Below are 56,778 nucleotides of genomic sequence, written 5' to 3' on the forward strand. Positions count from 1 at the left end.
ATGGTGAATGTCTGGGCCAATCCTGTCTTTGGTATTGGCCTGAATGATTGGGTTCGTCCCTGGTATATGTTCTCGGGTAGCATGGACAATTTCTGGCTTGTCATGGCCGTTCGCTATGGCATTCCTGGCTTTCTTCTGGTAGCCACAGGTTATGCCTTGGGTCTCTTTCGAGTAATGCGTCGAAACTTTGACACCGATCCTGTGCTTTTGAATTTTCGCCGGGCCTGGGTGTTCACCTTCATGGGGCTTTCCTTCACGCTGAGCACGGTTCATGTCTGGACGAACATCTATTCCTTTGTGTTCTTCATTTTCGGCGCGGGCGTCTGGTTCATAACCGCAAAACCCCGAAGCGAAGAAGACGCATCCGGGCCGGTGACGGAAGAGCGGATACTCTTGCCCTATACACGATTTGCGAAGCCCGCATCCGCTCCGGCCCTGACATGACCAAGGCAATGCCGATACTGGGTGTCGTGATTGTCACCTACAACTCGTCAGACGTCATTCGTGATTGTCTGGATACCCTCCTGTCAGGAGCCAAGGGCGTCGCGCTCCGTGTTGTCGTGGTGGATAACGCGTCGCCCGATGAAACCGTCAATGTGATCAAGGCCTGGGCGTCGGGAGAGGATGACTACATTTTGCCCGCCGATCTGCCTTTTGTTACGACCCTGTTGCCCAAGCCTGTATCATATGCGCCGAGTACGAATGGGGATGACATCCTGCATCTTATCCGGAGCGACACCAACAGCGGCTTCGCGGCAGGCGTCAATATCGGATTAGTGCATCTGGCCAAGGATCCACGGATCGACCGCTTCTGGGTTCTCAATCCCGATTGCGTGGTGCCTCCTGGAACAGCAGAAGCTTTCGCGCGCTATGATCCAGGCTATTTCTCAATCATGGGTGGCCGCGTGACCTATTACGACCAGCCAGATATGATACAGATGGACGGCGGCACGATCAACCGTTGGACCGGGGTGACCAGTAATGTCAATCTCTATGCCTCGATCGACGAGACCACACCACCGGACCCCGCAGCGATCGATTTCATCACCGGGGCCAGCATGGTGGCAAGCCGCGAATTCTATGAAGCCGCGGGCCCGCTGCCTGAAGAGTATTTCCTCTACTATGAAGAGGTGGACTGGGCGATGCGGCGCGGCGATCTGCCCTTGGCGATTTGCCCTTTGGCTCGTGTCTATCACAAGACGGGAACATCTATTGGGTCGCCGACCCATGGGCGCATCGCCTCTCCCTTCTCGCTCTACTTCAAGCATCGGGCGCGGATGCGTTTCGTGAGGCGCTACGGACCCGCAAGCGTCCCCTTTGCCTGGGCCTATACACTTGCCAAGGCGGGGCAATACTGGCTGAAAGGCTGGAGACCCGAGGCGCGGGCCATTGTTCAGGGGGCGTGGGAAGAAACATGCTCAACAGATGCACTGGAGCACAAGTGCGAGAGGTAGAGGCGTTGCCTTGAATGGGTATCAGGTTTAACGTCCTGCTGCATTTGGACGACGAGAGACAGGGGTGGTGAACATGGTATCCGAGATCGCCAGACCCGGCCTCCGGCTTCGCCTGGTGACACAGGAAGATGCCCACTTCATTCACGGTTTGCGCACCGATCCAGCTTACAATCAGCATCTTTCGCCAGTAACGGGAACGGCAGAGGATCAACATGCCTGGATCGTGGCCTACAAGGCGCGTGAGGCGGCAGGCGAAGAATTGTATTACATCATCGAACGGTTCGATGGTCGGCCCTGCGGCACCGTGCGCCTCTACGGGATCACACAGGAAAACTTTACCTGGGGCAGCTGGATCCTGAATGCCGACAAATCGCCTAAGGCGGCGCTGGAAAGTGCAATTTTGTCCTTCTCGGTCGGGTTTGACGAATTGGGCCTCAAACGGGCCTATATTGATGTGCAGACGGAGAATGCCAAAGCCATTCGCTTCTACCGGCGTTTTGGCATGGTCGAGACCGGAGCCGATTCACAGAATCTCTATTTCGAACTCACACGAGAGCGGTTTCTGGATATGCGCGCCTTACTGTGTAACAACTTGACGGCTTAGGAACTTTCACATGGGCGTAACAAGCAGGATGCCAAGCGGCAGCGTTAGATTGATCGATCTTCCGGTGGTATCCGATCCACGGGGCGACCTGACCTTTGTTGAGGGATGCAATCATGTGCCTTTTGCTATCGCGCGTGTCTATTATCTTTACAATGTTCCGGTGGATGCCGAGCGCGGCGGGCATGCTCACAAGGTCTTGCAGCAGGTCGTGTTTGCACTTTCGGGAAGTTTCCGGCTCAAGATCGATAACGGCCTTGAACAATCCGAGTTTTGGCTAAGAAACCCCCGTCAGGGGGTGTTGATCGACCGCCTTATCTGGCGCGAAATGGACGCCTTCAGCCAAGGCGCCGTGTGCATGGTTCTGGCATCGCACCCGTATGACGAGGCGGATTACATTCGGGATTACGATACGTTCCTGCGGGCTGTGCGGGACAGCTCCTGCTTATGATACCCTTTCTGGATCTGCGCGCCGCCTATCTCGAACTCAAGCCGGGCATCGACGCCGCCATTGCCCGTGTGCTCGATAGCGGCTGGTATGTCCTTGGCTCCGAGGTCGAGGCATTCGAGGCGGAATGGGCCGCCTATTGCGAGGCCGCTCATGCGGTCGGCGTGGCCAACGGGCTCGACGCGTTGACCCTGGCCCTTCGCGCGCTCGATATTGGAGCGGGGGATGAGGTGATCGTGCCCTCGAATACCTATATCGCCACCTGGCTCGCTGTCTCGGGCGTCGGCGCGACGCCGGTGCCGGTAGAGCCCGACCCTGCCACCCACAATATAGACCCTGCCCGCATCGACGCGGCAATCACGCCCCGCACCCGGGCCATTCTGCCTGTACATCTCTATGGTCAGCCCGCCGATCTGGACCCGATCCTCGGCATTGCTAGACGCCATAATCTGCGCGTGGTCGAAGATGCGGCGCAGGCGCATGGCGCGCGCTACAAAGGCAAGCGGATCGGGGCGCATGGCGATATCGTTTGCTGGAGCTTTTACCCGGGCAAGAACCTGGGTGCGCTCGGTGATGCCGGGGCTCTCACAACCGATGATCCGGTTCTGGCGGGACGTGTGGCCCTGCTGCGCAATTATGGTTCTCGGCAAAAGTACGTGAATGAGGAACCAGGTGTGAATTCCCGACTCGATCCGATACAGGCTGCGGTGCTGCGGGTGAAGCTCGCGGTTCTGGACAAATGGACCGCGCGCCGCCGCGCAGTGGCCGCTGCCTATGAGGAAGGTCTTGCAGATAGCGGCCTCATCCTGCCACATGTGCCCGACTGGGCCGAGCCCGTCTGGCACCTCTATGTGGTTCGCAGTACCGCGCGTGATGCGCTGCAGGCACGGTTGACAGAGGCGAGAGTCGGCACACTGATCCACTATCCGATTCCGCCGCATATGCAGACGGCCTATGCCGGCCTTGGTATCGCGCCGGAGGCTCTGCCTCTGGCGCAACGACTGGCCGGTGAGGTGCTGAGTTTGCCAATGGGGCCGCATATGACCCTAGACAGGGTTCAGGACGTTTGTGGTAAGTGCTTAGTGTAACTCCTCTGCGCCGAGTGTGGGATGACTGAAATCAACTCTCGCGGTCTTCTCAGATCCATGGCGATCATTGGCAGCGCGCAGGCCGTGCGCATTGTCATCACCATCCTGAGGGCAAAGGTGGTAGCGGTGCTGCTGGGTCCTTCCGGCATTGGCCTTCTGAGCATGTTCAACAATCTGAGAGAGATGGCGTCGCTGGGTGCGGGCCTTGGCCTGAGTTCCAGCGGCGTGCGCGAGTTGTCGGCGGCAAAAGGTGAACCGGAAACGCTCTCACGTGTGCGCCGTGTGCTGCTGGGCGCACTGTTGATACAGGGTGTCATCGCGATGGCACTGATCTGGATCGCGCGTGTGCCTGTGGCGGAGTGGCTTCTGGGCAGCGCCGACCATGCGACCGAGGTGGGCCTTGTCGGCGTCGCCGTCTTTCTCTTCTTGCTTGGCAGTTCACAAACCACGCTGCTTCAAGGCATGCGCCACATTGGTGATCTGGGGCGTGTCACGGTCTGGGGTACATTTGTGGGAACACTCGTCGGGCTAGGGGGCGTGGTAATTCTGGGGGAAAGCGGGCTGATCTGGCTGATACTGGCCCCCCCCGCTACAGGTATCCTGATCGCCCTGCGCTATACCCTCCGGTTGCCACCTCCCGACACGGTGCGCATGACGCCGGGCGATATCTGGCGTGCTTGGCTGCCGATGGTGAAACTTGGCGTGGTGTTCATGATCGGATCGCTGGTGACGATTGCTACCCTGCTGTTGGTTCGGGCTTGGATCACGCAGGAATTGGGACTAGAGGCCGCCGGATATTTCGCGGCGGCCTGGAGCATCACGATGATCTACGTAGGCTTTCTGCTGCAGGCTATGGGGGCGGATTATTTTCCCCGCCTGACTGCAGTCATTCGCGATCGTGACGCGGCAATGCAATTGATGAATGATCAGATACAACTAGCCCTCGCACTTGGCGGGCCGCTCCTCCTGATCCTGATTGGCTGCGCACCCTGGCTGATCCGACTACTCTATTCCCCCGCCTTCGATCCGGCTGTGACGATCTTACAGTGGCAAACCGTGGGCAATGTTTTCAAACTCGCGTCCTGGGCCCTTAGTTTTGCATTCGTGGCTGCCGCGCGTTCTGGAATCTTCCTTCTCTTGGAAATCGCCTTCAACGTCTTTTTTATCGGTTTTTTGTTTTTTGGTCTTCCGCTGCTTGGTCTGAGTATAGTAGGGACTGGCTTTCTTTTTTCCTATATCTTTTATTTCATGATTGTAGCGTTTCTCGCACACCGCCTCCAAGGCTTCCGTTGGCAGCCACTCTCGCTTCGCCTGCTCGGATTGCATGTGCTGCTGGCCTCGGTGCTTCTGGTGTTGTCTTTGGCTTTTCCGATAGCTGGGGCGCTGGCCTCCCTCGGCCTCGGTATCATCGTGGCGCTCTGGGGCGGACATGTGGTGATTGCCAAGATCGGGTCGCACGGACGCCTTGTTTCAAAGGTAGCACGGGTCTATGAATTGCTTGGCTGGCCGATCAGGAACGTCAGATGACCGAGATGACAGAACGCCCGCTAGTGACCTTTGCAGTCATTGCCTACAATCAGGAACGTTTCATCCGCGAAGCGATCGAGGGGGCATTTTCGCAGACCTATGAGCCGCTGGAGATCATCCTGTCGGACGATTGCTCGTCAGACCGCACCTATCAGATCATGCAGGAGATGGCGGCAGCCTATAATGGACCGCACAAGGTGGTGCTCAATCGGAACATGTCCAACCTGGGGCTGGTACCGCATATCGACCGAGTGATGGAAATGGTTTCAGGTGATTTTATTGTGGTGAATGCGGGAGATGATGTGTCGCTGCCGGAGAGAACATCCATACTTGCTGAGATATGGCGAAAATCAAACAGAACAATAAAGCTATTGCACTCTTCGGCCCGAAGAATTGACTTGGAGGGAGATGATTTTGGCGTTAGAACGCCTCCGCAGAAAATAATTCACAACCAATCACCAGAAGACATAATATTAAACTTTAGCTGGGTTATCGGGGCAACAGCAGCTTGGGATCGAGAAATTTTCGATACATTTGGACCTATTGGGGGCGATCTGTCAATCGAAGACCACATAATCCCTTTTATGGCCTCAATAGTAGGAAAAATTTATTACGTTCAAAGTAGTCTCGTAAAACACAGAAGTGGCGGGTCAACTAAAAAAACAGAGGAGAGTATCGGCAGAAATTATCTTTATGGAGGAGGTCTAAAAAGTAGAAAATGGGATCTTGAAACGGATAGATATGTCCTAGGCAGGATTGAGGATTGGGGAGGCAAAAAAAAAATTATCTATTCTATTTGCTCAAATAGACAAAAAATTTTAGAGTACTCCATAATGATTGCAGAGTTGAATAAAGTGCGTATGATACTGAGTCTTCCTGATGCACTTCGCATCTCACATAGACACAAAACCATCCGCCCCCTAAAAGACTGGACCAGATATGTTTTTGATTTTTTATACATTCCATACGCAAATTGGAACATAAAAAGACAACTTAAGAATCAAGGGCTGTACGAATCGGAATTGCCACACAAATGACAGAGGGCATTCAAGACCACAAATCTATTTCCGTCATCCTGCCTACCTACAATCGCGCGCGTACGCTCTTGCGGGCAATCAACAGCGTGCTCAGCCAAGATTACCGCGAGATCGAGCTGATCGTGGTCGACGATGCCTCGACCGATGGTACCACCGAACTGCTGAAGGGCGTAGCCGATCCGCGGCTGCGCGTTATCCGCCATGATCGCAATAAAGGCGTGGCGGGGGCGACCAATACCGGCATTCAGGCTGCGCGCGGCGCGTTCATCGCCTTTCAGGACAGTGACGACGAATGGCTCGACGGCAAGCTCTCGCAACAGATGGCGCGTCTCGCCGCCGCTCCGCCCGATTGCGTCTGCATCTATTGCATCAAGATCGTCTACGGTCGCGATCCGGCGTTTCACCGGGGCAAACGGCGCGTAGCCTGCGTGCCCGGCCCGGATGAAACCGTACTCGAGGGGGATCTGCACGAGGTGTTGTGGCAGCGCAACCTCGTCAGCCCACAAACTGCGATCTGCACCCGCGCGGCGGCGCAGCGCCTCGGCGGGTTCGACGAAAAGCTGCGCTCGGACCAGGATTGGGATTTCTTCTCGCGATTGGCGGAAACAGGATCCTTTGCCTTTGTCGATACGCCGCTGGTCAGCACCTACCTACAAACCGACAGTATCTCGGCGAATGTCCGGAAGAGCCATTACAGCCAGTTCATCGTGACCAACAAGATGAAAAGACGGGGCGTCCCACGGGAGATTCTGGCCGAGCACTGGGCGAGGCTGGGATATCATATCGGCAAACGCGGCAACACGAAACGGCGTGGCGCTGTTCTTCTGCGCAATGCAATCACCGCGCGCCCGTTACATGCCAAAACCTGGTTACGATATATTATGAACCGGCTTTCCATGTGAGCACATGAAGTCGGCGACATGTCCTGTGTCCATGCACCATTCTCAGGTAACAGAGCTTTCGCCCAGAAGGACACCGCCCATGCAGTCCCCCCAACCAAGCCCGGCCCTGCGCCGCATCGCCCGTGGCGATCTCTGTGCCGGTTGCGGGGCCTGTGGGGGGATGTTCCCCGACAAGATCGGGGTGGAGATGGCCCCGCCCGGTTTTCTGCGACCCCGACAGCGTGCGCCTTTGACCGCCGAGGAGGAGGACTCGTTTTCGCGGTTCTGTCCCGCGCTTGGACAGAAGGTAGAGGCCCGGGGGCGCACCGATCATGTGCTCTGGGGGCCGTATCTGAAGATGCGCACGGGCTGGGCCACCGACCCAGAATTGCGTTTTTCCGGGGCGTCGGGCGGGGCGCTTTCGGGGGTGTTGTTGCATCTGCTTGAAAGTGGCGAGATCGAGGCTGTGGTGCAGATCGCCGCCGATCCGGAAAACCCGATCGCCAACCGCACGGTGATCAGCACGGACCGCGCGGGCATCCTTGCGGCCGCCGGATCGCGCTATGCGCCCTCGGCCCCGCTTGCGCGCCTGTCAGAGCTTGTAGCGACCGGCAAGCGCCACGCTTTTGTCGGCAAGCCCTGCGATGTGGCGGCGCTCAGGGTGCTGAGCGCGGAAAGGCCCGAGGTGGCTGCGGCCTTTCCGGTGCTTTTGTCCTTTTTCTGCGCGGGCGTCCCATCAGAGACCGGGGCACGCGCGGTGCTGGCCGCCCTCGGAACCGGGCCGGATGAGGTGACGCGCTTTCGCTATCGCGGGCAGGGCTGGCCGGGACGGGCCACGGCCAGGCTCAGCGATGGCAGCGAGCGTTCGATGAGCTATCACGACAGTTGGGGCGGGATCCTGTCGAACCATGTGCAGCATCGCTGCAAGATCTGCGCCGATGGCACCGGCAAGGCCGCCGATCTGGTCTGCGCCGATGCCTGGGAAAGCGATGCCAGGGGCTATCCGGTCTTTGACGAGGCCGAGGGTGTGAGCCTGGTCGTCAGCCGCACGGCGCTCGGGGCACGGATCCTGCAAGAGGCCATCGCCGCAGGGCGGATCGAAACCGCGCCTTTCGATGTCGGCGAATTGGCCGCGATCCAGCCCGGACAGCGCGAGCGGCGGCGCGCACTTCTGGCCCGGCTTCTCGCGCTGCGGCTCGCCGGGCAGCCCGTGCCGCATTATGCAGGCCTCCATCTCTGGCAGGCAGCCCGCGAAAACCCGATCCTGCGCAACCTGAAGAATTTCCTCGGCATGGCGCGCCGGGTTCTCCGACGCCGGATGACCGGGCGGGGATAGTCAGGGCTGGCCCAACGGCCTTATCAGTGTCACAAGGCTGTGCGACCCGGTTCTGGTGACGCCATTTTCATGACCCATTCAGGATGCCCGATGCTCAAGATTGCCCTGATCTTCCACTCAGCCAGCAATGACAACATGGGAGTCGGGGCGCTGAGCGTTTCGGAGGTGGCGATCCTGCGCGGCATCGCGGAGGCACGCGGCATCCCCGTCGCCATCACGGTGATCGACAGTCTCGCCGAACGCCCGCCCTATGTGACGGGCGCGGATATCAGGATCCGGGCCACCCGGCCCCTGCGCAAGCCGCTCGATTTCTTCCGCGCGGTTCGGGCCGCAGATCTGGTGATCGATATTGGCGGCGGCGACAGTTTCGCCGATATCTATGGGCCTCGCCGCCTGACCCAGATGCTGCTGATGAAATACCTTACCCATCTGGCGCGTCGGCCGCTGGTGCTGGCCCCGCAGACCTTCGGGCCGTTCCGGCACCGACTTTCGACCTTCCTTGCCCGTCAGTCGATCCGCCTTTCGGCCATCACCACCACGCGTGACAGCCTCTCAACCGCCTGTCTGCGGGAGATGGGGATCAAGGGCGAGATCATCGAAGCCTCTGACGTGGCGCTGCGGCTGCCCTATGACCCGCCTTCGCCGCGATCTGAGGGAGGGCCGGTCCGGGTGGGCCTCAACGTCTCGGGCCTGCTGATGAACGGGGGTTATACCGGCAACAACATGTTCAGGCTGCAAATGAATTACCCGCAACTGATCCGCGATATTCTGCGCCGCTTCAGCGACCACCCTGAACTTTGCGAGATCCATCTCGTGCCGCATGTGATTTCCTGGCGGAGCGGTGGCGTCGAGGATGACTATGCCGCGAGTCTGAAACTGCAAAAGGAATTTCCCTCCGTCACCGTCGCCCCTGGCTTCACCTCGCCTTCGGAGGCCAAGAGCTATATCGCGGGGATGGATTTCTTCATGGGCGCGCGCATGCATGCCTGCATTGCGGCGTTCTCGGCGGGCGTGCCGGTGGTGCCCATGGCCTACAGCCGCAAGTTCGCGGGCCTCTTCGGAGCCTTGGGCTATAACGAGACGGTGGATTGCACCAGCCAGAGCGCCGAAGAAATCATGGCGCGGGTATTTGACGCCTACGGGCGCCGTGCGGAACTGGTGCAAAGCCAGAAGGCAGCGCTGGCGACGGGGCTTGAGAAACTCGCCCGATACGAGGCCGCGCTTGGCGATCTGATGGTACAGATGGCCAGACAGAAAGGGGCGCCCCGGGCATGATTGCCATGGCCAGTCCTTTCACCTATCCTTGGAATATACTGTAAAGAGCCATTCTTCATCCAAATTATTTCGGCAAAAGGAATGCAACATGTCCTCTCAGCCAAAGCTCATGGTGGTGGCGTCAGCCGGGGGGCATTGGGTGCAGTTGATGAGGCTGCGTATGGCCTGGCGCGGGCTCCCGGTCATCTATCTGAGCACCGAGCCGGGACTTGCCGATATCGTTGCGACCGTGACCCGGGAAGATGGCAGCCCGCCCGCGACATTCGCTTCGGTCACCGATGCCAATCTCTCTGAAAAGGGTCGTCTCCTTCGCCAGCTGTTCGAGGTTCTCCTTGTAGTTCTGCGCTATCGTCCCGATGTGATTATTACCACAGGGGCAGCGCCGGGCTATTTCGCCCTGCGCTTTGGCAAGCTCTTCGGGGCACGCACCATCTGGATCGACAGCATGGCCAATGCCGAGACGCTCTCGAAATCGGGACGGGAGGTCGGGAAATACGCCGATCTCTGGCTCACGCAATGGGAGCATCTGGCCCGCCCCGAAGGACCGCATTACATGGGATCGGTGCTTTGATCTTCCTGACAACCGGCACGCAACTGCCCTTTGACCGGCTTGTGCGTGCCGTGGATGACTGGGTCGAGAAAGCGAAACCTGGATGCGAGATTTTCGCGCAGGTTCTGCCCGCCACTCATGGCCCTTACCGGCCGCGAAATTTCGACACCAGGGAACGGCTTTCACCGCGCGATTATGCCGAGATATTCGACAAGGCCCGACTCATCATCTCCCATGCCGGGATGGGCACGATCCTCACGGCCCTCACCCGGGGCAAGCAGATCTGCATCATGCCCCGGCAGGTAAAATACAACGAACACAGGAACGATCATCAGTTCGCCACCGTCGAGCGGCTGAAGGATTACCCCGGGCTGTTCAAGGCTCGTGACGAGCATGAGCTGCCGACCCGTCTCGACGCGGCCATGCGATCGATCGGATCATCCCGCCCAGAGGCAATCGGTCTCTTCGCCGATAGGGGCTTCACGGACAACTTGCGGAAGTTCATCCTGACCGGGCAAACTTAGTCCCTATTGCGGTCGTTCCCGCAGCCACCATCCCGCCACCCAGCCGGTAAGGAACCCGCCCAGATGGGTCTCCCAGGCGAGGTTGCCCGCCATCCCCCAATACATCACCAGATTGAGCAGCACGAGCAGCCCGATCACCCGCAGCACCGGCCCGATGCCTGCCCGCGCCAGGCGCCGCGCGGCATAGTCCCAGCCGACCAGCGCCCCCACCAGACCAAAAAGCGCCCCCGAAGCGCCCACCATCGGCTGCACGGCGGTGGAGAGCAGGGCAAAGCCCACGGCCCCCCCCAGCAGCGAGAGCGCATAGATCGCCGCGAAACGCCCTTGCCCCGCCCGCTCGATCACCAGCCGCCCCAGCGAGGCCAGGGTGATCATGTTGACCAGAAGATGGACAAGACCCCCGTGCAGAAACCCGTAGCTGGCGAACATCGTCACCGGCTGTGCCGCATAGTTGGGCCGCCAGTTGTCCAGAAGTCCCCGCCAGAACCCACCATTCTGATAGGCCAACCCCCGCCAGCGCGGCGAGCCCCAGAGCCCGAAATCCGCCCCCTGCAAAGTCATCTCAATGGCCACGCAGATTATGAGGATGATGATCAACACCCCATGACTGGCAAGGATGGCACGGTGCGCAGGCAGGGGGGGGCGGGTCTCCATCCTTACTGGATGCGCCAGCAGGGTGGGAAACTCAAGTGGAGAGCCCGCCGTTCATGTCCCGAGACATCACCCCGGCACAAACCGGGGCAGCCTCGGCAGGCTCTCGCGCATCAGCCGCTGCAACCGCTCGTCGGCCGCGTCTTCGGGTTCGCCGACAAGGATCGGGGTGATGTAGCGCACGATGGCGCCGTCGGTGCGGTCGATGGTCAGGCTGTCATAGACCACGCTCATCTTGGCCTTGAAATCGTTGGTGATACGTTTGCCGCGCTGTTCGAACCAGTAATAGACCAGTTGTTGCGACAGGCCCTTCTGGATCACCGCGCGGTTGACGTTGAAGGTGCCATAGCCGGTGCCGGACATGTCCACGGGCACGGTCTCGAAGCGGAAGATCTCCCAGCCGCCCGAGGGCAGGCAGACCTCGGGGGAATGGATGCCGCTGCCCTCGGTCTGCTTGTCATAGAAGGCCATGAACAGCTCGACCGGGGCCGTCTCGGCCGGGTTGCGGAACGAGGAGACGAGATAGTCGGTGGCCCCCAGCACCTGCTCGATATCCGGCTCCAGCATCGAGAAGGTGGCCGACCATTCCCCCATCTGCCGCGGGTAGAGCGCGAAGGGATCGCGGTCGAGCGGCGCGGGTTCCTTGCCCTGTTGCAGCACCCAGCCCGCCGAGACCGCCAGCGTCAGCAGCGCGCCCAGGGCCAGCCCGCGCGAGGCGCGGATGCCGGTAATGCGGGCGGCGATGGCACCAAAGCCGGAGGTGTCGAGATCGATCGCCTCCGAGAGCGGCTTGGGATTGGGCGTCAGCCGTTGCAGCGCCACGGCCATGAGAAAGAGGATCGCGATACAGGCGCCAAAGATCACCCAGCCTTCGAAATAATGCAGGAAGCCCTCGGCCTGTTCGATCCCGTAGCTGTTGACCAGCACGCCGATGACGCCGATGCGAAAGGAATTCATCAGCACGGTGAGCGGCGCGGCGGCCAGCAGCAGCACCACCTTGTGCCAGAGAGGCCCGCGATAGAGGATCGCGAAAAGATAGGAAAAGCTCAGGATCGGAAAGAGATAGCGCAGCCCGGAACAGGCTTCGGCCACCTGTAGCTTGTAGATGCCAAGATCGATCACATTGCCTTCGAGATAGACCGGCACCCCCATCAGCGCCACGAACCAGACGCCGATCTCCGAGGAAATGGTCTGCAGGAAGATGGTCATCTTGAGATAGATGAACTGCGGCAGCGGCAGCATGAAGACCAGATGCACCACGCCCAGCTGGTGCTTCTTGCCGCGCTCCCAGCCGAAGATCGTCAGCACCACACCGCCCACCCAGAGGATGAAACCATAGGTGACGATATCGGGGATGCGCGTCAGATTGCCGGCAATGGCCACGAGCAAGGCGAGCGTGATCACGATGAGGCCCGGCGCGCGGTCATGCACGACCGGTCGAGGCGGCGGCAGGCGGCGCATCTCGCGCAGGAAGAGATAAAGCGAGATGAGCGGAATGAGCGGCCCGTGGCTGTATTCGGCGGTGGACCAGGCCTGCGCCAGCGATACGAAGCCGATCCAGAAGATCGGGATCGAGCCGAGGACAAGCAGCATGAACCAGAACAGCCCCGCCGGATTGAGCGGCCGGGCAAAAACCCCGAAGCCGACCTGATCGGTTACCGACATGTCATCCCGCTCCCTTACCCGCAGCACTCTGTCAAGAACGGCCAACAGCCGCCGTCCATACCAGATTTCTAACGGAAATTTGGGGCAAAGGCGATTCAAAACCGGGGGCGAGGGCGGGTTGGAGGGCGGCGGAACAGACTGTTTCCCCAAAAGGCGCGGCGCCCCGGTCTCAGGGGCGCAGGACGAACTCCCGCTCGAGCGTCAGGAACACCCGGTTCGAGGTGGCAGTGCCGATATTCTCTTCGTCGCGCATGCGGAATTCATAGCCCGAAGACAGCCGCCAGTCCGGCGTGAGAGCGCGCGAATAGGTGGCGCGCAGATCGGCGCGGGTGGTGTCGTTCACCGCAGGGCCGCCTGCCCGATCCAGATCGGCAACATTGACCGAAAAGCCCAGATCCGAGATCTCGTTGATCTCGTAGGTGTAATTCACCGAGGCGCGGGTGGTGCGCAATTCGTTCGAGCGCGAACTGGTGGTGACCTGCCGCTCGAGCGAGGCGGTGAGCGTGCTGCGCGCCATCTCGTGGGTGACGGCAAGGCTACCCACCGGGCGGATCGTGTCATCGACATCGCTGGTGGCACCAAGACTGAACGCCAGCCCGCCACGTGGCAGCGGCATGGCGCGATTGACAAGCCATGTGGCCGTGCGCCCGTTCACGCTTTCGCGCAGATCGAAGCTGGTGCCGATCATGCCCCGGGTCAGCTCGCGCTCGAGCGCGAGACTGCCGATGAATCCGGTATTGGTGTCGGTCTGGCGCAGGCCGCCGATGGTCTCCTCGGTCTCGATCTGCTGATAGCCGATGAGAATGTCGAACGTGTCGATCTGCGACAGCGCCTGTGTCAGTCCCAGATTGACGCTGCCGGTCACCCGGTCGGTCTGCGGCACATCCTCGGCGGAATAATCCTCGTAGCGCAGCACCACCCGCCCTTCGGTGACCGGGCTGAGGGTGACGCGCGTCGTGCCGGTCAGGTTGAAAATCTCGGTGTCAAACAGATCGGGATCGTTGGTGTCGCTGAAATCCTGCCTGCGATAGCGTCCGTCCAGCCGGAACCCGACCGGATCGGTCAGACCGCTTTCAAGGGAAAACCGCGCGCCGAACTGCTCGCGGTCGCCGCGATCGCGGGTCAGGTCGCTCGGGTCGAGCGGATCATCGATGAAAAACCGGTCATCGAAAGGATCGAGGGAATCGACCGAGGCGAAACTGTAATCCGCGCCAAAGCTGAGCCGGCTGTTCACCCCGTCCCGATCATAGCCCAACCGGGCATTGCGATCGTCGAGGACAGAGCTGCCGCCGGGCGGCTCATTGGCGCGCAAGAGCCCGCTGAGATCGAGCCGCAGAACGTCATTGGCACGCCGGTTCAGATAACCGAAGGACAACCGCGTGTCGAAGAGCGTGGCGTTATCGCCGTTATTGGGATCGAGATTGTAATTGTCCGTGGCACTCAGCGTCGAACCGATCCCGAAGCGCAGCACCGGCCCGCCCGTCTCGGGGCTGCCCAGCTGCTGCGCCAGCATCGGCCCGGTGCCGAGCGCAAGCACGGACAGGCATCCGCCGCCGATCAGAAAGCGCATGGGTTTCACGGCGCGCCCTTACTCGAAAAGGCGCCGCTCCGGCACAACGATCACGTCGCCCGGGGCCAGCACCGTCGTGCCGCTGATGCTGTCCGCCCCGCCCATGGTGCGATAGTTGAAGCGGTAGACGGTTTCCTGGTTGCTGGCCGGATCGACCCGGCGCAGCTGGATGCGTTTCTCGGCGGCAAAGCGCGACAGTCCGCCCGCCTCGGCCAGGAACTGGATGAGCGTGGTGCCGGGCAGCACCTCCTTGCGACCGGGCTGATTGACCTCGCCGACGATATAGACATTCATCAGGTTGGGCTCTGCCTGCCGGCGAAGATCTCTCGGGGCGAGGGCCGCCACCGAGACAAGCACCGTCGGCGCCACGGCGAAATTGCCGGCCAGTTCCGAGGTGAGCGTCTGCGCCACGCTGTCGACATTGCGACCGCCGGCCCGCACGGTGCCCACCAGCGGCACGCTGATCGAGCCATCCGGCAGCACCAGAACATTGCGGTTGAGGTTCGGATCCTCAAGAACCTCGATCTGAAGCGTATCGCCCGGCTGGATGCGATAGCCGCTTTGCGCGGTGGCGACCCCGGCCAGACCCGCCATCAGGAAAAATGCCGTCAGAAACCTGATCATGCTGTGCCTCTGTCCCGTGATGTCTCATTTTGTGTTGAATCTACGTCATTTTACGATGTGCCAAAACAGGCAAAAGAAAGAAAACACGCGCCTGCGGCAGATTTGTAGCGCTCGGGCGGTGATTTCCCGTCACTCCCGCGTCGCGCCCTCCTCTGTCACGGTCGCCAGACGCGCGATCTCGGCCTCGACCTCGGCCATGAAACCGGGCCGCGGGCCGTCGCCCACGATCTCGATCACCTTGCGGAACTGCGCCAGCGCCTCGGCCTCGCGGCCAAGCGCGGCATAGGTGCGCGCCAGGTGATACTGCACCGACGCATCCCCCGGCAGCCCCGCTGCCGCCGGTTCCAGCGCGCCAAGCGCCGAGTCGAGATCACCACGGCGGAAGGCGATCCAGCCATAGGTGTCCTGAAAGGCCGGCACCTCGCGCCCACGCAACCGCCGGGCAATCTCATGGGCGCGCGTCAGGCTTTCGGCATCCTCGCGCCCGGTCGCCAGCAGGCTGGCCAGATTGTTGGCGATGATCAGGTTGCTGCTGTTGGCGGCATAAAGCCGGTCATAGATGGCAATCGCCCCCTCGATATCGCCCTCGCTCTCGAACATGCCGGCCAGCGCCCAATTGAGCCGCAGGTTCCCGGGCAGGATCGCAAGGCCGTCATCGAGCGCCTGCCGGGCCGCCGCCGGATCCTCCTGCGCCGCGCTGATGCTGTAGAGGGCCAGCCAGAATCGCGGATCCTGCGGCGCGGCCAGGGTCAGATCGCGAAACGCCGCCTGTGCCGCCGCGCGCTCTCCGGTCACCGCCTGCACCGAGGCCAGCAGGAAGCGCGCGTTCAGATCGTCGGGATTGGCCGCGAGCGTCTCGCGCGCATAGGTGCGCGCGCCCTCTTCATCGCCCTGGGTCAGGCGGGTGCGCACGATCGCCGCCGCTGCCGCCATGCCGCCCGCCCCGTCCCCCGCCAGCCCGTCGAGAAAGCTCATGAGCTCGTCCTGACGGTCCTGCGCGGCAAGCCGGCGCGCGGTCAGCTCGTTGGCGATCTGCCCGGCGGTGACGCGGTCGGAATGGCGGCGCAGCGTCTCGATCACCTGATCCAGGCGCGGCCAGTCCCGCTCGCCCAGATGGACATCTCCCAGGCCGCCCAGCAGGGCGATACTGTCGGGGGCCAGCCGCAGCGCATTGATCAGCACGGTTTCGGCCGTCCGCCGGTTGCCCTGCGAGATAAGGTAGCGCGCATAGCGCAGCGATTCCTCGGGCGCATTGCGCGAGGCCTCGACCGCGCGGCTCAGCATCTCGGCCATCAGGTCGCGATTGCCCGCGCGTTCATGGGCCTGCGCCATCAGCGTCATCGCCTGCGCGTCATTGGGCGCCGCGCCAAGCGCCGTGCGCAGCGCGACGATCGCCTCGTCGGTGCGGTCGCTCTCGATCAGCCAGCCCGCCCGCATCTTGAGCGCCTCGACCTGGCTCCGGTCCTGTTCGAGCACCTCCTCGATCAGGGCGCGCGCGCCGACATTGTTGCCGGTCGCATCAAGCATCCGCGCCAGCATGACCATGATGCTGCGCCGCTCGTCCGAAGGGGCCATCCCGCCGATCAGCCCTTCCATCCCGGAGATGGCCGCATCCCGTTCCCCCAGATCAAAGCGGAACCCGGCGCGCAGCGCGGTCAGTTGCGCGCGCGCCGGCGGATCCCCGGCCAGGATACGCTCCAGTTCGGCCAACGCGGTCGCGCGGTCGCGCACCTCGGACAGGAAGCGGATATAGGTGGTGATATCCTCGACCGTGCCCGAATCGGCCCGGGCGCGCAGAAACGCATCGGCCGCCTCGATGTCGCCTTGCGAGAGATACCAGCGCACCAGCGTCGCCAGCACGCTCGGGTCGTCGGGGAAGATCCCGAGCATCTCCTCAAGCTGTGCACGGATCTCGCGCGTCTCGCCAAGCTGGTTCAGCACGCCCAGCCGGAGCGTGTAAAGCTCGCGGTCTCCGGACGCCTCGGCAAGGGCGGCGTCGATGGCCGCAAGCGCCCCCGTCCAGTCCTGGTTGCGGATGAGATCGTCGATCAGCACCCGCCGCGCGATCATCAGGCCGGGATCCTCGGAAACAAGCGCCTGCGCCCGGATTACCGTCTCGTGCCGCGCCGCCGCATCATTGCCCATGATCGCATCGCGATAGGCAAGCGTGAGGTTCACGGCCTGAACCAGGCGGTCCTCCGGCGCAAGCCCGGCCGCCACCGCGCCGTGACGGCGCGCGGCGTCCCAGTCACTGACCTCGAGCGACAGCTCGGCCAGGGCGCGCTGACCAGGCAAATTGTCAGGATATTGCTCGACCAGACGCAGATACTGGCCATAGGCCTCGCGGATATTGCCCCGCCCACGCTCGGCCTCGGCATAAAGCAGCCGCGCCTCGTGATGCATGCCGTTCAGCTTGAAGACATTGCGGAACTCCACGAGGGCGCGATCGACATCGCCCTGTTCCAGCAGGGCGCGGCCGGATTGGAAATGCCCCTCGGCACGCTCTTCCGCCGTATCGCAGAAGGACAGAAGCCCCGCGGTGACAAGCGCCAGGAAAGTCGGTTTGATCATGTCGCCACTCTTGCATCCTTGAGCCGGCACCGCATCCCGGCCCCATCACGCTCCCCGAAGATCTCCGACGGGCGGCGCGTGGTCAATATCCGGTGCCGCGCAGCACCACCGACACCGTCCGCAGCAGGATGGACAGATCCAGCGACAGCGACAGCGACGACAGGTAGCGGTTGTCGAAACCCGCGCGCTCGGCAAAGCTGGTCTCGTTGCGCTCGGAAATCTGCCACAGGCCGGTGATCCCGGGCCGCAGGTCGAAATAGGCCGTGCCGGGGTAAAGCCGTTCCTGTTCCGGCATCATCGGCCGCGGCCCGACCAGCGACATGTCGCCCTTCAGCACGTTCCACAGCTGCGGCAGCTCATCCAGAGAGGACTTGCGCAGGAAGCGGCCGATCCGGGTGGTCCGCGGATCGCACTTGAGCTTCTGGGTCTCGACCCATTCGCGGCGCGCCTCGGAGTTCTGGTCGAGATGCGCCGCCAGCAGCGCCTCGGCCCCCGGCACCATGGTGCGGATCTTGATCAGGCGGAACAGCCGCCCGCCACGCCCGAGACGTTTCTGGCAGTAAAGCGGGTTGCCGCCTTCCAGGGCGACAAGGCCCATCATGCCCAGAATGAGCGGCAGGGAAATCGGCAGGCTCAGAACGACAAGAAGAATATCAAGGCACCGCTTGGCCCCGTCGCGATAGACCGCACGACGGCGGTGGCCATGTTCCGGCGCGGCAGCGCGCCCCCGGAGCGGCAAGTCGGAATAATCCCGAAAAGTCATGTAAATCCCCTACTCACATCACACACGTCAATATATCTTGCGCCGGATGCGGACTGACCAACATTGAAATATGCATCGGCAAGCACTGCGTGACCCGTGTCCACGCCCCCATCCCAGAGAACACATCCAGGGTGCCTAAAACAAGCCACAATTTTGCCTGATTTTCCAGACCGTCACGTCAAGCCACTGAAAACCTTTAATTTCATTGGCTTTCGCGCATTGCCACCCAGGGTTGCGGTCGTAAACCGCCCACCATTGTCACCAGATGCGAAACAAATCGCTCAAAACCGGGAAATCGTCCGGATCGGATCGTATCCGATTCGCCGGAACGCCCGGCCCGACAAGGCCGCCCTTTGCCCCGCGAGCCCCGCAATTTTCCCACTCGTGCCATCAAAGCGCAGGAATTCCTTCCTACATCGTCAGGGAAACGGCATGCGGATGCAAAAGGACATGATCGGGATTCTCGCCTTGATGGTATGGCCCCCGTGCCCTATCCCCGGCCTGTCGGGGATGGTTGTCGACAGGCTGACCCGTTTTGAAAGACGCATATGAAACCTGAAGCCCTTTACGCAGATTTCTTCGGCCTGTCCGAGCGTCCTTTCACGCTCCTGCCCGACCCATCCTTTCTTTTCTGGTCGAAGGCACATCGCAACGCCTATACGATCCTCGATTACGGCATCTTCTCGCGCGCGCCCATCACCGTGGTCACCGGCGAGATCGGATCCGGCAAGACCACGCTGGTGCATCACCTGATCAGGAACACCGACGAGTCGGTCACCATCGGGCTGGTCTCCAACGCCCAGGGCGGGCGCGGGGAACTGTTGCAATGGGTGCTCAACGCACTCTCGGTCGAGGTGCCCAGGGGTGCGACCTATGTGCAGAAGTTCCAGAAACTCCAGGATTTCCTGATCGCCGAATATGCCGCCGAGCGGCGGGTGGTGCTGATCTTCGACGAGGCACAGAACCTCTCGATACAGGGGCTTGAGGAACTGCGCATGCTCACCAACATCAACGCCAACAAGGACGAGCTGATCCAGTTGATCCTTGTGGGCCAGCCCGAATTGCGCGACGTGATCCGCAGCCCCAGGATGCGCCAGCTTGCCCAGAGGGTCGCCGCGAGTTTTCACATCCCGGCCATGGATGCCGCGACCGTGGCGCAGTATATCCGCCACCGGTTGCAGTCCGTGGGCGGGACGGGGCAGGAATTCACCGATGGCGCCTGCCGGATGGTGCACGAGCAGACCGGCGGCGTGCCGCGGCTTGTCAACCAGTTCTGCGACATCGCCATGGTCTATGCCTGGAGCACTGAACAGAAAACCGTGACCGAAGATATCCTGCAAAGCGTGCTTGAAGACGGGCTGTTCTTTGCAGCCACCCTGGCCGCCGAAGAAAGCGACGCGACATGAGTGACCTGACATACTACTTCTCGATTTTCCTGCGGCGACTGCATTATTTCCTCGTGGTCTCGGTGGTGGTGACCGCCGTCTCGGTGATCGCCGCCCTCTCGCTGCCACCGGCCTATGAATCGCAGACCCGGCTCTTGCTGGAAGGGCCACAGATCCCTTCGGAACTGGCCGCCTCGACAGTCACGGTGGGGTTGCTCGAACAGCTCGAGATCATCGAGCAGCGGTTGATGACGCGGGCCAACATGCTTGCCGTGGCGCGCAGCCAGTCCGTCTTCGAGAACATCCAGGAGATGACCGCCGACGAGATCGTGACGGCGATGCGGGCGCGCACCTCGATCAGCCGGGGTGGCCCCGCACGCAGCCCGACACCGATCCTGACGATCACCTTCCAGGCCCGCACCCCCGCCGCCGCAGCCGGGGTGCTCAACGAATACCTGACCCTGATCGAACAGCAGAACGCCGAGTTCCGCACCTCGCGCGCGGGCAACACGCTGGAATTCTTCGAACAGGAAGTGCAGCGGCTGGGCCAGGATCTCGACGTGCAAAGCGCCCGCATCCTCGAGTTCAAGACCCGGAATTCCGGCGCCCTGCCCGAAAGCCTGCAATTCCGTCTCGACCAGCAGGACAGGCTTCAGGAGCAGGTCCGCCAGATCGACCGGGATATCCTGATGCTGTATGCACAGCGCGACCGGCTGATCCAGATCTTCGAGGCGACCGGGCAGGTGGATGCCACCCAGGGCGCGCGCCTCTCGCCCGATGAACAGCGCCTGCACGACCTGCGCGCCCAGCTTGACGAGGCGCTTCTGGTCTATTCCGCGGAAAACCCCCAGGTGAGGATGCTTCAGGCCCGTGTCGCGCAGCTTGAACAACGGCTTGCCAGCGCGCCCGAAAGGGCCGGCGGCGCAGAGACGGACACACCGCAACGCCCCGGCTCGGCCACGCTCGATCTGCAACTGAGCGAGATCGACACACGGGTCGCGCTCTTGCGGGAACAGCGCGGCGAGATCGAGACCCGGCTGAAGGGGCTTGAGGAAACGCTGGCGCGCACCCCCGCCAATACCGTCACCCTCGACGAGCTGACGCGGACCTATGCCAATATCGAGGAACAATACAACATGGCCGTCGACCGCCTCGCCCGCGCCAGCACCGGCGAGCGGATCGAGTCGCTCTCGCGCGGGCAGCGGATCTCGGTGATCGAGCCCCCCGCCATGCCGACCCTGCCCACCAAACCGAACCGGGTGCTCATCGCCGGGGGCGGCACGGTATTCGGCATTCTGGCGGGCATCGGCCTTGTGGTGCTGATCGAGCTGCTCAACCGCACGGCGCGGCGGCCCGAGGATATCGTCTCCCGCATCGGCGTGCGCCCGCTTGCCACCATTCCCTACCTGCACAACCGGTCCGAGATCCTCCGGAGGCGCCTGACCAGGATCGCCGTCTACCTGGTGATCGTTCTGGGCCTTCCCGCAGTGGTCTATGCGGTGCATCTCTATTACCTGCCGCTCGACCTACTGGCCGATCGGGCCATGAACAGGATCGGGGTCCGCTGGTGACCGGTCACAGCCATATCAGGAGTGCTTGAAATGGAACGCATTCAGGAAGCCCTGGCCAAGGCCCGCGCCGAGCGCCAGAAGGGCAGCGCCAGACAGGACGAACCCGCCGCACCGCCGCGCGCCGTGCCGCAGATGCCAGCGGTGGACGACAGCTGGGCCGCCCTGGCCCCGTTCAAGTTCAACCGCACCCTGCTCCGCCGCAACCGGGTGGTCGCGGTCGAAAGCGGGCGCGAGGCCGCGCCCTATGATCTTCTGCGCACCAAGATCATCCACCAGGCACAGACCAACGGCTGGCGGCGGGTGGCGATCGTCTCTCCCGACATGGGGGCGGGCAAGACCACCACGCTGGCCAATCTCGCCTTCAGCTTCGAGCGGCAGCGCGACATGCGCGTGCTCTGCATCGATCTCGACCTGCGCCGCCCGTCGCTGCACAAGGTGCTGGGCCAGGGGCCCGATCATTCCATGGCCGATGTGCTCAACGGCCATGTCCGCTTTGCCGAACACGGGCTGCGGCTGGGCAACCGGGTGGTGCTGGGGCTCAACAACGGCCCCGCCACAAGACCCTCGGAGCTTCTGCTGAGCCGCGATGCGCGTGATGCGCTCGACGGGATCGAGACGGATTACGCGCCCGATCTCGTGCTCTTCGACATCTCACCGCTCAATGCCAGCGACGACAACATCGCCTTTCTGCAGAATGTCGATTGCGCCGTGATCATCGCGGCGGCCGAGGTCACGCCCATGAGCCGGATCGACCATGCCGAGCGGCAGGTGGCGGAGCTGACCAATGTGATGGGGATCGTGCTCAACAAGTGCCGCTATATCAGCGATGCCGAAGGGTATGATTACTACTGAAAGCGGCGCAATGCCCGAGACCGCGATCATCATCCCGCATTACAATGACGTGGCGCGGCTCCGGCGATGCCTCGAGGCATTGATGGAAAACGACCTCACGGGCTGCGAGGTGCTGGTGGTTGACAACGGCTCGACGCAATCGCTGGCAGAGGTCGAGGCGGCCTTCCCGGCGGTGCGCTTCGTGACCGAGACCGAGAGGGGGGCCGCCGCCGCGCGCAATCGCGGCGTGGCCGAGACCACCGCGCCCCGGCTCATGTTCCTCGACGCCGATTGCGTGCCCGCCCCCGACTGGATGGCGGTGGGGCGCCGGGTGGCGGGCAAGGCCGATCTCGTCGGGGGTCGCGTCGAGGTCTTCGACGAAACCCCGCCGCCACGCAGCGGGGCCGAGGCCTTCGAGGCGGTCTTTGCCTTCGATTTCCGCCATTACATCGAGGAACAAGGGTTTTCCGGCACCGGCAACCTGATCACACGGCGCGCGGTATTCGAGGATGTGGGCCCGTTTCGCGGCGGGGTGTCCGAGGATCGCGACTGGTCGTTTCGCGCCACGGGCAAGGGCTATCGGCTGGCTTACGAGGACGGGCTGCGCGTGGGTCATCCCTCGCGGCAGGACTGGCCCGCGCTCCGGGCCAAGTGGCGACGCATCACCCAAGAGATGTTCGGCCAGACCGGGGGCGGCCCGGGCGCGCGGCTGAAATGGGCGCTCAAGGGGCTTATGATGCCTTTGAGCATTCTCGCGCATCTGCCCAGGATCATGAAAAACCGCGCCCTTTCAGGATCCAGCGACCGCTGGCGCGCCACCGCCACGCTCATTCGCCTGCGCCTTTTGCGCATGGTCTGGATGCTGCGTCAGGCCATGGGCCTGCCAATCTGATCCGCCAAGTGGAAAGGGCCACCCAAGGGCGGCCCTTTTGCAAATTCCATCCGCTGGCGCCTCAGGCGGCCTTGCGACGACGACGCAGCGCGGCAACCCCGCCCAGGGCCGTCAGCAGCAGCAGCCCGCCCGCCGGAAGCGGCACCGCAGACACATCGACCCGCACGATGATGTCATCAAAATCACCGTCATCGTTCGCACCGCCGTCATCCAGCGCAAGATAGAAACGGGTCAGGGCGCCAAGGGTGGCTGTATCAGCAAAAACACCGAAATTGCCCGTGTCTGAAGAGAACATGGTAGAGTTCGCGTCACCGATCGAGAAAGACAACCGTGATGCGAAATCGCCCGCGCCGACAACGGTCGAGAATGTCTGGCCGTTCAGAATGCCGGTTGCGAAATCCACCGACTCATTGCTCACATTTTCCTGAATGACGGTCGTGCCGTCGAACAGGAGCGCGTTGTTGAACCCGCTCTCCGCGGCGACAAGCGAGAACGTGAGCCTCAGCGGACCCGATGCAATCAGTTGCAAGGGCGTCTCGGGATCGCCGGTAAACAGCGTGGACGCCCCGACGCTCTCAAGCTGGGAGGTGAAAGCCTGCCCGGAAATGCTATCAACAGCCATTCCTATCTCGGCTGACGTAAGGTTCACGGTCGCAGCGGAGGCGACAGAGGATGTCGCGATGGCAAGGGCCGAGGCTGCCAGAAAGGTCTTGATCACTGAAACGCTCCCTCTGATTGAAAACAGACCCTCGAACGGGTCTCGAAACATGAACCCCATGATACGGGAACAAACTCGTTCCTGAAAGGAAAACCATCTTTGAGGCATAATTTTGCCGCTTTCTCGCCATATTTCGTGAAGCCATGCGATCCATGGGCCTGTTGCCGGAAAGAAAACGGGCCGCACCGGCGGCCCGATTCGAGACAGCTGGCAGGCATGCATCCTCAGGCGGCCTTGCGCTTGTGCCGCATGACGGCCATGGCCTGCATCGCTACTGCAGCTGCATCGCGATCCGGGGGGCCGCGTCCGGCAGGGCCTCGATCACATGGCGCACCGGCACGGAGCGATCCGGGGTGATCAGCCGTCCGCTGGTATCAAACCGCCACCCCCCTTCCGCCCCGTCCCGATCCCAGCCTTGCAGGCGACCGGCGGCATCGTAGCGATAGACATCGCGCCAGCCGGCCTGCGGAAACAGCACCGGATCGGCATAGCCCCCCTCCGGCACCCGGAAATCACGGCTTTCGATGCGCAGCGCGCCGTCGGGGCCCGGACCATAGCGCCGCGTCTCGTGCTGCGGCAAGAGGACCGAGATCAGGCCTGGCAGGCTGTCGTGATCGCCCGACCGGGCAAAGACCCCGATATCGACCCGGTTCGAGCGGATTTCGGGGCGGCCCGGCACCGGGCGTGGCAATTGCCAGTCAAGCGTGATCCGCGCCCGCAGGCCCTGCCCGTCCAGCGGCTCGATCCGTGTGCGCGCGGGGTCGCCGCGCAAAAGCCGCCAGTGGAACTCCGGCGCGCGCCCCTGCATGTCGCGTGTCGCCGCGACCGAGACGACCATGCTGCGGCTGGCCGCATGGCTGCGCCAGATCCGGGCAATGGCGGCGGGCGTGTCGAAAAGCCGCTCGCTCAGCCCTTCGCCGAAATAGTCCGTCCCTTCCCTCGCCTCGCTGTCCTCCAGCACCGCCATCCGCACCATCGGCGGCACAGTTTCGGGGGTCAGGGCATTGGCGAGGCTGACCATCCGCATCAGGTTGATCTGGTCGGTGGGGATCACCGAAGGATGCGCCAACCCCGACAGATAGGCCTCGCGGCTCAACACCGGCGCGAGGCTGCGGCGAAAGATCATCTGCACGGTCGCGGCCAGAAGCTGGTTCTCGTGCAGAAACGCCTTGGTCTCGGGGCGCAGCGCCGCGAGGATCATCGCCAGCGCCTCCAGATGCGGCCGGTCCGAGCCGGACGAGCCCTGCGAGACGAGGAAGAAGGGCGTGTTGGCCGGGAAGAGATCGCCATGCCTGGGATCGTGGTCACGATGCTCGGGATAGACATGGATCTGCCCGGCCAGATAGTTCTGATAAAGATGCAGCGGCCCGGTCTCGCGGGTCAGCGCCAGGCGCGGCAGCGACCGCCAGAGCGGCCCGTCCCGAACCGCGGTAGAGGAATTGCCGATGAGCGGCGCATCGAAGATCACCGGTCCCGCCAGCCCGTAATCGAGCCCCGCCGCACGCGCCTCCGCGTCATAGGCCACATGGGTGAGCTGCGGATGCGCCCCGGGCGGCAGCCGCGAATGGCCCCGGTCACGGTTCTCGTAAAGATCGCCATGATTGCCCGCCGCACGCCCCTCGAAGACCATCTGCCAGAGCAGCCGATGCGCCGGATCGCGCCTCTCGGTCCCCAGCACCGGCGCGCTGGTCTCGGGGATGGCCACCCGCGCCAGCAGCCGCCCGCCCGGCCCCACCCGCGACAGATCCGCCAGCCGGATCAGGACCGTGCCCGCCTCTGCCCCCTGCGCCAGCGCCGCCCCGGGCATCAGCCCCAGCCCGGCCAGACCCCGGATCAGCGCACGGCGGGAAAGGGCAAGGGGCATGGGCGGCAGGCTCCGGCAAGGGCGCGCATGGCCCGGCAAGGACCATGGAACCATCCTGAGCGCAGGGGACACCGCGCGCAAGACGGGATGCGGAAGACACGCGGCGCGATGCAGAATCCATCCGACGGAGACCATTTTCCCGACAGCGCGATGCGGGGAACACGCGACGCAATACGGCGGGCGCAGGGCGGGACACCGGCGCGGGGGCCGGTGTCCTGACTCGTGTTCAGGCCCCCGATGCCTTCTCCGCCTGCGCGGGGAGAAGGCGGGCCTGAACGAAACTGGCAAGAAATAGGAACGTATACTTCACAGGCCGACCCTTCCGCCGACCGTGACGGAATGACATGGTCTGACGGCAGAAGATGCGCAGGACCATCCGATGTTGCAGGCCCGCATGAAAACCTTCACATAATGAATGACCTTGTTCGTAGTCGCGGAAGCCCCCATGCAAGATATCCTGCCCTTCGATCCATCGCTCATGCTGATCGGAGGAGCATGGTGCCGCCCGGCCGCGACGCTGCGGCTTGCCGATCCCTCGACCGATGAGGAGATAGCCCGGATCGCGCGGGGCGGTCCGGCGGATATCGACAGGGCCGTCGTGGCGGCACAGGCCGCGCTGGATGGCGATTGGGGCCGCATGACGGCGGCGGAACGTGGGCGACTGCTTTTGCGACTTGGCCGGCATGTCCAGGACAACGTGGAACTGCTCGCAGAGATCGAGGCGCGGGATGTGGGCAAACCCTTGACACAGGCGCGTGCCGATGCGCTGGCCCTTGCGCGGTATTGCGAATTCTACGGCGGGGCAGCGGACAAGATTCACGGAACGACGATCCCGTATCAGACGGGTTACACCGTCTACACGCTGCGCGAACCGCATGGGGTCACGGGCCATATCGTGCCCTGGAACTATCCGATGCAGATCATCGGGCGTTCGGTCGGCGCGGCGCTTGCGATGGGAAATGCCTGCGTCCTCAAGCCAGCCGAGGATGCCTGCCTGACAGCGCTTCTGTTCGCGCATCTTGCGCAGGAAGCGGGCTTGCCGGCAGGCGCGCTCAATGTCGTGCCGGGTCTCGGGTCGGAAGCGGGCGCCGCGCTGTCATCACATCCGGGGGTCCATCACATCAGCTTTACCGGCTCGGTGGCGACCGGGGCCGCCGTGCAGAGAGCGGCGGCTGCCAACGTCATCCCGGTCACGCTCGAACTGGGGGGGAAGTCGCCGCAGATCGTGTTCGAGGACGCGGATCTCGATGCCGCGCTGCCGTTCCTCGTGAATGCCGGGCTACAGAACTCGGGTCAGACATGTTCGGCCTCCTCGCGCATTCTGGTGCAGCGCGGCGTGTTCGACCAACTGGCCGAGCGCATGGCGCGCGCATACCGCGCCAAGCGGATCGGCCGCGCGGTGGACGATGCCGATATCGGCCCGCTGGTGAACGCAACGCAGAAGGCGCGGGTGCTGGACTATCTTGAGAACGCGGCGGGGCTGCCACTGCTCGCGCGCGTGGAGCCAGCAAGCGATCTGCCGGAAACGGGGCATTTCGTACCGGCCTGTCTGTTCGGTCCCGTCGACCCGGATCATCGGCTGGCGCAGGAGGAGATTTTCGGGCCGGTGCAGGTCATTATTCCCTTCGATACCGAGGAAGACGCGCTGCGGATCGCCAACGGCACCGACTATGGCCTGGTGGCCAGCATCTGGACCCGTGACGGAGCGCGGCAGATGCGGCTGGCTCGCAAGGTGAAAGCGGGTCAGATATTCATCAACAATTACGGCGCGGGCGGCGGCGTCGAACTGCCTTTTGGCGGTGTCGGAAAATCCGGGCACGGTCGGGAGAAAGGCTTCGAGGCGCTTTACGGGTTTTCGACGCTCAAGACAGTTGCCGCCTTTCACGGCTGATCGGACGGCGGATACACGCGACAACAGCGAGGACAGACATGCGGTTGAAGGGAAAGACGGCGATCGTCACGGGTGCCGGGTCGGGCTTTGGCGCGGGAATCGCCACGCGGTTTCTGGCGGAAGGGGCGCAGGTCATGCTCGCGGATATCAACGAGGAGGCCGCCGCCGCCCTGGCGGCGGCGCAGGGGGGCCTCGCGCATCGCTGCGACGTATCCGACGGTGCGCAGGTGGCCGCGATGGTGCAAAAAGCGACCGAGGCATTCGGTCATGTGGACATCCTGGTGAACAATGCCGGCGTCACGCATCTGCCCGCCCCGATGGAGGAGGTGAGCGAAGACGACTTCGACCGCGTGTTCGCGGTGAACTGCAAGTCGGTTTACCTGACGGCGCGGGCGCTGGTGCCGCAGATGAAGGCGCGGGGTCAGGGCACGATCCTCAATATCGCGTCCACGGCGGGCGTGTCGCCAAGACCGCGGTTGAATTGGTACAACGCTTCCAAGGGCTGGATGATCACCGCGACGCGCGCGATGGCGGTCGAGCTTGCGCCTGCGGGAATCCGGGTCAACGCGCTCAACCCGGTGGCCGGTGAGACGCCCCTGCTGAAAAGTTTTCTGGGCGAGGATACGCCCGAGATGCGGGCCAGGTTCCTCTCGACAATCCCGCTGGGCCGGTTTTCCACGCCCGAAGATCTGGCGAATGCGGCCCTCTACCTGTGTTCGGACGAGGCGAGCATGGTGACCGGGGTCTGCATGGAGGTCGATGGCGGTCGCTGCATCTGATCGGGAACCGGGGTCCCGGTGTCACGCCGTCCCCCCCGGGATCAGCTTGAAATCAACGCGCTGGATGCGCTCCGGCGTCTTTCCCAGAAGTCTCTGCAGGATGTTATCCGCCGCGACGAACCCTATCCGTTCACGGTTCGACGCGATCGTGGTCAGCGGCGTCGGCAATGCCTGGCCGATGCTCAGCCCGTTGAAGCCGGCCAGCGCGATCCCGTCAGGCACGGCCAGTCCGACCGTTTGACAATGAAAAACCCCGCCGACGGCCATGTCGTCGTTGGAAAAGAACACGGCGTCGGGCCGTTCCGGTAACTCACGCAACAATGTCTCGAGGCCCTGTTTGCCAAGTGGAACGGATGACGGGCCTTCCATAATCCGTATCCCCGTCAGGGTTGCGCCGATATCCGCAAGCCCCTCCCGGAACCCTTCAAGGCGCGCCTTCGCACGGAAATCAGTCGTGATGTCGTGACCAACATAGCCAAAGGTGCGATATCCCCGGCCCAGCAGGAAATGCGCCATCGCGCGGCCCGCCGAGCGGTGCGAGAATCCGACGGCCATATCGGCTGTATCCGTATCGATATCCATGATCTCGACGACGGGCAGATCCGCAGCCTGCAACAGCGCGCGGGACGCCGCGCTGTTGCAGGCAGGCGCAAGCACGAGCCCCGCCGGGCGCCATGACAACAGATCGCGCAGCAGCCGTTCCTCGCGCTCGGCATCGTAGTGCGAAATGCCAAGGATCGGATGATAGCCGCCGCCTTCCAGCCGGCTCTCGAGACCTTTCAGAACGTCGGCAAACACGATGTTGGACAGCGACGGAAGGATCACGCCGACCTGGCGCGAGGCCCCCCCGGCCAGCGTGCCGGCAAGACGGTTCGGCACATAGTTCAGCATACGCGCGGCCTGCTCGACCCGTGCCAGCGTCTCCTGCGCGACCAGACCGCCACCGCGCAACGCGCGGCTTGCCGTGATCTCGCTGACACCGGCGCGCTTGGCAACCTGCGACAGCGTCGGCCTGCGGTTGCGCGTGTCCTTTTGTGACGTGGCCATCTGTTATGTCGGCTGCTATGGTTGCGCTGTCATGAGATTTGGCAATTCTGGCAGCGGACCACTGAGATTGCCGATGTTTGAAGATATCCCAGTATTGCCGAAGCCACGGGGCTTGTCCAGCCTGAGATCTTCCGTCACGGCTGCCGCGTTCGGAGCGGATGGCGCTTGACCGGAACGAGCATCATCTGCAAAGACTGCGAAAGATTTTGAAACCGAAGATACACAATCTACTGATTATGTTTGGAAAAATAATATGTCGATGTCATCTTTCCTCATCGCGGTTCAGGCTTTACCCGAAGCCACCTTGCGGATGATGGCACAGGATCTGTGCCGCACACCCCGCGATCCATCAGGCCGGTTGTGCGCATGGCGGTGGACCGCAATCACGGCAGGAAGCCGCTTCGATAGTCCGCAAATGGTCGGGTATTGACAGCGTTGTCATGGTCGGTATTGCTGGCTGCGGGGAGGTCGGAAATGCGGATTCTTGTCACGGGTGCCGCTGGATTCATCGGTCGCATGGTAGTCGAGGCGCTGGCAGCGCGAGACGACCTCGTCGTCGATGGGCAGCCTGGCCAAATCGCCTCCATCATCGCGACCGACATCGCCGCCGGGCCGCTCGCGGACCTGTCGGCGCGGCACGACCGGGTGTGCGCGATCCCCGGCAGTCTCGACGACCCGGACGTGCTGGCGCGCATTCGCGAGAATGCACCGGACGTGATCGTGCATCTGGCCGCCGTCGTCTCGGGTCTGGCCGAGCAGGATTTCGACCTCGGAATGCGGGTCAATGTGCATTCGACGATCGCGCTGATCGACGCGTGCCGTGCCATGTCGCACCCGCCCGTGTTTCTGTTCTCGTCCTCTGTGGCGGTGTTTTCCTGCCCCGGAAACGACACGATTTCCGAGACCACGCTGCCGGCACCCATGTCCTCCTACGGCACGCAGAAACTGATCTGCGAGTTGCTGGTCCGCGACGCCAGTCGCAAGGGCTTTATCAAGGGGCGGGCGATCCGCTTTCCCACTATCTCGGTCCGGCCCGGCAAGCCGAACCGCGCGGCGTCCAGCTTTGCGAGCGGCATCATTCGCGAACCGCTCGCCGGGATGAGAGCCGACCTGCCGGTCGGTCACGACCTGCGTCTGCACCTTGCATCTCCACTGAAGGCGCTCGACGGTATCCTAGTCGCCATCGGCCTGTCTCAGGACACCATTGGTGTCGAGACGACGCTGACTCTCCCCGGCACATCGGTGACCGTGGCCGGGATGATCGAGGCGCTTTCACGTCTTGCCGGGCCGCAATGCGCTGCGCTGATCACCCCGCGGCCAGACCCGGCCATCGAACGGATCGTCGCGTCCTGGCCAGGCCAGATCTTGTCCCCCCGGGCGGAGTCGCTCGGGTTTTCGGCAAATGCCAATATCGAAGAAATCATCCAGGAATACATGGATGGTTCCCAACAGGCCGGTCGCTGATCGGCGCCACACAGGAGGAGACCCATGAAACATTTCACACTCGGCGCCATCGCCGCCCTGGCCCTGACCACGGCATCGCATGCGCAGCAGCAAATCGTCGTCGGCCATGCGCTGTCGCCGGCCTCGCATTATGGCGTGGGCGCAGATGCGTTCCTCAACACGCTGACGGAATTGTCGGGCGGCACGTTCACCGGCTCGCAAGCCCCCGCAGGCCAGCTGGGCGGCGAGCGCGACATGATCGAAGGTCTGCAGATCGGCTCGCTCGACGTGGTCATCACCTCGACCGGCCCGTTGGGCAACTTCGTCCCGCAGGTCTATGCGCTCGACCTGCCGTTCCTGTTCCGCGACTACGACCACGCGCGCACGGTTCTGGATGGCGAGATCGGCCAGGAACTGCTGGACAAGATCGGCGAAAACAATCTGGTGGGGCTGGCCTGGTCGGAAAATGGTTTCCGCCATGTGACCAATGCCAGGCATCCGGTCCGCACCCCCGAAGACCTGAAGGGCCTCAAGCTGCGCACGATGGAAAACCGTGTGCACATGGCGGCCTTCGAAGGCATGGGCGCGGCACCCACGCCGATGGCCTTCCCCGAATTGTTCACCGCGTTGCAGCAGGGCGTTGTTGACGGTCAGGAGAACCCGGTAACCGTGATCACTGCGGCCAAGTTCTGGGAAGTCCAGAAATACGTCTCGCTGACCGGCCATGTCTATTCCCCGGCCGTCGTTCTGGCCTCGCCGATCCTGCTCGACAGTCTGACCGAGGAACAGAAGGGCTGGTTCATGGAAGCCGCCAAGGCCTCGGCCGCGGCCACCCGCGCCGAGGTGAACCGCCTCGAAGAGGCCGGGGTCGCGCTGCTGCGCGAGAACGGCATGGAGGTCATCACCGATATCGACAAGGCCCCGTTTGCCGCGCTGGCCGAAGAGTCGTCCTATGCCGTCTATACGGACCAATATGGCAGCGAGATGATCGAGCGCATCAAGGCCGTAGAGTAATCCCGGTCTGACAGCCGGGCCGGCGCCGATCTTGCGCCGGCCCTTGCACAAAGGACACCATGAAACTCTTTCTGAAATTTGAAGCCGTGACGACCGGCATCGCGCTGCGAGGGGCGATCATGTTCCTTTTGATCGCGACGGGGCTTGCGCTTTACCAGGTCACGACGCGGTTTGTCTTTGGCCAACCGTCCACATGGTCCGAGGTCATCACACGGTCGGCCATGATCTGGTCGGTCTTTCTCGCCGTTGCGCCGGCCTTTCGCGAGGGCACGATGATCGCAGTGGAGATCGTGCAGAAGATGCTGCCGCCCCGGCTCGGGTTCGCGCTCTATCTCGTCTCGATGACGATGTCGCTCACCTTTTTCGGCATCCTCTTCTGGCAAGGTTGGGCCATGACGGAGCGCGTCGTCCCGCAAAAGCTCGCCGCGCTCGAAATCTCGATCGCGTGGGTCTATGCCGCTCTGCCGGTTGGATCGATCTTCATCCTGATTGCAATTCTGGGCTGCATGGTCCGGGCCATGGAAACCGGCACGATCGAGCCGGCGGACGTGTCCAGATGAACGTGGCCCTCGCTCTTTCGCTCGCGATCTTCTTTCTGGCCGGTGTGCCGATCGCCGTGGCCATCGGCCTTGCATCCGTCATCGGCATCGAGGCGCATGGCCGGCTGCCACTTCTGCTTGTGGCGCAGAGGATGTTCACCGGCATTGACAGCTTCCCTCTCATGGCGATCCCGCTGTTCATCCTTGCAGGCAATCTGATGTCGGCCGGCGGGATCTCGCTCCGGCTCGTCAACCTCGCCAAATCACTCGTCGGCGGTATTCAGGGGGGGCTTGCGACGTCCTGCGTTCTGACCTGCATGATGTTCGCGTCGGTTTCAGGCTCCTCTGTCGCGACCACCTTTGCCATCGGAACCATCCTGATCCCGGCAATGGTGCGGCACGGCTACCCGGCGCCCATGGCTGCCTCGGTTCAGGCCAGCTCTGCCGAGCTTGGTGTTCTGATCCCGCCATCCATCCCGCTTATCCTCTATGGTGTGTCCACCGACACGTCGATCGGCCAGCTTTTCCTGGCGGGCATCGGCCCGGGATTCCTCGTGGCCGGGGCGCTGATGGCGCTGGTCCTCATCTTGTGCCGCATCCGGGGGATCGGACTCGAGGACGGTATCGATCGTCCCAAGGTCGGCGCGGCATTCCTGTCGGCTCTGCCGGCGCTGATCGTTCCGGTGGTCATCCTCGGTGGAATCTACACCGGGGTATTCACGCCGACCGAGGCCAGCGCAGCAGCCGTTGCGGCGGCTCTTGTCGTCGGAATGCTTTTCTATCGCGAGCTGAAATTCTCGCATCTGTCCGAGATCCTGAAGAAGACCGTCCTCGCGACCGCGACGATCATGCTCATCATATCGGCGGCAGCGCTCTTTTCCTTCCTCATCACCCGGTCGGGCCTGCCGAACGAGATCGCCGCCTGGTTCAAGGAAATGTTCGACAGCCGTATTGCCTTTCTCCTTGTGGTCAACATTCTGCTGCTCGTCGTCGGCATGTTCATCGAAACCTCGGCGGCAATCCTGGTGCTCGCGCCGATCCTGATGCCGATCGCGGTGGCTTACGGCGTGGACCCGGTCCATTTCGGCCTCATCATCGTCGTGAACCTCGCATTGGGCATGATCACGCCGCCGCTTGGCGTGAACCTGTTCGCCGCCTGTGCCGTGGCGAACCTCTCTGTCGAGAAGATCATTCCGCAGCTTTTCTGGTTCGTGCTGACGGTTTTCGGGGCGCTGATGATCATCACCTACGTTCCGGCAATCACGCTCTGGCCGATGCAAACAATCCTGGGAATAAACTGATGGTTCAAATCGTGCATTTCGCGGGGCTCGGCTCGATGGGCCTCGGCATGGCACAATCGGCGGCGAAAGCGGGATTGACGGTCTATGGCTTCGATCCGGATGCACGCCGGGTCGAGATGCTCGCGGCCTCCGGCGGGCAGGCGCTCGACCGCAATGCACCCAAGGCCAGCGCACTCGTCTGTGTGGTTCTCAACGCCGAGCAGACGAAAGAGGCGCTCTTCGGCCCCCATGGCTGGGCTGATCTTGTGGAACCGGGCGGGGTGATCCTGGGCTGCGCGACCGTCGCGCCAGACGTCGCCCGCGCACTCGAGACCGATGCCGAAGCGCGCGGGCTGCTTTACCTCGATGCCCCGATTTCCGGCGGGGCGGCCAAGGCGGCGCAGGGGCAGCTGTCGGTCATGGCCTCCGGGAAACCGGCCGCCTTCGACAGGGCCGCCAATGTTCTGGATGCCATCGCGCAAACAGTCCACCGGCTCGGTGACAACGCAGGCACCGGCTCTGCGATGAAGGCGGTGAACCAGCTTCTGGCGGGCGTGCATATCGCCGCCATGGGCGAGGCGCTCAGCTTTGCCGCCTCGCAGAACCTCGATCTGGCCCGCGTGCTGGACGTCATCAAGGTATCGGCCGGCACGTCCTGGATGTTCGAGAACCGCGCGCCCCATGTCATCGACGCCGATTATGCGCCCCGTTCGGCCATCGACATCTGGTCCAAGGACCTCGGTATCGTGACCGACATCGCCGCCGCCGCAGGTCTGCCGCTGCCGGTGACGGAAACCGCACTGGTGCAATACCGCGCCGCTTCGGCGGCGGGTCTGGGGCGCGAGGATGACGCCGCCATCACGAAACACATCGCGGGCAGGGCCAGCATCTGCCTGCCGGGGGGTGGCTGATGCTGCTGGGGTGTATTGGCGACGATTTCACTGGCGCCAGTGATCTGGGCAATACGCTGACCAGGGCCGGAATGCGCTGCGTGCAATATGTCGGCGTGCCCGATGCCCCGGCGGCGGCGGGCGTGGAAGCCGGAATCGTCGCGCTGAAATCCCGCTCGATCCCTGTTGCCGACGCCGTCGCACAATCGCTGCAGGCGCTGGACTGGCTCAGGGCGCAGGGCTGCCGGCAGTTCCTGTTCAAATACTGTTCGACTTTCGACTCCACGCCCGAGGGCAATATCGGCCCCGTGGCCGAGGCGCTGGCCGACGCGCTGGACGCGCGGCAGGTCATCTTTTGCCCCGCTTTCCCCGCGATGGGGCGGTCGGTCTATCAGGGTCATCTTTTCGTGGGCGACAGGCTTCTGAACGAGTCCGGCATGCAGCACCATCCGCTGACACCGATGACAGACCCGGATATCCGCCGCTGGCTGTCACGGCAGGCGCGGGGCAGTGTCGGTCTGGTCGATGCGGGCATCGTGCGACAGGGACCGGACGCCATTGCACAGGCACTGGCCGCGCAGGACGCACAGGGGCATCGGCTGATCGTCACCGACGCGATCACCGACGACGATCTCCTCGCGCTTGGGCGCGCAGTCGCGGAGCAGCCGATCATCACCGGCGGGTCGGGGATCGCGATGGGGCTGCCTGCGAATTTCGCAGCGCGGGGCGAACTGGCCGGCTCGGCCGCTGCCTGGCGCGCACAGCCAGGGCCGGCGGTCGTCCTGTCCGGCTCGTGCTCGCAGGCGACGCGGGATCAGGTCGCCCGCCACAGGGCCGCCCACCCGTCGCGCGAACTGCGGGCCGAAGCGGTCATGGCGGGCGATATCCACGTGGACGCCCTTGCCGATTGGGCGATGGCGCAAGCCGGCGTGCCGCTGATCTACACTTCGGCGGATCCGGCCCGGGTGGCGGACAGCCAGGCGCGCTTTGGACAGGCGGCCATAGCCAGCGCCATCGAGGCGCTCTTTTCCGGGCTTGCCCGCGCGCTGGTGCGACGGGGCTGCACCGGCCTGATCTGCGCCGGAGGCGAGACCTCGGGCGCCATCGTGAGCGGGCTCGGCCTTGACACACTCGAGATCGGGCCGGAAATCGCAACGGGCGTCCCCGCGATGCGGGCGCGCCCCGACCTGGTGCTGGCGCTGAAATCGGGCAATTTCGGCGGCCCCGATTTCTTCATGGATGCCGCAGGTGTTCTGAAGGGCGCGTCATGACCGAAGCAAAGCTGCGCGAACAGATCTGCCTGCTTGCGAAATCCCTGTTCGACCGTGGATTGACGGGGGGAAGCACCGGCAACATCTCGGCCCGCACGCCCGATAACGGCCTGCTCGTCTCGCCGACGGGGACCAGCTTCGGGCGGCTCGATCCCGCCCGGCTCAGCCATTTTGACGCCGGGGGGCGGCTGATCGGGGGCGACCCTCCGACCAAGGAGATGCCGCTCCATGCCGCCTTCTACGACACGCGCGGCACAGCGGGCGCGGTCGTGCATCTGCACTCCGTCCATTCGGTTGCGCTATCCATGATGCCGGATGTGGATGCCGACAACTTTCTGCCCGCGCTCACACCGTATTCGATCATGAAGCTCGGCAAGGTGCGGCTCCTTCCTTTCTTCCTGCCTGGCGATCCCGCCATGGGCGAGGCGGTGCGCGGGCTCGCGGGCAAACGCGCGGCAGTCATGCTGGCCAATCACGGCCCCGTGGTGGCCGGCAAGGATGTCGAGGCCGCCTGTAACGCCATCGAAGAGCTTGAATATACGGCCCGCCTTACGCTTCTGATGCGCGGGATGGGCGCGCATGGCCTCACAGAGACCCAGGTGCGTGACGTGGTGACGACATTCGATGTGGAGTGGGACGATTGAGGTTTTCCGCCAACCTGGGTTTCCTCTGGACAGATCACCCCCTGCCGGAGGCGATCAGAGCGGCAAAAGAGGCGGGTTTCGACGCGGTCGAGCTGCACTGGCCCTATGAGGTGCCTGCGGCCCATGTGGCCGCGGCCTTGCACGAGACGGGTTTGCCGTGCATTGGGCTGAACACCCGGCGCGGCGATATTGGGGCGGGCGAAAACGGCCTTGCGGCACTTCCCGGCCGCGAGACGGACGCGCGCGCCGCCATCGACGAAGCGCTGTCCTACGGGGCCGAGATCGGGGCGGGCAACGTGCATGTCATGGCGGGGTTTGCGGCGGGAGCGCAGGCGCTGGCCACGTTCCTGCGCAATCTTGCCTATGCTTGTGAGCGGGCCGCGCCGCTGGGGATCGGCATTCTGATCGAGCCGCTCAACCGGTATGACGCACCGGGTTATTTCCTGCAAACGACGGATCAGGCAGTGGCGATAATCGATGAGCTTGGCCATCAATCGCTGCGATTGATGTTCGACTGCTACCATGTGCAACTGACCGAAGGCAATCTGACCCATCGCCTGACCGAACTATTACCATATATCGGCCACATCCAGTTCGCCTCTGTGCCCGACCGGGGGGCACCCGATCATGGCGAGGTCGATTTCAACCATGTCTTTACCGTGATCGAGACGCTGGGATACCACCGCCCTCTGGGCGCGGAATACAAGCCCGACGGTGATACGGATGCCTCGCTTTCCTGGCTGCGCAGGAGACGCTCTCCGATATTCCCCGGTTGAGTCCTATGTGAACGCCCCCTTTGGCAAGTGTTGATTTCGTCCTTGTGCAATCCTGACATCTCCGGGCCCGGACAGATTGCAGCCAATGAAAGAAGGTCGCGCCGCGACGACAGGGCGATCTACCGAAGGCTGACGCCCTCCAGATTGCCTGGTTTCAGACGGTAGCGGATAACGTTGCCCTCATGGAGGCCGGCCAACTGTTCACGAACGTAGGCACGAGCAAACTCCCGATAGCATCACGCCCGGCCCCGGGGTTCTCCCCCACGAAGTCGAGTATATCTTGATCCGATAGGGCCATGAAACGATATCCCATCAGTGCTAAACGATTATTGCGTTGATACACTTGTACTTTTCGCCGATTCAAATTTTTGTTTCACGCATTTTGCAAGGATACTGAGATGCCGGAGGCGGAGGGTCGTTGATCGCTGATGTGAAACACATCCCCCATTGAAAACAAAGATATGCAAGCGTTTGCTGACTTGAGACGATGGCTTCAGTAGCGGACAGTCACGCCGCATGAGCCGCGGCACCAAGGGGGCGCTTACCCTCAAGGCCCTGTGACTGTTCGGCTTTTCGGTCATACAACATCGGCGATCGATCGTCTGTCACTTATTTGTGGACGCTCGGTCACTATGCCCGAATCTTCCAGCTGCTCGCGGTCCGGAAGGTCACGCAGGCTCTCCAACCCGAAAGCGACGAGGAACTGCTCGGTGGTGACGAAGGTATAAGGTGCGCCGCGACGCGGTGCGCGCGGTCCGGTCGCGATCAGGTTTCGGGCGGCAAGCCGCCCGATCAGGTCGCGGCTGATCTCACGCCCGAAGATGTCCTCGAGCCCGTCGCGGGTGATCGGCTGGTGATAGGCAATGGCGGCCAGAACCGCGACGTCGAACTCGTTCAGGTCCAGCAACTGGTCGCCCACATCCGCCGCCACTCGGATCGCGGGCGCGTAGGCGGCCCGCGTCCGGAACATCCAGCCGTCGGCCACCTTGGCAATCTCGAACGCCCGCCCCTCCAGATCGGCGGCCAGGTCCTCGACCAGCAGATCGACCGAGACCTCCTGCCCCACTATCCGCGACAGATCCTCGCGAGCGACTGGCGTGGCGGAGGCAAAGAGCACCGCCTCGATCCGGCACATCCATTCACGCCAGCGCAGGTCCGGTGGCAGGTCGAGCAACTCGCGATCAAGTTCAGGTTCGGATCGGCCCTTGGCCATGCTCACACCCCGTAGAGCCGGAAGGTGTCGCGCCCGGTCAGCTCGCGGATCGCGCCAAGCGTCACCAGCCGATCGCAGAGCCGCCGCGCGGCCCGGTCCGGCAAAGGCAGGGCGGCGGGCGCCACCGCATCGCGTGTCAGGAACATCTCGACCGCCTCCCCTGCTCCCTTGGCCCGCAGTTTCGGCGCGACCGCTTTCAGATGCGCGGCCCGACGCGCAAGGTCGGTCGCCAGATGCACGGCCTCAAGGACCGAGGCGGTCACAGCCCGATGACAGGCCAGACGCAGATCGTCGCCGCGCTTGCGCAGATCGGCGCGTTTCAACCCGGCGGCCAGCAGCGGCACCAGGTGATTCCAGCCGAGCGCCTGCGCCAGGGCGGCGTCCGCGAGGATCAGTGCGGTCACCTCCGCACGGGGCATCTCCGTCAGAACGGCCTCCAGCACCATTGTGGCGCGGGTCACCGGCGCTGGCCGCCCCGCGTCGAGCCAGCCCGCGATCTGCACTGCCAAATGCATCTGCAAGGCTCGGTGCAAGGCTTTCACCGAAACCGGCCGCTCCACCGCGCGCCGCCAGGCAAGGCAGGTTTCCCCCGCGGGTCCCGGCAGGTCGCCAGGCCGCAGCAGATGCATGACATCGCGCAACTCCCCTGCTCGCTCCTGCCGGCCCGAAAACGCGACACACGCCTCTGCCGCCCGCAGCGCCAGCCGCTCTCGCAACACGGCGCAGGGGACGTCATCGCGCTGCAACACAAGATGCAGATGGCTTAGAACCGCGCCCGACAAAAACGCCACATCTTCAAGAGCTTCAGGGCGCGCAGAAGTGACCCAGGAGGGTATCCTGGATATTGTGTCGAAGTCGTCCGCAGGATCGTGATGGGCATAGGTCATGCCCCGGCACTATATTAACGCGGCGCTTTTTTCCAGAAAATAGAACCAAACCGCCCCTCTTTGGTGTCTTCCATTATGTCCAATAAGTTTGCATTATCGGATATAAAAGAATACGCTCTGTCACATGTCAGAAATCACCGAGAAATCGCGTTCAGCGGTGCCCGGCCAGCGCTGCTGGTCAAACCCCGTCGATCAGGATGTCCAACGCGCGCTTCAATGCGGCGCGCTGGTCGATCAGCGACCCAACCCGGTCTCGCAGCTCAGCGCCGGGGACGGCCACCAATTCCTGAACGCGCACGATCCACGCCGCTCCGTCAAGTTCGACGACAGGTGTGAGGCCCGGAAAGGCGGTATATCGGCCCGCCTCGCGCAAGGGGGCCACGATGCGCGACGCCTCGATGCCGATCAGGTTGGTTTGAAGATCCACGACGAGTTGCCCGCCGTTCAGGCGAAAAAGATCGAATTGTGCCATCCTGTCGCCGCCTCAGAAGCTTCGGAAGCCCGAGAGGGGCAAGCCTTCTTTGGCAACCTCCTCGGCATAGGCGTTGATCGCGGGCTGGTTCTCCGTGCGCCAAAGGCGATTGCGTTCGACCTTGGCCGCTTCGATGATCGCGGCCTCGGCCAAACGCGACATGTTGAGGCCGAGCGACCGAGCCGTTTCGGCGACATCGGCATCCAGAGTCAGATTGACCTTCACGCGACCCATCGTAACCTCCCGGAGAATGCGTATGTCTGAGGAGTATAATTCAAGTACGACTTCCGAACAGGATCAGACAAGCCACATCGCCATGCCTGCCCATGTGGCTGGCTCCGGCAATCTTGATCGGCTCGTCGATACCGCTCGCGATTACGCGCGCGCCGCTACGTCGGAGAACACCTTGAAAGCCTACGCGAAAGACTGGGCACATTTCACCCGCTGGTGCCGGATAAAGGGTGCGGATCCCCTGCCCTCGTCGCCCGAGATGATCGGGCTTTATTTGGCCGATATGGCCTCCGGGTCGGGTCCCTCTCCTGCCCTACTGGTTTCGACAATCGAGCGCCGCCTGTCCGGCCTTGCCTGGAACTACGCGCAACGGGGTTTCACTCTCGACCGCAAGAACCGTCACATCGCCACGGTGCTGGCCGGGATCAAGCGCAGGCACGCGCGCCCGCCGGTGCAGAAGGAAGCGATCCTGGCCGAGGATCTCCTCGCGATGGTCTCCACCCTGCCTTTCGACCTGCGTGGGCTCAGGGATCGGGCGATCCTGCTTCTGGGTTATGCCGGTGGTTTGCGGCGCTCCGAGATCGTCAGCCTTGATGTCCACAAGGACGACACGCCGGACAGTGGCGGCTGGATCGACATCATTGAGAAAGGCGCGCTGCTGACGCTGAACGCGAAGACCGGCTGGCGCGAGGTCGAGGTGGGTCGGGGCTCGTCGGACCAAACCTGCCCCGTGCACGCGCTGGAGCAGTGGCTGCATTTTGCAAAGATCGACTTCGGCCCGGTTTTCGTCGGCACCTCGCGGGATGGCAAACGTGCTTCCGAGACGCGGCTAAACGACAAGCACGTTGTGCGACTGATCAAGCGAACAGTGCTGGACGCCGGCATCCGCTCAGAGCTGCCCGAGAAGGAGCGACTGGCGTTGTTTTCAGGGCATTCATTGCGCGCCGGTCTCGCCAGCTCTGCCGAAGTCGACGAGCGCTACGTGCAGAAACACCTCGGACACGCCTCTGTCGAGATGACCCGCCGCTACCAGCGCCGCCGTGATCGGTTCCGGGTAAATCTCACAAGGGCTGCGGGGCTGTGAACCACCACATCTCATGAATATCGGCGCTCGTCACTTGATCGATGCCTTAGGAATCCCATATGATGCGTGATGATTGATGCACGACAGGAAATCCATGCGAACCACTCTCTCTCTGGATGACGATGTTCTGCTCGCGGCGAAGGCCATTGCGGGGCAGCAGGGCCGGACCCTCGGCGAGGTCGTCTCCGAGCTTGCGCGGCGATCTTTGCAACGACCCGTCTCCCGCGCCGAGCGCAACGGCATTCCGCTTCTGGCGTCGCGCCCGGACGCAGCCCCTGTCACGCTGGACATGGTAAACGCGCTTCGCGATGAGGCACCGTGACCTATCTTCTCGATGTCAACGTCCTGATCGCCCTGATCGATCCCGCGCATGTCGCACATGACGATGCGCATGCCTGGTTCGCCAGCACTGGCCGGCATGCCTGGGCGACCTGTCCCATCACGGAAAACGGCGTCCTTCGCATTGTCGGAAATCCCAAATATCCGAACTCGCCGGGCTCGCCGGCCGTCGTCTCGGATATCGTCCAGAAGCTGCGCGGTCTTCCCGGCCACACCTTCTGGGCCGAAGACTTCAGCCTGGTCGGGTCCGACATCATAGATCCCGCACGTATCCTGACCGCGGCGCAGGTCACAGACACCTATCTGCTGGCCCTCGCTAGCCACCGCAGCGGCCTGCTGGCAACCTTCGATCGTCGGCTCTCTGTGGAAGCCGTCAAGGAGGGCAAGACAGCGCTTCACCTCATCCCCAGCGGAAAGCGGGCGTGACCTAATGACCTGCACGAAAAGCACCACATTGGGTCTGATGCCGGAGGGGACAGAATATACGCTGATTTTGGATCCTGCACGCTGTAGAATTCTGTAGATAGTTGGCCTTGAGACCGAGAAGAGTTCGGCGAGATCGCTGACCCTATCGACACCGCATCCCCGCAGGGCATTCAGTCTAGAATGGATTCTCCAACACAGCACCAGTCGGAGCAAAGTCATTGATGTTCCCGGTCACGACGATCGCGCCATGGCGTAGCGCCGACGCGGCTATCATCAGATCGGCACCGTTATGGCCGATCTCGGCCGAGAGCCGTCCCCAAATGCGCGCATCCTCGGCCTCGAAGGCAAGCAGCCGGTCCGAGAACAGCAAAACCGTCCGATCGAGCCAGATGCGGAGATCGCTGGCGAACGCAGGGTCGCGGGTCTCTTGCTGGCGAATGCCTCGCTCGACTTCGCCCAGCGTGATGACACTCAGGAAAAGATCCTGCTCAGCCTTTCCACGCAACCACGCGGCCACCTGGGGAGCACGGTCCGGACGACGCACGGCCGAGATGACGTTGGTGTCGAGAATGTACATCAGAAACTTACGTCACGCGGGGCGGCCGAGGCGCGCGGGAGATCTCCACCGGGAAATGCCATCAGATGTTCGGCAAAGCTCTCGCGCGCCTTCACAGCCCCCTTCAGGAGTCGGTGATACTCATCTGCAGAAAGGACGACCACCGCTGGTTTGCCACGGCGCGTCACCTCCTGCGGCGTTCCGGCAAGCGCGGCGTCGACTACCGCGCTGAACTTGTTTTTTGCATCCTGAACCGTCCACATCGCGCTTTACCTGTCTAGCTTTCTGGCTAGATAGATGATGTCTCAACTTGATCATGTCAAGGCGCATCCAACCCACAGGTTGCCGCAGATTGAATCGGGTTGGGAAAACCCATGATGAACATGGCCAATCATCCGCTGCCCTTTCGGTTGCCTCGACCGAGCGCCGCTTGTCCGGCCTGGGCTATGTGCTGGACTGGAAGGATCGCCATGTTGCGACTGTCCTGGCCGGCATCAGGCGCAAACATGCGCACAGTCTGCGTACCGGTCTGGCCAGCAGCGCAGATGCGAGCGGTTTCGCGTCAATCTGACCAGGGCCGCAGGGCTGTAAGCTTTGGCATGGGTCGCGCCCCAATCCCCCAATGTTTCGCATGCGAAACATTGGGACGCAGTCTCATTCCTCCGCCATCCCCCGAAGCCAGTCTTCCAGCCGGTTGCGAAACGCCGGATCGACCGCCGGCCCCGACAATTGCAAACCCACTCTGTTCTGGGTGAGAAAAACCCCGGGACAAATCTCGTTTTTGGCCGGGATAGAGACTGTTTTCGGCTCACGCCGCCGCACCATGCCATCCGACGCCGTCAATCCCTGCGCAGACTGGGCGGTTTCGCCCTCGACAAACGCTGAAATCAGGCTCTGTTCTGCCTCAACAGTGTCTGTTTTGACGTCTTCAAGCTGCGCAAGAAGCCGCGCACCGGCGCTGTCATCGGCTTCAATCACCTTGGCCAAAGCCAACCCCAGCCGCTCGGTCAGGGCCTGCGGGAACTGCACCGCATCCCCCAAAGCATGGTAAAGGGCCAGAAAAGAGCCTATCTTGGAGCGTTTCGCACGCGATGCCGAGGCAAAGAGCGATTGCAGCGCCACCCTGGTCGAGGGGAACACCCCCGCTTCGACCGCCCTGGCCGCGATCCGGGCGCGCTCGTAATAGCTCAGGCCAAGCCGGATCTCGTTCTCCTCGACCATGGCGACATAGGCCTCTTCCGAGCTTGCCGGTTGGCGTAAAAGGGCAAGAACAGTGTCGAAACGCGCCTCGCCGGTCTCGTCGCGCAGCCGGGTCAGTGCGGTCAGACGCCGCCAGCCGGAAATGAGCCCGAAACGCCCCTGCCCCAGATCAACCACCTCGATCGGGGTGCGCTGACCGTTGCGGCGCAGGCTGTCGAGAAGGGCGGCGAAATCCGGATCATTCCCGGTGCCGGGATGGGTGCGGTCGCGCATGAGCCAGGTGGCCTCGATCCGCTCGAGCGGCAGGCGCTGCACCAGCCGTCCTTCGTTGCGGGCGGTACTCAGTTCGCGGCTCACTTCTTCGAAGGCCGCCGTAAGCGAGGCCTCGCCCGCCACCCGGGCGATCGGGGCTGCCCCCGCAACAGGCACCGGCGCTTCCGATGTGGTCAGATAATCCTGAAGCGGGCCGCCAAGACGTTTACGCTTTGCCATGGCAAGCCTCCCGAAGGGCAGGGGGTGTTTGCCCGAATGTTTCGCATGCGAAACATCTGGAAGGGCGGGGCAGTGCAGACATGTGCCGGATCATTCCGCGACCTCCCTTTCAGCCGCAGCCATCTGATCGCGCCGCCAGACGCCAAAGAGCAGCTTCTTGAAGGCGGCATAGGTGGTGTCGAAGGTTTCGCGCCCGCGAATATAGGTCTCACGGTTGAAGTCGCGGTAATCGGCCTCGTAGATACCGCTGACCTGCTCGCCCGCCTGCCCGATCAGGGCGGTGAAATCCTGTCGCTGCGGCGCAAGCGCATGGCCGAGATAGGCCTGCATGAGACCCGCCAGTTCGGCCTGCTGCCCGGCATCGTAACGGGTGATGAGCGCGCGGACCGCATCCCACTCGAACCGCACCCCCTCGCGGCCCAGAGCCCGGGCGGCCATGTTCTCGCCCTCCTCGATGGATTGAAAGGTGGCATGGAGCATCTCGAAGAACCGGCCCGTGGAGTCGAATTCGAGGAAAGATGCCCCAAGCGGCACCAGCAGGATATCGGCCGCCGCCAACCCGTTGATCGTGAGATAGCCAAGCGCGGGGGGCGTGTCGAGGAACACCAGGTCATACTCCTGCAGGATGCCATCGGCCTCGAGACTTTCGGTCAGCGCCTCCCAGAGTTTCCAGCTGCGCGCGGCCATGCGCCAGACCGGGATCTGGAACTCGGACCAGTAGAGATTGAGCTGTGCGCCGATCAGGTCGATATTGGGCCAGTGGGTCTTCTGGATCAGGTCCTGGGCGCGCAGCTTCATCGCCTCGGCGAGCGTATCGTCGATCGCCTGGGGCGCTTCGTTGCGCTGCATGCGCAAGCGGTTCTCTTCCTGGAGGTGGCGCCCGTAATGGCGCGCGAGCAGGGGAAAGACCGTGCCCCATTCATCCTCGACCGCTCCTCCGAAGATCGAGGTCATCGAGCCCTGGCTGTCGAGATCCACAACCAGCACGCGATAGCCATCGAGCGCCGCCGACATGGCCAGATGCGCCGCAGTCGAGGTTTTGCCCACACCACCCTTGAAATTGGCGACCGCGACGATCTTGGCGGGCAGCCCCTCGGGGCGCCAGGGTTTGTATTCCTTGGTCTTCGATCCTTCCGCCGCGAAATGCGCCCGCAGCCGAAGCACCTCGTCGAGGGTGAACCACTTGGCACCGCCTTCCGTTTCCGACCGCCCCTGCGGCAGATCGGGATTGGCCTTGAGCACACGCCGGAAATGGGCGGTGGCGATCGGGATGAGATAGCGGGTGATCTCCCAGGTCGAGAACAGGCGCAGCTTGCGCGCACCGCTCTCGTCGAGCCCGCGCGAGGCGAGATCCTCACGCCCGCGCCGACAGGCTGCCGCGATCCGTTCGAAATCGCCGGTCAGTTGCGGTGGATCGAGATCGGCCATCGCGGCATCGGGCGAGATGTTGAAATAGGGGGGCAGGGGTGTCGTTCCGTCGCGTGCCACGATGTGCCTCATATGCGCTGTTTTGCGATATATACCGCGAAAATGCGAACATGGGAATATTCTCATATGCTGGAGCAAGGCGATTCGGCCTCTTCCTTGTATTTTCCCGGCAAATTCAGGGGGTTTGACCGGGTGCCGGATCTCTTTCAGGGCGAGGTGCCAAAAAATTCCGGTGTTAATGATATGTTATTTATTAGTTACGCTTATTTGTCTTTTTGCTATCTAGTTGTTCTTAATCAGAAATCTGGTCCATTTTGGTCCCTGGGTGAATCCGATCCCACGATAGGGCGACTCTGAAGCCACGATCGTGCGATTCCGAAGCCACGATCGCCGCGCCCGAAACGCTGGACGTGTTCGCGGGTGCCCGCATAAGGTGGTGATAATGAAACCCCGAAAGACAAGAGCAGGCTGGGGGCATGGGCAGTTACGCGGGATCAGAGCGGCAGGAGCTGCTGCCGGAGCGTCATCCGACGGCCGATTTCTTTGTCTGCGATATCTTCGATGCGCTGCCCAAGGACGATCTTGCGTCGATGGAGCATCCGCTTTTCTCGCTCTCGACGCGCGCCGATCTGCGGGTGCTGTCCTATCGCCACAACGATGTGTCCATTACCGTGACACCCTCGGTCAAGGGGCGGGCGACGCTTTTTGACAAGGACATCCTGATCTATTGCATCAGCCAGATCATGGCTGCGCTCAATGCCGGGCGCCCGGTCAGCCGGACGGTGCATCTGCGCGCCCATGATCTGCTGGTGGCCACCAATCGCGAGACCTCTGGCGACGGCTATCGCCGCCTCGTGGAGGCGTTCGAGAGGCTGGCGGGCACGCGCATCACCACCAATATTGCCACCACAGAGGTGGAGACGACCACCGGCTTCGGCCTCATCGAGACCTGGCAGATCCAGCGGCGCACAAGGGGCGGACGGATGGTTTCGGTACGGGTGACGCTGGCCGAGTGGCTCTATCGGGCGGTGCTGGCGAAATCCGTTCTCACGCTCAGCCGCGACTATTTCCGCCTGCGCAAGCCGCTGGAGCGGCGCGTCTATGAACTCGCGCGCAAGCATTGTGGCCATCAGCCGGGCTGGCGCATCTCGCTGCCCGTGCTGGCGCACAAATCCGGCTCGGCCTCGCCGTTGCGGGTGTTCCGCCGGATGATCCGCGACATGATCGCCACCAATCATTTGCCCGATTACGATCTCGCCGAAGAGCCGGGTGACATCATCCATGTGCGCCCGCGCCAGGTGGTGCTCGCCCCCGGCGAGGGGCCGCATCCAAGCCCCGAGGCGCTGGCCGAGGCGCGCCGCCTGATCCCCGGCGCAGATGCCCATGCGCTCGAGGCCGACTGGCGCGCATGGTGGGTGACGACCGGGCGCCCGCGCCTGCGCAGCCCCGACGCGGCCTTTCTGGGCTGGGTGCGCAAGCGGGCCTGAGGGGGATGGGGGCGACCCGGGCAGGGAGGGCGTGGCCCTCGGGCAAGGTCACGATTTGCTGACAAAATCCTGCCGCAATCGTGCTTGGCTTTCGCCTCAATGAATTCTTATCTTTACAGGTAGAGCCTGAGAACCTAATCTCAATCCTGAGTTGTATTTCCGGGAAGGTGTTGCATGATCGTCGGATTGATCCTTGTCGCCACAGTGCTTGGCGCCGCTGCGGCCCTGGGGGCGGTGCTTCTGGGGCAGTCGATCTGGATCGCGCTGCTGATCTATTCCGGCACGGGCGTGCTCGCTGTGCTGGTTCTTGCAACCATCATGGCCCTGCGCACCGATCCCAAGGACCGCGCCGAGCCCGCCGAGGCCTATCCCCTGGCCGGTCCGCAGCGCGGCTGAGCGCGCATTCCCCGCAGGCAATCGAATCGCTCGCCGGGGCCTTGACACCCGCATCGCTGCCATACCGGGAACAACTGTTTCCATTTTGCCGACACGCTCGCCGCAGACGTGCATCCCGACCGCCGGAACACGCGATTAATCCCGTATAGGTTGCAATTCCGTTTTGACCCCCAAGTTTCTTTGACTTGAGGCGAAAATAAGGCGAAAATGTGATGTGGAACTATTCGGCGATCCAGGTGGTCTGGTTAGCCACAATGCATAATCAACTGGATCCGCTTTTGTAGCGAGGTGAAGACAATGATCAAAAGTATTCGGAATATCCTGGCAAGTGCCGTGGTCGCCGCAGGAGCGCTGTCCGCTGGTAGTGCCATTGCCGCAACCATCCCAATTACGAACTCCACTGATGGCGTACAGCGGGCTGATCTGACCTGTGATCTGCTCTGCGAAGTTCTTTACACGGAGTTTGTCGATGGGGATCCTGTCATCAACAGCGTGTTCAGCAATGTCGAAGGGCGCCTTTTCAGTGTCGGCAACTCTGCACAAGCCGAGGCGGATTGGGTGAATGCCAATACCGGGTCTGACTTCTCCAAGGATGAGGGTTTCAAGACCGAGTTGAGCGGAACTCAGAATGGTGACGATTTCACCTTCTCCACCGACGCACTGTTCATTCTTCTCAAGATCGGGAGAGACCCCGAGACCACCCTGGTCAAGAACCTCTCGGGTGGCCTTCTTGAGCTGAGATGGGAGTCTCTTCCTGGACAGGGCGCGGGTCTGAGCCACTACACCGAGTTTGGCGTCGCGCCGATCCCGGTGCCCGCCGCCGGTATCCTGCTGCTCACAGCACTTGGGGGTCTTGGTTTCGCGGCCCGTCGCCGCCGCAAGGCCGCCTGATACGGCCCTACTCACGCGCACATGTTCTGAACAGCCCCCGTCACGGGGGCTGTTTGCGTTTGGGGGGTGGCCCTGTCTGCCCTTGCCGTGCGTTCTGTGCGAAAGCCGGCTGATCACCGGCTTTGCGCCACAAATTCGCCACGCCGCTGCGGAAATGTTGTAAACAATCACACGGTAAAAGATCGGATTGTCACCTGTCCGGGGCGAAACACTGGCGGGGCAAGAAATGGCAGAGCAGTATGCGGCATAGCAAACAGGTGGAAAACGCCTATCTTGGCGCCTGGCGGCGGTTGCGTGGCACCCTTGTCCTGGTGGGGGTGTTCAGCGCGATCATCAACCTTCTGATGCTGACCGGGCCGGTCTACATGCTGCAGGTCTATGACCGGGTGCTCTCGTCGGGTTCGGTGCCAACGCTCATCGGGCTCTTTGCCATCGTCATCCTGCTCTACGGATTTCTGGGCCTCTACGATTTCCTGCGCGCGCGGCTTTTGTCGCGGGCGGCGCTGCGGCTCGATGCCCAGGTGGGCGAGGAGGCGCTGCGCTTTGCCCTGCGGGCAGGCTCGGCGGGGGGGCGGGTCCGGGTCGATCCCGGCGCGCAGCCTGTCCGCGATCTCGAACTGGTGCGTGGCTTCATGGCCAGCCCGGCGATCACCGGGCTTTTCGATCTGCCCTGGATGCCGCTGTTTCTGGGGCTGGTGTTCTTCATCCATCCCTGGCTGGGCTGGCTGACGCTGGCCGGGGCAGGGGTGGTGACGGCGGCGGCGCTGTTCAATCAGGTGCTGGCGCAGAAATCGATCCATCGCGCCATGGGGCTGGAAGGGGCCGAGCGCAGCCTGATCGAACAGGCGCGCAACGATGCCGAAACCTTGCATGCGCTTGGCATGCGCGAACGGCTGGTGGCGCGCTGGCGGGGTCTGCATGATGCGGCGCTGGCGGCGGGGCAGGTGGGCAGCGATCGCTCCGAGGGATTTGCCGCCTTCTCGAAATCCTTCCGGCTGCTGCTGCAATCGGCGCTTCTGACGCTGGGGGCCTATCTGGCCCTGCGTCAGGAGATCACGCCGGGCATGATTATCGCCACCTCGATCATCGCGGGCCGGGCGCTGGCCCCGGTCGATCAGGTGATCGGGCAATGGCGCGGCATCGGTCGTGCGCGCGAGGCGCATCAGCGCCTGCGCGAGATCTTCGGACACCTGCCCGCCGACAAGCCCCGGGTCAATCTGCCCGCGCCCACGGGTGATTTGCGGGTGACGGCGCTCACCAAACTTGCCCCCCCCGCCGGACCCGAGGCCGGGGCCGACCGGCCGCGCATCCTCGATCGGGTGAGTTTCGCGCTTTCCCCCGGTGACGGGTTGGGCGTGGTCGGCAACAGCGCGGCGGGCAAGTCCACGCTGGCGCGGCTGCTGGTCGGGGTATGGGTGGCGGATGCGGGCGAGGTGCGGCTTGATGGGGCGACGCTCGATCAATGGGCGCCCGAGGCGCTTGGCCGCCATATCGGCTATCTGCCGCAGAGCCTGCATATGCTGCCTGGCAGTGTCGGCGAGAACATCGCCCGTTTCGACACGCAGGCGAAAGATGCCGATATCATCGAGGCCGCGCGCATCGCCGGCGTGCACGAGATGATCCTTGGCCTGCCCGACGGCTATGCCACCCATATGGACCGGATGACGCGGCCCCTCTCGGGTGGGCAGATCCAGCGGCTGGGGCTGGCCCGCGCGATCTATGGCGCGCCGCGCCTCATCGTGCTGGACGAGCCGAATTCCAATCTCGACGCCGATGGCGATGATGCCCTGGCCGAGGCGATCCGCACCATGCGCGCCCGTGGCTGCGTGGTGGTGGTCATGGCGCATCGGCCAAGCGCCATTGCCGCCGTCAACAAGGTGCTGCTGCTGCATCAGGGGCGGATGGCGAAATTCGGTGACAAGGACGAGGTGCTGCGCCCTGCACCCCGCCCGGTCTCGATCGTGGCACAGTGAGGACCGGACCGATGACCGCCGACGCCTTTTCCGCCCCACCCCTGAAAACCGACCTCACGAGCGCGGGCCGTTTCGGCATCCTGGCCGGGCTGATGCTTTTGACACTGGTCTTTGGCTGGGCCTATGTCACGCAGATCAGCGGCGCGGTCATCGCCTCTGGCTCGGCGGTGGTGCGTGGCAAACCCAAGATGGTCCAGAGCCTTGATGGCGGCATCGTTGAGGAAATCCGTGTCTCCGATGGCGATCTGGTGCAGGCGGGCCATGTGCTCTTGCGGCTCGATCCCACGCTGTTGCGGATCAATCTCGAGATGTATCATAACCGCCTTGCCGAGACCCGCGCCGAGATCAGCCGCCTGCGCGCCGAACAGGTGACCGGCGCGCCGCTCGTCTTCGACTATGACATGGCCTATCTCGACGGGGTGCCGCTGGCGCAGATCAATGCCGGACAGCGGGAGATATTCGAGGCCCGCCGCGAGGTGATGAAGGGCCGCAAGGATCAGCTGGCCGAGAAGATCGCGCAGTTCCACAACCAGATTTCCGGTGTTGACGGCCTGATCACCGCCAAGCGCGAACAACTGGCATTCCTGGAGAAGGAACTGGCCGATGTCAGCGCGCTCCATGCCGACGGGCTGGCGCGCGAGGGGCAGGTGCTGGAATTGCAACGCGCGCGCTCGCGGCTTCTGGGCGAGATCGCGGAACATCAGTCCGAGTTGGCCCGGATCCGCAACTCGATCCGTGATACCGAGCTCGAGATCCTGCAATCCGAGCGGCAGTTCAAGGAACAGGTGGTCACCGACCTGCGCAGGAAGGTGATGGAGGGCGAGGAACTGCTGTTGCAGATCGTCACCGCCCGCAAACAGCTTGACCGGATCGAGATCCTGTCGCCGGTGGACGGGATTGTACACGAGATGCAGATCTTCAACACGGGCAGCGTGGTCCCGCCGGGCGAGACCATCATGCAGATCGTGCCGGTCTCTGACGGGGTGGATTTTGAGATCAGGGTTGATCCCAATGCGATCGACCAGGTGGCGCAGGGACAGCGCGCCAAGGTGGTCTTTAGCGCCTTCAGCACGCGCAGTGCGCCCGAAATCTTCGGCACGGTCTCGGGCATTTCGCCCAGCAGTGTGCTCGATCCGGTGACCGGGCAAAGCTTTTACCGGGTGACGCTGGCCATCGCCCCACAGGAACTGGCGCGGCTCGAGGGCCACGAGATTCTGCCGGGCATGCCGATCGAGGCCTTCCTGCAAACCGGTGAACGCACGGTGCTGAGCTATCTCACCCGTCCGCTCAGCGACCAGCTGCGCCGCGCCTTCCGCGATGACTGAACCTGCCCTGCGGTGATGCGGCAGGGGCACAATGGCGCAGCTTCATGCAGGATACCTTGTTTTCAAACGGGTTTTGCGCCATCTTGGGCGGGAGTGGCCGCATGTGACAAACCGGTGCCAGAAACCGGGGCGCATGGGCAGTGAGGCAGGATATTTTCATGACGGGCCAGGGTCGGCGCAGGGCGTCCCGCGCATTTTCCGTTCTGACCGGGCTGGCGCTTCTGGCGGGCTGTTCGGATGTGCCTTATGACGCGCCCGCCTTTTCCTTCCTGTCTTCCTACAAATCCGCGCAGGCCGGGGCACCGGTGCTGCTCAGCAATGCCAATTGGTGGAAATCCTTCAACGATCCCACTCTTGACGCCCTGATCGAGACGGGGCTGGCGGGGAATCTCAGTCTCGATATCGCCCGCGAGCGCGTGACCGAGGCCGAGGCGATCCAGCGCAGTGTGCCGCAATCGGCCTTTCTCTCGCCCCGGGCCGGTGTGCGCGGCGAGCGCGACGAGAACGGCCGGACCGACACCCGCGCCAGTGCCTCGCTCGGGTTCGACTGGATCGTCGATATCTATGGTGGACGGCGCGCACAGATCGACGCGGCAGGCGCGCGCATCGAGGTGGCCGATGCCGAGGTCGATGCCGCGCGGCTTCTGTTGCTGCTTAATATCGCCAATGCCTATGTCGATCTGCGTTACCAGCAGGCCAGCCTCGCCCTGCGTCAGTCGGAACTGGCCTCGCGCCGCCAGACGCTGGAGCTGATCGAGCGGCTGCAACAGGGCAATGCCGCGACCCAGGTCGATGTGGTCAAGGCGCGCGCGCTCGTCTCCGAGACCCGCTCGGAAATCCCCGCGATCCGCGCCGCCATCGACGCCGCCCGCAACGAGATCGCCGTGCTTTCCGGCAAGGTGCCCGGCACGCTCGGGATCGACCTCGACAAGGGCGTGCGCCAGCCGCGCGTGTCGCTGTCGCCTGAGGTGGGAATTCCGGCCGATCTGTTGCGCAACCGGCCCGATATCCGCGTGGCCGAGCGCCGCTATTACGCCGCCTTCCGCGATGTGGCTGCGGCGCGCGCCGATCTTTATCCGCAACTGTCGCTGAGCGGCACGATCACGCGCAGCTCGCTCTCGGGCGCGGCGGGCACCGAGTATTTCTTCGGCCCCGCACTCACCTTTCCGATCCTGCCCAACACCGCGCGCCGCGCCAATGTGGAGCAGCGCGAGTCGCTTGTCCGCCAGACCCATACGCAATGGAAACTGACCGTGCTCGAGGCAATCCGCGACGTGGAGACCTCGCTCGCCGACTATGCCGCCGCCCTGTCAGCACAGCGTTCGGCGGAGGAAACGGTGCGGCTCTACAAGGAGGTGGTCACGCTGACCCGCCAGATCGTCACCCGCGACGGCGCCACCATCCGCGACCTGATCGATGCCGAACAGAACGTCTCCAGCGCCAACACCACCCTCGCCGCCACCCTCCGCCGCGCCGGCCGCAGCTTTGTTGCGCTGAACGTGAATCTGGGGTCGGGGCACGGGGCGGGGGAGCCAGGATAGGCGATTTGCCGCCCGGATGGTGCCCCCGATCCACACCATCCTTCCGCCATAGTGTGGTCTCAGATAGATCAATCTTTCCTGCTTTCTTCTCCGCGATTGAAGTCAGATTCAACGCAGGACACAGGCGGAGTCAGCCATGACGATTTTCTCGGTTTCGAATTCGGAAGAACTCCTGAAAGCCCTGGCCTCGGCCAAGGGCGGCGACACGATCGAGCTGGCGGGGGGGGATTATGGCAACCTGACGCTTATCGATGGTAGGACGCCGTTCAATGTCACGTTCGACGGAGAAGTGACAATCCGTTCCGCAGATGCCGAGCAACCGGCGAGTTTTTCGGGGATGGACTTGCGCGGGGTGTCCAACTTGACCTTCGACGGTATCGTCTTCGATTACCAGTTCTCGCTGGGTGATCCACTTTGGGCAAGTCCCTTCATGATTACGGCGGGCAGTGACAACATTACCATCAAGAATTCGATCTTTGATGGCGATCTCGCAAGTGGAGTCTCCGAGATTGATGATGGATATGGGTATGGAAAAGGCCTGGTCGTACGAGGATCCTCCAACATATCTGTTATTGATAGCGAGTTTTATGATTGGCACCGGGGCGCGACTTTTGGAGAAACAGATACTATCGATTTCTCTGGTAACGAGCTTTACGCATTACGCTCCGATGGAATTAATTTCACTTCTGTCACATCAGTGATAATAGAGAACAACTATTTTCATGATTTCAAGGCATCTCCGGATTCCCCGGATCACATGGATATGATCCAGTTCTGGACGAACGGGGGCACTACTCCAAGCATTGATATAGTTATAAGGGGAAATATCCTAGATATAGGCGAAGGATCTCTCACACAGTCAATTTTTATGCGAAACGATATGGTTGATCGAGGACTGGCCGGGGAGGAGATGTATTATCAGAATATTCTTATTGAGAATAATACGATCTACAATGCTCAAACACATGGCATTACCGTTGGTGAAACCGATGGGCTGGTTGTTCGCAATAACACTATCCTGCACGTCGAAGGAGAAATGCACGGTGCGGTGGGATCGGTAACAATACCAAAGATCAACGTAAGTCCAGATTCGAAATCAGTTGTGATAGAAGAAAACATCACTGCTGCTATCAATGGATTCAATGGACAATCCGACTGGAGCGTTGCATCCAATGCGTTACTGCAGCCCTCAGAGTATTTTGAACATTTCATCACATCGTCTCTGGATGCAGTGAATGGGGCACACAGTTATATTATCTTGCCAAATGGATATATCGAATCCCTGAATGCCGGCTCGACTGCTGCCCAGTTTTCCGATGTGTCGAATGGAATGTTTTCCCAGTTCCTTGTGCGTTCCGACGCTTCCTCGGCCCAGACACTGGTGTTCGACGCCTCGCTGACGGTGGGGCCGTTCGGTCTCGTCTCGGAAGAAGACGCGGAGTTCATCTGGACATTCGGGGACGGCACGACGGCGACAGGCCAGGTCGTGGCGCATGAGTTCGCCAGGGCCGGGCATTACGACGTCACGCTCAAGGTGATTGCACAAGATGGAACCACATCCTTGTCACAGGTCAAGGCAAGCATCGCAGGCGCCGATATCCTGGCTTTTGACGCGGAATCTGGTTGGTTCGAGGCGCTTGCCTTTGGTGAAGAGCGGGCACTTGATGCCGGGGCCTTGCCATTGAGCTCGACAGCGGATGGCCTGGCTCTCAAGCTGGGCGGGGCCGGCAAGCAGGCCAGTATCGATCCCAACGAACTGTCACGCTTTTTCGGTAATGACAACTTCGAGCTCTCCATGACCCTGAAGGCAGGCCATGCCGACAGCTGGGGTGAGGTCGCACGTATCCATGGAAGTTTCATCACCGGCGTGGATCAGAACGGGAATTTCTCACTCGATCTGTTTCCAGAGGACGGATCTCGTTTGCGACTCAAAAGCAGCGGAGTCGATGTGACCGATGGGCAGAGTCATGACATCATTGTCCGGTTCGATGGGGAGGCAGGGTTTGTCGAGATACTCATCGACGGCAAGGTTGTCGCGTCACAGAGTGTAACCGGCTCTCTGGCCGGAGGTCTGAGGGCGCTTGATTTCGGCAACCCCTGGGGAGGGACTAACTTTGACGGAGAACTGTCGGCCTTCTCTCTCAAGGCCAGTGCGTTTGATTTCCCGCTCTATGACGGGTCCGTGGCAGGATTGGATCGCGCGATCCCGGTAGAGGAAGATACGTCCCAGCCCGCACCCGCCATCCCTGTTGAAGACAGGACACCGGAAGAGACGGTGGAGACACTATCAGAGGAAATCATGCAGGAAAACGATCCGGGCGAGACCGTCACGCCACCAGAACCGCCTCTGTCCGAACCGGTAGAACCGGACTCGGGGGAACAGACCCCATCAGAGGAGGATTCCGGTTCGCTCGAACCGATCCTGCTGAAAGGCGGGTTCAAGCTCGACTTCGCGAACATTCAGAACACGGTCACGTTTCACGACAACGCTCATGTTGTCACAACGCCGGTCGGATCGGCCATCACTTTCGACGGCAAGAAAGATTACGTCTCTCTTGGACGTCTGACAGACTTCGAATCCTCTCAGAAGATCGCCTTCTCGATTGATTTCGTGAATGAAAACAGCAAAAGTTCGGAGCGATTGGTCTGGAACCATCAAAAGATCGGGCTCACCCTGGAAGGTGACGGGCTTCATGTGCAGATCGCCAATAATGACGGCAACTTCAACAACGGCTTCCGGGTTGCGGGTCTCGGTCTTGACGATGGCGACCGGCACAACGTGATCGTCATGGTTGATGCCGAGGCGGACAGGCTTCAGATCGTGGTGGACGATGTGCTGGTCCTGGATGAGCAGAACACGGACTTCGATTTTGTCGGGGCGGGTGGGCAGGAGTCGGGCTGGTCTCTGGGCACCGCCTGGAACCGCTGGTTTGATGGTCAGGTCTATGATTTCCAGGTGAGCGACGATTTCGATTTCATCGAGACCAGCACGGTAGAGGGAACGCTTCTCGTCTGATCCCCGCGCACCTGGCTGCGTGGCCCTGATGCCATATCCGGAAAAGCTTATCCTTCCGGATATGGCAAAAGCTTTCGGGTCAATATCCCACGACCGATCACAAAGCCTGCGATGATCCCCAGGACATTCATAAACAGGTCATCCACATTGAATTGCCGGTAGGCACAGGGATAAAGCCCCCAGATACCTGTGAGCTGTGTCAGCTCCACTGTCAGGCTCAGGGTTGCTCCGAACAGCATGGCAATCAGGAATCTCCTGACATGCCGGGACAAGGCCAACCCGATGAAAAGGCAGATCAGGAAATTCATCAGGGTCGCCGCAATTGTCCGGTTGCCCAGCCAGCCGATCAGGGTGCGATCTTGCTCTCGAAGCACGGCTACCGTATCCCAGAACCTGAAAAGTTTCAGTTGTGGTGTAGCTG

General features: G+C 62.5%; 53 protein-coding genes and 2 pseudogenes (1 of these 55 only partly in view). 37 read left to right on the forward strand and 18 right to left on the reverse strand.

Translation table 11 applies throughout. From position 1 onward, the window contains the following. From KAK09_RS14650 to KAK09_RS14705, 12 genes and pseudogenes are all read left to right on the forward strand, one after another. Positions 1-444, forward strand: a pseudogene (locus KAK09_RS14650) (O-antigen ligase family protein); the annotation flags it as partial. Then, positions 441-1,454 (forward strand): glycosyltransferase family 2 protein, encoded by a 1,014-nt coding sequence (locus KAK09_RS14655; RefSeq protein ID WP_210879688.1) that lies wholly within the window; start codon positions 441-443, stop codon positions 1,452-1,454. The pseudogene KAK09_RS14650 and the gene KAK09_RS14655, both read left to right, overlap by 4 nt. A gap of 73 nt (positions 1,455-1,527) precedes the next feature. Then, entirely contained in the window at positions 1,528-2,058 is a 531-nt protein-coding gene (locus KAK09_RS14660; RefSeq protein ID WP_210879689.1) for a GNAT family N-acetyltransferase, read from the forward strand. Between the two features lie 10 nt (positions 2,059-2,068). After that, positions 2,069-2,506 carry a sugar 3,4-ketoisomerase gene (locus KAK09_RS14665; RefSeq protein WP_210879690.1) on the forward strand — a complete coding sequence of 146 codons (438 nt, stop codon included), beginning with the start codon at positions 2,069-2,071 and terminating at the stop codon, positions 2,504-2,506. Next, positions 2,503-3,591 (forward strand): DegT/DnrJ/EryC1/StrS family aminotransferase, encoded by a 1,089-nt coding sequence (locus KAK09_RS14670; protein WP_210879691.1) that lies wholly within the window; start codon positions 2,503-2,505, stop codon positions 3,589-3,591. Before KAK09_RS14665 ends, KAK09_RS14670 begins: the two co-directional genes overlap by 4 nt. Before the next feature lie 21 nt (positions 3,592-3,612). Then, on the forward strand, positions 3,613-5,118 hold the full coding sequence (locus KAK09_RS14675) for an oligosaccharide flippase family protein (RefSeq protein ID WP_210879692.1): 1,506 nt from the start codon (positions 3,613-3,615) through the stop codon (positions 5,116-5,118). Beyond that, positions 5,115-6,155 carry a glycosyltransferase gene (locus KAK09_RS14680; protein ID WP_210879693.1) on the forward strand — a complete coding sequence of 347 codons (1,041 nt, stop codon included), beginning with the start codon at positions 5,115-5,117 and terminating at the stop codon, positions 6,153-6,155. Before KAK09_RS14675 ends, KAK09_RS14680 begins: the two co-directional genes overlap by 4 nt. Further along, a complete protein-coding gene (locus KAK09_RS14685) occupies positions 6,152-7,057 on the forward strand; it encodes a glycosyltransferase family 2 protein (RefSeq protein WP_210879694.1) in 906 nt (301 codons plus the stop codon). Before KAK09_RS14680 ends, KAK09_RS14685 begins: the two co-directional genes overlap by 4 nt. Positions 7,058-7,136: 79 nt before the next feature. Next, a complete protein-coding gene (locus KAK09_RS14690; RefSeq protein ID WP_247651307.1) occupies positions 7,137-8,372 on the forward strand; it encodes a Coenzyme F420 hydrogenase/dehydrogenase, beta subunit C-terminal domain in 1,236 nt (411 codons plus the stop codon). A gap of 90 nt (positions 8,373-8,462) precedes the next feature. Then, positions 8,463-9,647 (forward strand): polysaccharide pyruvyl transferase family protein, encoded by a 1,185-nt coding sequence (locus KAK09_RS14695; protein WP_210879696.1) that lies wholly within the window; start codon positions 8,463-8,465, stop codon positions 9,645-9,647. Between the two features lie 88 nt (positions 9,648-9,735). Then, positions 9,736-10,218 carry a UDP-N-acetylglucosamine--LPS N-acetylglucosamine transferase gene (locus tag KAK09_RS14700; protein ID WP_210879697.1) on the forward strand — a complete coding sequence of 161 codons (483 nt, stop codon included), beginning with the start codon at positions 9,736-9,738 and terminating at the stop codon, positions 10,216-10,218. After that, the gene (locus KAK09_RS14705) at positions 10,215-10,721 is read left to right on the forward strand and encodes a glycosyltransferase (protein ID WP_210879698.1); all 507 of its coding nucleotides are present in this window, start codon (positions 10,215-10,217) and stop codon (positions 10,719-10,721) included. The genes KAK09_RS14700 and KAK09_RS14705 overlap by 4 nt, the downstream gene beginning before the upstream one ends. 3 nt (positions 10,722-10,724) lie before the next feature. Here KAK09_RS14705 and KAK09_RS14710 read toward each other — a convergent pair whose 3' ends face one another. The 6 genes from KAK09_RS14710 to KAK09_RS14735 all read right to left on the reverse strand — a co-directional run bounded on the left by KAK09_RS14710 (position 10,725) and on the right by KAK09_RS14735 (position 18,565). Further along, a complete protein-coding gene (locus tag KAK09_RS14710; RefSeq protein ID WP_210879699.1) occupies positions 10,725-11,375 on the reverse strand; it encodes a rhomboid family intramembrane serine protease in 651 nt (216 codons plus the stop codon). A gap of 66 nt (positions 11,376-11,441) precedes the next feature. Next, positions 11,442-13,037: a VPLPA-CTERM-specific exosortase XrtD gene (gene xrtD, locus KAK09_RS14715; protein ID WP_210879700.1), complete on the reverse strand. Its 1,596-nt coding sequence runs from the start codon at positions 13,035-13,037 to the stop codon at positions 11,442-11,444. Between the two features lie 169 nt (positions 13,038-13,206). Further along, entirely contained in the window at positions 13,207-14,616 is a 1,410-nt protein-coding gene (locus KAK09_RS14720; protein WP_210879701.1) for a TonB-dependent receptor, read from the reverse strand. A gap of 9 nt (positions 14,617-14,625) precedes the next feature. Continuing rightward, positions 14,626-15,231 carry a polysaccharide biosynthesis/export family protein gene (locus KAK09_RS14725; RefSeq protein WP_210879702.1) on the reverse strand — a complete coding sequence of 202 codons (606 nt, stop codon included), beginning with the start codon at positions 15,229-15,231 and terminating at the stop codon, positions 14,626-14,628. A gap of 129 nt (positions 15,232-15,360) precedes the next feature. Further along, the gene (locus tag KAK09_RS14730) at positions 15,361-17,802 is read right to left on the reverse strand and encodes a tetratricopeptide repeat protein (RefSeq protein ID WP_210879703.1); all 2,442 of its coding nucleotides are present in this window, start codon (positions 17,800-17,802) and stop codon (positions 15,361-15,363) included. An 82-nt stretch (positions 17,803-17,884) separates the two neighbouring features. Next, on the reverse strand, positions 17,885-18,565 hold the full coding sequence (locus KAK09_RS14735; protein WP_210879704.1) for a sugar transferase: 681 nt from the start codon (positions 18,563-18,565) through the stop codon (positions 17,885-17,887). A gap of 548 nt (positions 18,566-19,113) precedes the next feature. On the opposite strand from KAK09_RS14735, the gene KAK09_RS14740 reads away from it, so the two are divergent. Genes KAK09_RS14740 through KAK09_RS14755 form a run of 4 tightly spaced genes read left to right on the forward strand, consistent with a single transcriptional unit; the run spans position 19,114 to position 23,244 of the window. Then, entirely contained in the window at positions 19,114-19,971 is an 858-nt protein-coding gene (locus tag KAK09_RS14740; protein WP_210879705.1) for an ExeA family protein, read from the forward strand. Beyond that, on the forward strand, positions 19,968-21,521 hold the full coding sequence (locus KAK09_RS14745) for a GumC family protein (protein WP_210879706.1): 1,554 nt from the start codon (positions 19,968-19,970) through the stop codon (positions 21,519-21,521). Before KAK09_RS14740 ends, KAK09_RS14745 begins: the two co-directional genes overlap by 4 nt. Before the next feature lie 30 nt (positions 21,522-21,551). Further along, entirely contained in the window at positions 21,552-22,373 is an 822-nt protein-coding gene (locus KAK09_RS14750) for a CpsD/CapB family tyrosine-protein kinase (protein ID WP_210879707.1), read from the forward strand. Positions 22,374-22,383: 10 nt separating this feature from the next. After that, positions 22,384-23,244 carry a glycosyltransferase family 2 protein gene (locus tag KAK09_RS14755; protein WP_210879708.1) on the forward strand — a complete coding sequence of 287 codons (861 nt, stop codon included), beginning with the start codon at positions 22,384-22,386 and terminating at the stop codon, positions 23,242-23,244. Between the two features lie 61 nt (positions 23,245-23,305). On the opposite strand, the gene KAK09_RS14760 is transcribed toward KAK09_RS14755, so the two are convergent. Continuing rightward, positions 23,306-23,962 carry a VPLPA-CTERM sorting domain-containing protein gene (locus KAK09_RS14760; protein WP_272491272.1) on the reverse strand — a complete coding sequence of 219 codons (657 nt, stop codon included), beginning with the start codon at positions 23,960-23,962 and terminating at the stop codon, positions 23,306-23,308. 271 nt (positions 23,963-24,233) lie between these two features. After that, a complete protein-coding gene (locus KAK09_RS14765; protein ID WP_210879709.1) occupies positions 24,234-25,826 on the reverse strand; it encodes a hypothetical protein in 1,593 nt (530 codons plus the stop codon). Positions 25,827-26,271: 445 nt separating this feature from the next. Here KAK09_RS14765 and KAK09_RS14770 point away from each other — a divergent pair, with 445 nt between their 5' ends. Beyond that, complete coding sequence (locus KAK09_RS14770; RefSeq protein ID WP_210879710.1) at positions 26,272-27,717, forward strand: aldehyde dehydrogenase family protein; 1,446 nt, start codon at positions 26,272-26,274, stop codon at positions 27,715-27,717. A 38-nt stretch (positions 27,718-27,755) separates the two neighbouring features. Then, positions 27,756-28,496, forward strand: a complete 741-nt coding sequence (locus KAK09_RS14775) for an SDR family oxidoreductase (protein ID WP_210879711.1) — start codon at positions 27,756-27,758, stop codon at positions 28,494-28,496. 21 nt (positions 28,497-28,517) lie between these two features. Here the strand turns inward: KAK09_RS14775 and KAK09_RS14780 are convergent, their stop codons facing one another. Beyond that, the gene (locus KAK09_RS14780; protein WP_210879712.1) at positions 28,518-29,543 is read right to left on the reverse strand and encodes a LacI family DNA-binding transcriptional regulator; all 1,026 of its coding nucleotides are present in this window, start codon (positions 29,541-29,543) and stop codon (positions 28,518-28,520) included. A gap of 474 nt (positions 29,544-30,017) precedes the next feature. Here KAK09_RS14780 and denD point away from each other — a divergent pair, with 474 nt between their 5' ends. From denD to KAK09_RS14820, 8 genes are read left to right on the forward strand one after another with little or no spacing between them, the layout of a single operon-like run. Next, positions 30,018-31,007 (forward strand): D-erythronate dehydrogenase, encoded by a 990-nt coding sequence (gene denD, locus KAK09_RS14785; RefSeq protein WP_210879713.1) that lies wholly within the window; start codon positions 30,018-30,020, stop codon positions 31,005-31,007. 24 nt (positions 31,008-31,031) lie between these two features. Next, a complete protein-coding gene (locus KAK09_RS14790) occupies positions 31,032-32,000 on the forward strand; it encodes a TRAP transporter substrate-binding protein (protein ID WP_210879714.1) in 969 nt (322 codons plus the stop codon). Between the two features lie 59 nt (positions 32,001-32,059). Beyond that, positions 32,060-32,560 carry a TRAP transporter small permease gene (locus KAK09_RS14795; RefSeq protein WP_210879715.1) on the forward strand — a complete coding sequence of 167 codons (501 nt, stop codon included), beginning with the start codon at positions 32,060-32,062 and terminating at the stop codon, positions 32,558-32,560. Further along, positions 32,557-33,840: a TRAP transporter large permease gene (locus KAK09_RS14800; protein ID WP_210879716.1), complete on the forward strand. Its 1,284-nt coding sequence runs from the start codon at positions 32,557-32,559 to the stop codon at positions 33,838-33,840. The genes KAK09_RS14795 and KAK09_RS14800 overlap by 4 nt, the downstream gene beginning before the upstream one ends. Beyond that, complete coding sequence (ltnD, locus tag KAK09_RS14805) at positions 33,840-34,730, forward strand: L-threonate dehydrogenase (protein ID WP_210879717.1); 891 nt, start codon at positions 33,840-33,842, stop codon at positions 34,728-34,730. Before KAK09_RS14800 ends, ltnD begins: the two co-directional genes overlap by 1 nt. Then, a complete protein-coding gene (gene otnK / locus KAK09_RS14810) occupies positions 34,730-35,980 on the forward strand; it encodes a 3-oxo-tetronate kinase (protein WP_210879718.1) in 1,251 nt (416 codons plus the stop codon). The genes ltnD and otnK overlap by 1 nt, the downstream gene beginning before the upstream one ends. Beyond that, positions 35,977-36,624 carry a 3-oxo-tetronate 4-phosphate decarboxylase gene (otnC, locus tag KAK09_RS14815; protein WP_210879719.1) on the forward strand — a complete coding sequence of 216 codons (648 nt, stop codon included), beginning with the start codon at positions 35,977-35,979 and terminating at the stop codon, positions 36,622-36,624. The genes otnK and otnC overlap by 4 nt, the downstream gene beginning before the upstream one ends. Then, complete coding sequence (locus KAK09_RS14820; RefSeq protein ID WP_210879720.1) at positions 36,621-37,400, forward strand: hydroxypyruvate isomerase family protein; 780 nt, start codon at positions 36,621-36,623, stop codon at positions 37,398-37,400. Before otnC ends, KAK09_RS14820 begins: the two co-directional genes overlap by 4 nt. Before the next feature lie 577 nt (positions 37,401-37,977). Here KAK09_RS14820 and scpB read toward each other — a convergent pair. From scpB to KAK09_RS14840, 4 genes are all read right to left on the reverse strand, one after another. Next, the gene (gene scpB, locus KAK09_RS14825; protein ID WP_210879721.1) at positions 37,978-38,613 is read right to left on the reverse strand and encodes an SMC-Scp complex subunit ScpB; all 636 of its coding nucleotides are present in this window, start codon (positions 38,611-38,613) and stop codon (positions 37,978-37,980) included. Between the two features lie 2 nt (positions 38,614-38,615). Further along, a complete protein-coding gene (locus KAK09_RS14830) occupies positions 38,616-39,500 on the reverse strand; it encodes a DUF1403 family protein (protein WP_210879722.1) in 885 nt (294 codons plus the stop codon). Positions 39,501-39,678: 178 nt separating this feature from the next. Then, the gene (locus KAK09_RS14835; protein ID WP_210879723.1) at positions 39,679-39,972 is read right to left on the reverse strand and encodes a CcdB family protein; all 294 of its coding nucleotides are present in this window, start codon (positions 39,970-39,972) and stop codon (positions 39,679-39,681) included. A 12-nt stretch (positions 39,973-39,984) separates the two neighbouring features. Beyond that, positions 39,985-40,206, reverse strand: coding sequence for a type II toxin-antitoxin system CcdA family antitoxin (locus KAK09_RS14840; protein WP_210879724.1), 222 nt, complete (start codon positions 40,204-40,206; stop codon positions 39,985-39,987). Positions 40,207-40,288: 82 nt separating this feature from the next. Between KAK09_RS14840 and KAK09_RS14845 the strand changes: the two genes are divergently transcribed. The 3 genes from KAK09_RS14845 to KAK09_RS14855 all read left to right on the forward strand — a co-directional run bounded on the left by KAK09_RS14845 (position 40,289) and on the right by KAK09_RS14855 (position 42,052). Next, positions 40,289-41,287 carry a tyrosine-type recombinase/integrase gene (locus KAK09_RS14845; RefSeq protein WP_418895538.1) on the forward strand — a complete coding sequence of 333 codons (999 nt, stop codon included), beginning with the start codon at positions 40,289-40,291 and terminating at the stop codon, positions 41,285-41,287. Positions 41,288-41,381: 94 nt separating this feature from the next. Further along, the gene (locus KAK09_RS14850; RefSeq protein ID WP_210879726.1) at positions 41,382-41,609 is read left to right on the forward strand and encodes a hypothetical protein; all 228 of its coding nucleotides are present in this window, start codon (positions 41,382-41,384) and stop codon (positions 41,607-41,609) included. Continuing rightward, the gene (locus KAK09_RS14855) at positions 41,606-42,052 is read left to right on the forward strand and encodes a TA system VapC family ribonuclease toxin (protein WP_210879727.1); all 447 of its coding nucleotides are present in this window, start codon (positions 41,606-41,608) and stop codon (positions 42,050-42,052) included. Before KAK09_RS14850 ends, KAK09_RS14855 begins: the two co-directional genes overlap by 4 nt. Before the next feature lie 175 nt (positions 42,053-42,227). Here the strand turns inward: KAK09_RS14855 and KAK09_RS14860 are convergent, their stop codons facing one another. Further along, on the reverse strand, positions 42,228-42,629 hold the full coding sequence (locus KAK09_RS14860) for a type II toxin-antitoxin system VapC family toxin (protein ID WP_210879728.1): 402 nt from the start codon (positions 42,627-42,629) through the stop codon (positions 42,228-42,230). After that, complete coding sequence (locus tag KAK09_RS14865) at positions 42,629-42,871, reverse strand: type II toxin-antitoxin system Phd/YefM family antitoxin (protein WP_210879729.1); 243 nt, start codon at positions 42,869-42,871, stop codon at positions 42,629-42,631. The genes KAK09_RS14860 and KAK09_RS14865 overlap by 1 nt, the downstream gene beginning before the upstream one ends. A 131-nt stretch (positions 42,872-43,002) precedes the next feature. Between KAK09_RS14865 and KAK09_RS18825 the strand changes: the two are divergent. Beyond that, positions 43,003-43,119: pseudogene (locus tag KAK09_RS18825) on the forward strand (integrase); the annotation flags it as partial. A gap of 143 nt (positions 43,120-43,262) precedes the next feature. Here the strand turns inward: KAK09_RS18825 and KAK09_RS14870 are convergent. After that, positions 43,263-44,300 carry a ParB/RepB/Spo0J family partition protein gene (locus KAK09_RS14870; RefSeq protein ID WP_210879730.1) on the reverse strand — a complete coding sequence of 346 codons (1,038 nt, stop codon included), beginning with the start codon at positions 44,298-44,300 and terminating at the stop codon, positions 43,263-43,265. Positions 44,301-44,390: 90 nt separating this feature from the next. Further along, positions 44,391-45,728, reverse strand: a complete 1,338-nt coding sequence (locus KAK09_RS14875) for an AAA family ATPase (RefSeq protein WP_418895539.1) — start codon at positions 45,726-45,728, stop codon at positions 44,391-44,393. Between the two features lie 476 nt (positions 45,729-46,204). Here KAK09_RS14875 and KAK09_RS14880 point away from each other — a divergent pair, with 476 nt between their 5' ends. From KAK09_RS14880 to KAK09_RS14910, 7 genes are all read left to right on the forward strand, one after another. After that, entirely contained in the window at positions 46,205-47,215 is a 1,011-nt protein-coding gene (locus KAK09_RS14880; RefSeq protein ID WP_210879732.1) for a replication initiator protein A, read from the forward strand. Between the two features lie 174 nt (positions 47,216-47,389). Beyond that, positions 47,390-47,611, forward strand: coding sequence for a hypothetical protein (locus KAK09_RS14885; RefSeq protein WP_210879733.1), 222 nt, complete (start codon positions 47,390-47,392; stop codon positions 47,609-47,611). 297 nt (positions 47,612-47,908) lie between these two features. Beyond that, positions 47,909-48,502: a VPLPA-CTERM sorting domain-containing protein gene (locus KAK09_RS14890; protein ID WP_210879734.1), complete on the forward strand. Its 594-nt coding sequence runs from the start codon at positions 47,909-47,911 to the stop codon at positions 48,500-48,502. Between the two features lie 239 nt (positions 48,503-48,741). Further along, positions 48,742-50,475: a type I secretion system permease/ATPase gene (locus KAK09_RS14895; protein ID WP_210879735.1), complete on the forward strand. Its 1,734-nt coding sequence runs from the start codon at positions 48,742-48,744 to the stop codon at positions 50,473-50,475. An 11-nt stretch (positions 50,476-50,486) separates the two neighbouring features. Next, positions 50,487-51,800: an HlyD family type I secretion periplasmic adaptor subunit gene (locus KAK09_RS14900; protein ID WP_210879736.1), complete on the forward strand. Its 1,314-nt coding sequence runs from the start codon at positions 50,487-50,489 to the stop codon at positions 51,798-51,800. Between the two features lie 158 nt (positions 51,801-51,958). Next, on the forward strand, positions 51,959-53,341 hold the full coding sequence (locus tag KAK09_RS14905; RefSeq protein WP_210879737.1) for an efflux transporter outer membrane subunit: 1,383 nt from the start codon (positions 51,959-51,961) through the stop codon (positions 53,339-53,341). Positions 53,342-53,477: 136 nt separating this feature from the next. Beyond that, positions 53,478-56,357 carry a right-handed parallel beta-helix repeat-containing protein gene (locus tag KAK09_RS14910; protein WP_210879738.1) on the forward strand — a complete coding sequence of 960 codons (2,880 nt, stop codon included), beginning with the start codon at positions 53,478-53,480 and terminating at the stop codon, positions 56,355-56,357. 47 nt (positions 56,358-56,404) lie between these two features. Here KAK09_RS14910 and KAK09_RS14915 read toward each other — a convergent pair whose 3' ends face one another. Then, positions 56,405-56,778 carry the 3' portion of a VanZ family protein gene (locus tag KAK09_RS14915; RefSeq protein ID WP_210879739.1) on the reverse strand. It continues 205 nt past the right edge of the window, so only the last 374 of its 579 coding nucleotides appear in the window; its start codon lies beyond the right edge, outside the window; it ends in the stop codon at positions 56,405-56,407.

This window comes from Roseovarius autotrophicus, assembly GCF_018069895.1.
Lineage (GTDB): Bacteria > Pseudomonadota > Alphaproteobacteria > Rhodobacterales > Rhodobacteraceae > Roseovarius > Roseovarius autotrophicus.

Bases quoted from the DNA above. Each gene is read 5' to 3' on its own strand.
- KAK09_RS14655 (WP_210879688.1), top strand. From the start codon at position 441: ATGACCAAGGCAATGCCGATACTGGGTGTCGTGATTGTCACCTACAAC.
- KAK09_RS14660 (WP_210879689.1), top strand. From the start codon at position 1,528: ATGGTATCCGAGATCGCCAGACCCGGCCTCCGGCTTCGCCTGGTGACA.
- KAK09_RS14665 (WP_210879690.1), top strand. From the start codon at position 2,069: ATGGGCGTAACAAGCAGGATGCCAAGCGGCAGCGTTAGATTGATCGAT.
- KAK09_RS14670 (WP_210879691.1), top strand. From the start codon at position 2,503: ATGATACCCTTTCTGGATCTGCGCGCCGCCTATCTCGAACTCAAGCCG.
- KAK09_RS14675 (WP_210879692.1), top strand. From the start codon at position 3,613: ATGACTGAAATCAACTCTCGCGGTCTTCTCAGATCCATGGCGATCATT.
- KAK09_RS14680 (WP_210879693.1), top strand. From the start codon at position 5,115: ATGACCGAGATGACAGAACGCCCGCTAGTGACCTTTGCAGTCATTGCC.
- KAK09_RS14685 (WP_210879694.1), top strand. From the start codon at position 6,152: ATGACAGAGGGCATTCAAGACCACAAATCTATTTCCGTCATCCTGCCT.
- KAK09_RS14690 (WP_247651307.1), top strand. From the start codon at position 7,137: ATGCAGTCCCCCCAACCAAGCCCGGCCCTGCGCCGCATCGCCCGTGGC.
- KAK09_RS14695 (WP_210879696.1), top strand. From the start codon at position 8,463: ATGCTCAAGATTGCCCTGATCTTCCACTCAGCCAGCAATGACAACATG.
- KAK09_RS14700 (WP_210879697.1), top strand. From the start codon at position 9,736: ATGTCCTCTCAGCCAAAGCTCATGGTGGTGGCGTCAGCCGGGGGGCAT.
- KAK09_RS14710 (WP_210879699.1), bottom strand. From the start codon at position 11,375: ATGGAGACCCGCCCCCCCCTGCCTGCGCACCGTGCCATCCTTGCCAGT.
- xrtD (WP_210879700.1), bottom strand. From the start codon at position 13,037: ATGTCGGTAACCGATCAGGTCGGCTTCGGGGTTTTTGCCCGGCCGCTC.
- KAK09_RS14725 (WP_210879702.1), bottom strand. From the start codon at position 15,231: ATGATCAGGTTTCTGACGGCATTTTTCCTGATGGCGGGTCTGGCCGGG.
- KAK09_RS14730 (WP_210879703.1), bottom strand. From the start codon at position 17,802: ATGATCAAACCGACTTTCCTGGCGCTTGTCACCGCGGGGCTTCTGTCC.
- KAK09_RS14735 (WP_210879704.1), bottom strand. From the start codon at position 18,565: ATGACTTTTCGGGATTATTCCGACTTGCCGCTCCGGGGGCGCGCTGCC.
- KAK09_RS14740 (WP_210879705.1), top strand. From the start codon at position 19,114: ATGAAACCTGAAGCCCTTTACGCAGATTTCTTCGGCCTGTCCGAGCGT.
- KAK09_RS14745 (WP_210879706.1), top strand. From the start codon at position 19,968: ATGAGTGACCTGACATACTACTTCTCGATTTTCCTGCGGCGACTGCAT.
- KAK09_RS14750 (WP_210879707.1), top strand. From the start codon at position 21,552: ATGGAACGCATTCAGGAAGCCCTGGCCAAGGCCCGCGCCGAGCGCCAG.
- KAK09_RS14755 (WP_210879708.1), top strand. From the start codon at position 22,384: ATGCCCGAGACCGCGATCATCATCCCGCATTACAATGACGTGGCGCGG.
- KAK09_RS14765 (WP_210879709.1), bottom strand. From the start codon at position 25,826: ATGCCCCTTGCCCTTTCCCGCCGTGCGCTGATCCGGGGTCTGGCCGGG.
- KAK09_RS14770 (WP_210879710.1), top strand. From the start codon at position 26,272: ATGCAAGATATCCTGCCCTTCGATCCATCGCTCATGCTGATCGGAGGA.
- KAK09_RS14775 (WP_210879711.1), top strand. From the start codon at position 27,756: ATGCGGTTGAAGGGAAAGACGGCGATCGTCACGGGTGCCGGGTCGGGC.
- KAK09_RS14780 (WP_210879712.1), bottom strand. From the start codon at position 29,543: ATGGCCACGTCACAAAAGGACACGCGCAACCGCAGGCCGACGCTGTCG.
- denD (WP_210879713.1), top strand. From the start codon at position 30,018: ATGCGGATTCTTGTCACGGGTGCCGCTGGATTCATCGGTCGCATGGTA.
- KAK09_RS14790 (WP_210879714.1), top strand. From the start codon at position 31,032: ATGAAACATTTCACACTCGGCGCCATCGCCGCCCTGGCCCTGACCACG.
- KAK09_RS14795 (WP_210879715.1), top strand. From the start codon at position 32,060: ATGAAACTCTTTCTGAAATTTGAAGCCGTGACGACCGGCATCGCGCTG.
- KAK09_RS14800 (WP_210879716.1), top strand. From the start codon at position 32,557: ATGAACGTGGCCCTCGCTCTTTCGCTCGCGATCTTCTTTCTGGCCGGT.
- ltnD (WP_210879717.1), top strand. From the start codon at position 33,840: ATGGTTCAAATCGTGCATTTCGCGGGGCTCGGCTCGATGGGCCTCGGC.
- otnK (WP_210879718.1), top strand. From the start codon at position 34,730: ATGCTGCTGGGGTGTATTGGCGACGATTTCACTGGCGCCAGTGATCTG.
- otnC (WP_210879719.1), top strand. From the start codon at position 35,977: ATGACCGAAGCAAAGCTGCGCGAACAGATCTGCCTGCTTGCGAAATCC.
- scpB (WP_210879721.1), bottom strand. From the start codon at position 38,613: ATGGCCAAGGGCCGATCCGAACCTGAACTTGATCGCGAGTTGCTCGAC.
- KAK09_RS14830 (WP_210879722.1), bottom strand. From the start codon at position 39,500: ATGACCTATGCCCATCACGATCCTGCGGACGACTTCGACACAATATCC.
- KAK09_RS14835 (WP_210879723.1), bottom strand. From the start codon at position 39,972: ATGGCACAATTCGATCTTTTTCGCCTGAACGGCGGGCAACTCGTCGTG.
- KAK09_RS14840 (WP_210879724.1), bottom strand. From the start codon at position 40,206: ATGGGTCGCGTGAAGGTCAATCTGACTCTGGATGCCGATGTCGCCGAA.
- KAK09_RS14845 (WP_418895538.1), top strand. From the start codon at position 40,289: ATGCCTGCCCATGTGGCTGGCTCCGGCAATCTTGATCGGCTCGTCGAT.
- KAK09_RS14850 (WP_210879726.1), top strand. From the start codon at position 41,382: ATGCGAACCACTCTCTCTCTGGATGACGATGTTCTGCTCGCGGCGAAG.
- KAK09_RS14860 (WP_210879728.1), bottom strand. From the start codon at position 42,629: ATGTACATTCTCGACACCAACGTCATCTCGGCCGTGCGTCGTCCGGAC.
- KAK09_RS14865 (WP_210879729.1), bottom strand. From the start codon at position 42,871: ATGTGGACGGTTCAGGATGCAAAAAACAAGTTCAGCGCGGTAGTCGAC.
- KAK09_RS14870 (WP_210879730.1), bottom strand. From the start codon at position 44,300: ATGGCAAAGCGTAAACGTCTTGGCGGCCCGCTTCAGGATTATCTGACC.
- KAK09_RS14875 (WP_418895539.1), bottom strand. From the start codon at position 45,728: ATGGCCGATCTCGATCCACCGCAACTGACCGGCGATTTCGAACGGATC.
- KAK09_RS14880 (WP_210879732.1), top strand. From the start codon at position 46,205: ATGGGCAGTTACGCGGGATCAGAGCGGCAGGAGCTGCTGCCGGAGCGT.
- KAK09_RS14885 (WP_210879733.1), top strand. From the start codon at position 47,390: ATGATCGTCGGATTGATCCTTGTCGCCACAGTGCTTGGCGCCGCTGCG.
- KAK09_RS14890 (WP_210879734.1), top strand. From the start codon at position 47,909: ATGATCAAAAGTATTCGGAATATCCTGGCAAGTGCCGTGGTCGCCGCA.
- KAK09_RS14895 (WP_210879735.1), top strand. From the start codon at position 48,742: ATGCGGCATAGCAAACAGGTGGAAAACGCCTATCTTGGCGCCTGGCGG.
- KAK09_RS14900 (WP_210879736.1), top strand. From the start codon at position 50,487: ATGACCGCCGACGCCTTTTCCGCCCCACCCCTGAAAACCGACCTCACG.
- KAK09_RS14905 (WP_210879737.1), top strand. From the start codon at position 51,959: ATGACGGGCCAGGGTCGGCGCAGGGCGTCCCGCGCATTTTCCGTTCTG.
- KAK09_RS14910 (WP_210879738.1), top strand. From the start codon at position 53,478: ATGACGATTTTCTCGGTTTCGAATTCGGAAGAACTCCTGAAAGCCCTG.